A 57,671-nucleotide genomic window follows, 5' to 3' on the forward strand; every position below is an offset into this window, starting at 1 on the left:
GGATCGTAACTGGCTAACGGTGCCAGCCGGGCGGCAAAAGCTTCTTTCTGCTGCGACGTGCGCGCCACCAGCGGCGGGAACAGCGTGTGACTCAGTTGCATAAAATAGCCCGACCCCATCATGCAGGCGACGCTGTGAATCTGCGGATAACGCGCCATGGCCCCGAGTGCCGTCATCCCGCCCATTGAAGCACCCGCCACGGCAAAGCGATCATCGGCAATCCAGTCATTGGCGCGCAGCGCGGCTTCCAGTAGCGGTACTTCGTCGATATTTTTTCGCAGGATCTCCCAGAAATGCGTCATACGGGTTTCCGTATCACCGTTATAGCGAGCGCCATGCATATCCGCATCCGGCATCACCACGCGAAAACCCGCCTGAGCGAGCGCAACCGCAAAGTAGCTGTACACCTCTTTTGACGAGGTGAAGCCATGATAAAACAGCACGGTCGGCAAACGCGACAGGCGCTGTCCGGATGGTGCCGCATGGATACACTGAATCCCTGCCAGTGTTTCCGTTGCCAGTTCAATCATGTCGCCTCCGTTGAGAATGATTATCACCTGCTCACAGTGTAAACCCTGAGACCTGAAACGCGAGTCACTTCACATTTTCGCGCGAATAATTTCCACCCTAAACCTTTTCCCCAATTTGCCGTTGATCTTGTATCCCCTCATCCATATCAACATAGGTACTTTATGAAGCGTCTCTCTCTCAGCGCCATGGGTCTCGGAATTAAGCTGTCTGTACTGACGTCTTTAAGCGTAGCCGTAGTGCTGCTGACCCTCACTCTTACCCTGAGCCACAACGCCTCCCGCCAGCTGGAAAATCTGGCGACGGACGATATGCAAAATCAGGTGCAGGGCATCGGTGAGATGGCCAGCATGTTTAATACCACCTTATCTGCTGAAGTGGCGAACTACACCCGGTTGTTTCAGAGTTTTCTCCCCAAACGCTTCAGTCGTGATGAAAGCACCCGTATCCAGGTGGGGGATATCAGCACACCCACCCTGCGTGCCGGACTGAAAACCCTCAACCTTGACCAGATTGCGGTGGATGATTTTCTCGATCGTACCAGCGCAGTCTCCACCATTTTCGTGCGCGATGGCGACGATTATGTGCGCATCGCCACCTCGCTGAAAAAAGAAGATGGCCAGCGTGCGATCGGCACCAGGCTGGACCGCAGCAGCGCGGCCTGGCGCAGCGTGAATCAGGGCGAAGTTTACCGTGGCCTGGCAACCCTGTTTGGTCATCGCTATATCACGCAGTATCAGCCGGTAATGGATGAGAGCGGCGCAGTCATCGGCATTCTGTTTGTCGGAGTGCAAATCGATCAGCAATACGCGCTGATGCGCGACAAAGTGCTGGCGCGCCATCTCGGCGACAGTGGGCATTTCTTTGTGCTGAACGGCGCGCCCGGCACCACCCAGGGGCAATTTTTGTTTGCCAGCCAGCGCGAAGGTAAATTGCCGCTGTGGGATGCCAGGACGCAGCAACAGCTACTGAACCAGCCGAAAGGTTTACTCACCATGCAGCTGGATGGCGAAACCAAACTGCTGGCCTGGCAACAGCTGCCGGGATGGAACTGGATTATCGCCGGCGAAGTCAGCCGTGCCAGCCTGCTGGCCCCGATTACCCAAAGTCGCAATCTGTTCATCGTGGTAGGTCTGGCGCTGGTTATCCTTTTTGCCTGCGGGTTTATGTGGTACAGCCGCCGTGCCATTACCCGTCCGTTGCATCAGGTGATTCATCTGGCCGAAGAGTATGCGGCGGGTAATTTGCAGGCGCACCTCGACTCCACACGTCATGATGAAATCGGCCAACTGGTGGGGGCGATCAACGGTATTGGCGATGGCCTGGAGCAGATCGTCGGCCAGGTACGCCAGACGGCACAACAAATCAGCGCGGGCACTGACAGCATCGCCGCCAGCAGCCAGAACATCAGCGCGCAGATTGGTCGTCAGGCCAGCAGCGTGGAACAAACCTCGGCCAGTATGGAGCAGTTTGGTGCCACCGTGGCGCAAACCGCCGCTAACGTACGCCAGGCACTGGCGCGGGTAAGTGAAGCTGATCAAACCGTTGCCCGGGGTGGTGAGACCGTATCACGTTCGGTCAGCACCATGGCAGACATTCGCGTCGCTTCGCAGAGCATTGCCGACATCACCCATGTGATTGAATCCATTGCTTTCCAGACTAACATCCTGGCGCTGAATGCCGCGGTGGAAGCGGCACGCGCGGGCGAGCACGGTAAAGGTTTCGCGGTGGTGGCAGCGGAAGTTCGCGCACTGGCGCAGCGCAGTGCCCAGGCGGCAAAAGAGATCGATGGGCTGATCGCCAGCTCCATCAGCAAGGTCGCGGAGGGTCATAGCCTGTCTGAGCAGACACGCGATGCCATGAATCACATTGTTGAGCATATCGCGCAGGTGAAAACCCTGATGGGCGAAATCAATATCGCCGCGCAGGAGCAGGCGTCAGGCATTGGTCAGGTGAACCTGGCGATGAACCACATCAGCCAGGCAACCCATCAGAGCAGTGATTTAGTCACCGAATCTGAGGCTTCAGCCCAGAGTCTGAGCCAGCAGGGGCATCATCTGACCGAGCTGGTGAGTATTTTTCATCTGAAGTCCTGATAGCACAGGGGAAGATGACATACACTTGAGCCATCTTCCCCGAACCGGAGTTGCCATGCGTGTTTCGTTATTTCTGGCGCTGAGCCTGCTGTTGAGCGGCTGCTCGGCGCTTACGCCGACGCCCAAAGCACCACCACCGCCCACGGCGCATGCCCAGGAGATTAACCGGGCGCAGAGCTACGGCTTGCGCAAACTGGGTACCATCAGCGTCCAGGTACGGGGTTCACCGGATGATGCCCAACGCGCTATTGCCGCGCGGGCTAATCAGTTAGGTGCCACCTGGTATCAGATTTTATTAATAGATGAGACGGTGATGCCCGGTTTCTGGTACTCCACCGCCGTTCTCTATGCGCCCTCAACCGGCAGTAGCCCGCAGCAGTAGGCGTGAGCTAAGGTCGTGGCTCAACAGCGGTTTGCCGCGCGTATCCAGGAACTGCTGACACCAGCCATCGGCCAGCGGTGGCTCCGCCACTTTCAGCAGGATCGCCGCCGTTGCCAGCTGCAACAGATCCTCAGTTACGCCACGCGCCTGCGCCTCCTGTACGTTACCGAGACGCAGGCGTAGCTGCCGCCAGCGGCGGTCGAAATGACGATTGCACCCTTTCACCGCGTCCAGTTCATCACTCAGCATCGTCAGCGTATCCGATTGGCGGTTAAGTACCCGCAACACATCCAGACACATGACATTGCCAGAACCTTCCCAGATGCTGTTGACTGGCATCTCACGATACAGCCGTGGCAACTCGCTTTCTTCGCAATAACCGATGCCGCCCAGCACCTCCATCGCTTCGGCGACAAAGGGAATCCCCGCCTGGCAAGTCACATATTTGGCAGCTGGGGTGAAGAGACGGGCATAGAGGCGTTCATGCTCGCTGGCTGGGGTTGACCAGGCGCGCGCCAGACGCAGCAGCAACGCGGTTTGCCCCTCCAGCTGTAGCGCTTGCCGGGCCAGCACCGCCCGCATCAGCGGCTGGTCGCTGAGGTTTTTGCCCATCACCTGACGCTGCTGGGCATGGTGCAGGGCAATGGAGAATGCACGCCGCATCAGCCCGTGGCTACCAAGTGCGCAATCGAAACGCGTCATACCGCCCATTTTCAGGATCAGCCGCACGCCTTCGCCCTCTTCTCCCAACAGCCAGCCGATCGCATCCTGAAACTCCACTTCACAGCTGGCATTGGAGCGATTGCCAAGCTTGTCTTTGAGGCGTTCAAGCCGGATAGCATTGCGTGCACCATCCGGTAGCAGGCGCGGCAGGAAAAAACAGCTCAGGCCACCCGAGGTCTGTGCCAGTATCAGATGCGCGTCGCTTTGCGGCACCGAGAAAAACCATTTATGGCCGATAATGCGATAAGCCTCACCGGGGCCGCGTCCACCCAAGGGTTCCGCGCGCGTACTGTTGCTCAGCACATCAGTGCCACCCTGTTTTTCGGTCATCCCCATACCAATCAGCAAACCCCGTTTCTTATTACCGGGTTGATGATGGGCATCGTAGCGATCGCTCAGCAACGCATCGTGCCAGTCGAGCCAGGGTTCTGGCAGATGATTTTGTAGCAGCGGAATGGCGGCGTGGGTCATGGTGACCGGGCAAAGCGACCCGGCCTCTACCTGCGCGTGCAGGATAAAGCGCGCCGCACGGGCCACCATCGCGTTGGGCTGAACATCGGGTTGCCAGCTGAGATTGTGCAGGCGGCTGGCGCATAAGCCCTGCATCAGCAGATGCCACGCGGGATGAAAGCGTACCTCATCCAGCCGTTCACCGCGCGCGTCATAGCGCAGCAGCTCCGGCGGCTGGGCATTGGCCAGTCGTCCCAGTTCGAGAGATTCAGCACTGCCGAGTTGCAGCCCGACCGAAGCCAGCCATTCACGATCCCAGCTGGCACCTTCCCGCGCGACGGCTTCGCATAAGGGAAGATCGCGGGTAAACAGGTTGCTGTTGCTGAGCGGCTGAGGCTGATTGAAAACGCTGTGGGTTGTCCAGGTCATAACGTCCCCCTCATTAGGCTCACAGCCTAAGTATGGGGGTGATAGTCAGTTATGCCTGGTACAAAAACTAATTTGCGGAGGGGATCACGCCAGGCGCTGACGTACCGCTTCGAACAGACAAATACCGGTCGCCACGGAAACGTTCAGAGAAGATACGCTGCCCGCCATCGGGATGCTGATCAATTCATCGCAATGCTCACGCGTCAGACGGCGCATACCTTCGCCCTCTGCCCCCATCACCAGCGCCAGTGAACCCGGCAGCTTGCTCTGGTACAGCGTATGATCGGCTTCACCGGCCGTACCGACGATCCAGATGTTGTACTCCTGCAGCAAACGCATGGTGCGCGCCAGGTTAGTCACGCGGATCAGCGGAACGTTTTCTGCAGCGCCACTGGCCACTTTTTTTGCCGTAGCATTCAGCTGTGCAGAACGATCTTTCGGTACGATCACCGCATGCACGCCAGCCGCATCGGCGCTGCGCAGGCAGGCTCCGAGGTTATGCGGATCGGTAACGCCATCGAGGATCAACAGGAACGGGTTATCCAGCGATTCCAGCAGATCCGGCAGATCGCCTTCCTGATAATTTTTACCCGGTTTCACGCGTGCCACGATCCCCTGATGCACACCGCCTTCCACCTGGCTATCCAGCCACTGGCGATTGGCCAGCTGAATCACAATTCCCTGAGCTTCCAGCGCGGCGATCAGCGGTTGCAGGCGACGATCATCACGGCCTTTGAGAATAAAGACTTCCTGAAAACGCTGAGGATCGCGTTCCAGCAGGGCCTGCACGGCATGGATACCAAAAATTATTTCACTCATTACTTTGCTCAAGGTTGGATGTCGGACGTTGCGGCGCGATAAATCGCGCCGCTACAACTGATCAGCATCAGGCTTCGCTGGTTTTCTTCTTCGCCGCGCGCTTAGCCTTAGTGGCGGCGGCGATTTTACGGGTTTTTTCGGAGACTTTTTTGCTTTTTTTCTCAGCTTTCGCTTTCGCCGGTTTTTTCTTCTCACCGCGGAAAGCGGCATCCGGCTCGAAATTCACATTTTTACCGGCATCACGGCGGCGTTTAGCCGGAGCTTGCCCACCACGCTTCTCGCGCTCGCGAGCAGTTTTACCTTCACCACGCGGGACACGCTGGCTGGAAATCAGCGCGAAGTCGATTTTGCGTTCGTCCATGTGCACCGCTTCCACCCGCACTTCAACGGCATCGCCCAGACGATAGGTGCGTCCACCGGATTCACCGATCAGACGCTGCCCTACCGGATCGAAGCGGTAGTAATCATTGTCCAGCGATGAAACATGCACCAGACCATCGATAAACAGATCGTTCAGACGCACGAAGAAACCAAAACCGGTCACGCTGGAGATCACGCCGGTAAAGACGTTACCCACCTGATCCTGCATAAAGTCGCATTTCAGCCAGTCAGCAACGTCACGCGTGGCCTCATCGGCACGGCGTTCGGTCATGGAACAGTGCTGGCCGAGCTGCAGCATCTGCTGCATATCATAGTGGTAACCGCCGGTCGCCGTGGTGTTACCTTTCTCCTCACCCTGCTCTTTCGCCAGCAGATATTTGATGGCGCGATGCAGCAGCAGGTCCGGGTAGCGGCGAATCGGTGAAGTGAAGTGCGCATACGACGCCAGCGCCAGACCAAAGTGGCCACGGTTTTCCGGATCGTACACTGCCTGTTTCATCGAACGCAGCAGCATGGTTTGCAGCATTTCTGCATCCGGGCGATCGGCGATCTGCGTCAGCAGCTCGGCATAATCAATCGGCTGCGGCTTGCTACCACCCGGCAGGCTCAGGCCCAGTTCGTTCAGTACGGTACGGAAGCTGGTGATGCTGTCGTCACTCGGGCGATCGTGATCGCGGAACAAGGCCGGTTCTTCGTTCTTCTCAACAAAACGCGCTGACGCGATGTTGGCGAGGATCATACATTCTTCAATCAGCTTATGGGCATCGTTGCGCACTGTGCGCTCGACGCGCTCAATACGACGATCGGCATTGAAGATGAATTTAGCTTCTTCGGTTTCGAAGGAGATGCCGCCACGCTGCTCACGCGACTTTTCCAACACCTGATACATGCGGTGCAACTCTTCAAGATGCTTCACCAGCGGTGCGTATTGTTCACGCAGCTCCGGGTTGCCTTGCAGGATATTCCACACTTTGGTGTAGGTCAGGCGCGCGTGTGAATTCATCACCGCTTCATAATGTTTGTAGCCGGTCAGTTTGCCGGTGGCCGAGATGGTCATTTCGCACACCATACACAGGCGATCAACCTGCGGGTTCAGTGAGCACAGGCCATTTGACAGCACTTCCGGCAGCATCGGTACGACCTGCGACGGGAAATACACCGAGGTGCCGCGCTGGTGGGCTTCGTTATCCAGAGCCGTGCCCGGACGCACGTAATAACTGACGTCGGCAATCGCCACCCACAAGCGCCAGCCGCCACCGCGTTTTTTCTCACAGTAGACAGCATCGTCGAAGTCGCGCGCGTCCTCACCATCAATGGTGACTAACGGCAACTGACGCAGATCGACACGACCTTTCTTCGCCGCTTCCGGCACTTCTTCTTTCAGTTTGGCGATCTGTTTTTCGACTTCTTCCGGCCAGACGTGGGGGATTTCATGGGTGCGCAGCGCCATATCGACAGCCAGACCAGTGCCCATATTATCGCCCAGTACTTCCGTGACTTTGCCCAGCGCTTTGGTACGACGCGTCGGGCGCTGGGTAATCTCCACCACCACGACCGAGCCCATACGCGCGTTCAGCGTCTGGTCCTGTGGGATGAGGATATCAAAGCTCAGACGACTGTCGTCCGGCACGACAAAGCCCGTACCGGCATCGGTAAAGTAACGACCAACGATCTGGCTGTTACGTGGCTCGAGCACGCGTACTACGCGCGCCTCGCGGCGGCCTTTGCGATCCGCACCACCGGGTTGCGCCAGGATCACGTCACCGTGCAGACACAGTTTCAACTGTTCGGCAGAGAGATAAAAATCATCCTTCTGCCCTTCCACGCGCAGGAAACCATAGCCATCACGATGGCCAATCACTTTGCCACGCAGCAAATCAAGGCGCTCAGGCAGCGCATAGCATTGACGGCGGGTAAATATCAGCTGTCCATCGCGCTCCATGGCACGCAGGCGACGGCGCAGCGCTTCCAGTTGCTCTTCACTGCTGATATTGAGTTCCTGGGCGATGTCATCGCGGCTGGCAGGCTTTTCGCGCTTTTCTAATAGCGCCAGAATAAACTCCCGACTGGGGATCGGGTTTTCATATTTTTCAGCTTCTCTTTCCTGAAAAGGATCTTTTGACATTACGGTTCCTCCGATGTCATTTTTGATGGATTGCCACCGGCGGTTCGGACAATAAGATTTGGTAAAGTGGTTCGTTGTCTTTGACGAGATCGGCCAGCGTGTAATTATCCAGCTCATCAAGGAATAGCTGGACCGCATTGTTCAACGCTTTGCGCAAGCGACAGGCTGGCGTAATGCTGCATTCACTACAGTTAACCAGCTGTAGTGGCTCCATTTTCCTGACAACGTCGCCAATGACAATTTTTTCCGGGTCCATGCCTAAACGAATTCCGCCGTTTTTACCGCGTGTTGCGGCCACAAAGCCGGCCCGGCTCAGTTGGTTGATGATTTTCACCATGTGATTACGCGACACCCCATAGGTATCGGTCACTTCAGTAATGTTGGTCTGCTTACCCTCGGGCAAAGTGGCCATGTAGATCAAGGCACGCAGACCGTAATCAGTAAAACTTGTAAGCTGCACATGTACCTCAGTGAATCATCGGGTGTTATTTTTATATGCCGATTGGCGTTGCGTTTAATTATGATGATAAACCAGTGCGTGAAGGCCGGTGCGTTTTTTTCAGGCAACTCTTGATATTTGCAAGAAAAAATATTGTGAGCGGAGTCAAAGAGCAGAGAAACAGAGGCCGGACAGGGTCCGGCCAGAGGGGATTATGCGTCAAACGGATCGCGCAAAATCATGGTCTCACTACGGTCAGGACCAGTAGAAATAATATCCACCGGAACACCGGTTACCTCTTCCACACGTTTGATGTAGTCACGTGCGGCCTGCGGCAGACCTTCCAGCGTTTTCACGCCAAAGGTGTTTTCACTCCAGCCCGGCATTGATTCGTAAATTGGCTCAATACCTTCCCAACCTTCAGCAGCCAGCGGCGTCGTGGTGACTTCGCGGCCATCCGGCATGCGATATCCCACACAAATTTTCACTTCTTTCAGGCCATCCAGCACGTCCAGTTTGGTCATGCAGAAACCTGACAGTGAGTTGATCTGCACTGCACGGCGAACCGCCACGGCATCCAGCCAACCGGTACGACGACGACGACCGGTGGTGGCACCGAACTCGTTACCTTTGGAACACAGGAACTCGCCGGTTTCATCAAACAGTTCAGTCGGGAACGGACCTGCACCCACGCGGGTTGAGTAGGCTTTAACGATACCCAGCACATAGTCAACATAACGCGGACCGATACCAGAACCGGTTGCCACGCCACCAGCAGTGGTGTTTGACGAGGTCACGTACGGATAAGTACCGTGGTCGATATCCAGCAATGTACCCTGCGCACCTTCGAACATGATCAGATCGCCACGCTGACGCGCGTTATCCAGCAGTTCAGACACGTCAACGACCATGCTGGTCAGGATGTCGGCCACAGCCATCACATCGTTCAGCACTTTGTCGTAATCGACAGCATCTTCTTTGTAGTAATTCACCAGCTGGAAGTTGTAGTAATCCACCACTTCTTTCAGCTTGGCAGCGAAGGTTTCTTTGTTGAAGAGATCGCCAACGCGCAGGCCACGGCGGGCAACTTTATCTTCGTAGGCTGGGCCGATACCACGACCGGTGGTACCGATAGCTTTAGCACCACGCGCTTTTTCACGCGCCAGGTCCATCGCGACATGGTATTGCAGGATTAACGGGCAGGCTTCAGACAGCAGCAGACGTTCGCGTACCGGTACACCGCGCTCCTCAAGACCTTTCATCTCTTTCATCAGCGCTTCTGGTGACAGCACAACACCGTTACCAATGATGCTGGTGACGTTTTCACGCAGGATGCCTGATGGAATTAAGTGGAGGACGGTTTTTTCACCGTTGATAACCAGAGTGTGGCCTGCATTGTGACCACCTTGATAGCGCACGACGTATTTCGCGCGCTCTGTGAGAAGGTCTACGATCTTGCCTTTACCTTCGTCACCCCATTGGGTGCCCAGTACGACGACGTTCTTACCCATTTTTTCAAAATCACCGATTGCTTAAAAATGGATTCTACCACCTGACTTTTCCACTTTCAGCTCTTTTAGCATACGATTGCGCGGTTTTTTGCCTGAGTTTTGATCGATACAACATGTTGGGGATAAATCAGCAACAAGACACAACGAGGCTGCGAAATAACGCGCATTTTTAGCTCGCGTGCACACTTAACATGTAATAGATCACCACCCCGGCAACCACCAATCCACCGCCAAAACGATGTAACAGGCGATCCGGCAACTGCGCCATAGCCAGAATCATACGTCGCCAGATACGCGGCAGAAACATCGGCCCCAGCCCTTCCAGAACCAGCACCAAAGCCAGTGCCATCCAGATGGTTGTGTTCATTATCTTTTCCCCAAAAAAAAGGCCGACAAGATTGTCGGCCTTGAATTTATATCAGTTCTTAACGCGTTGCGTTAGAGGGGGCCTTCATATAACGGAAGAAATCGCTATCCGGACTTAAAACCATAATATCCTGATTATCCGCAAAGCTGTTTTCATAGGCACGCAGGCTACGGATAAAGGCATAGAAATCCGGATCCTGGCTGAACGCATCGGCAAACAGTTTCGCCGCCTGCGCATCACCCTCACCACGGGAAATCAGTGCCTCACGCTGGGCTTCTGCCAGTGTACGGGTCACCTGATAATCCGCCTGAGCGCGCAGTTTTTCTGCCTCTTCCTGACCCTGTGAACGCTGGCTACGCGCTACCGCTTCACGCTCGGCGCGCATACGGTTGTAGATCGCATCAGAAACTTCAGTTGGCAGGTTGATCTGCTTAATCCGTACGTCAACCACCTGAATACCCAGGGCAGCCATGCTGTTCGGGTTCGGCGCTGGCTCTTTGCTGTTGGTTTCACGCTCAACGCGTGCCGCGGCATCAGCAATCGCATCGTCGGCAGCTGGCGTCTGTACTTCGTCATCGTTACCCGCGCTGCCGGTATTCAGGGCATCACGCACATCAGTAGTCAGACGACCACGTGAGTCGGTCACGATATCTTTTACATCCAGACGACCCATTTCAGAACGCAGACGGTCACTGAATTTACGTTTCAGCAGCACTTCGGCCTGAGAAATGTCGCCACCACCCGTCGCCAGATAGTAACGGCTAAAATCACTGATACGCCATTTGATATAGGAATCAACGATCAGGTCTTTCTTCTCTTTGGTGACAAAGCGATCCGCCTGATTGTCCATGGTCTGGATACGCGCATCCAGTGATTTCACGGTTTCAATAAACGGAATCTTGAAGTGCAGACCTGGCGCATAGACCAGCGGCTTGTTCTCGCTATCACGCAGAACCTTACCAAAACGCAGCACGATGCCACGCTGTCCTTCCTGCACCACGAACAGTGACGCGTACAGCACCACCAGCACTACAATAATTACGGCGATGATTGGCTTACGCATCGATTACTCCCTCCCTTCGCGCTGGGTATCGTTACGCTGCGCATTGGCGCGACGCTGATCCATGATGCTGTTCGGACTGTACGATGAAGTGTCGCTATTGCTGGCGTTGCTGTCCGAAACCGGCGGTAACTTCATCAGATTGGTATTTTTCTGGCCGTTTTGACCCGCAGCACTCTGAGCGCCACGCATCAGTTGATCCAACGGCAGCATCATCAGGTTATTGCTACGGTCGCTAACCAGCACTTTGCGGGTATGGCTGAGCACGCGCTCCATGCTTTCGATGTACAGACGTTCTTTCGTGATCTGCGGTGCGGCTTTGTATTCCGGCAGCATGAGGGCAAAGCGCGCCACTTCACCCTGCGCTTCCAGCACGGTGCGTTCTTTGTAAGCACGTGCCTCTTCCAGGATACGTTGTGCCTGACCATTGGCTCGCGGCTGAACTTCGTTGGCGTAAGCTTCGGCTTCACGCACGTACTGCTCGCGGTTTTCACGCGCGGCAATCGCATCGTCAAACGACGCTTTGACCTCTTCCGGTGGACGCGCCGCCTGGAAGTTAACATCAAGCAGCGTGATACCCATGTTGTACGGACGAATGGTTTCATCGATTTCGCGCTGGGTTTCGCTACGCACCACGGTACGACCTTCGGTCAGAATGCGGTCCATCGTAGAACGACCAATCACGCCACGCAGCGCACTGTCAGTTGCCTGACGCAGGCTGTCATCCGCGCTGGTCACAGCATAGAGGTAACGCTCAGGATCGGTGACGCGGTACTGCACGTTCATTTCTACGCGCACCACGTTTTCGTCTGATGTCAGCATCACGCCAGACGCGGCAAGTTCACGCACCGCTTCCACGTTCACAGCACGGACCTGATCGATAAAAGTGGGTTTCCAGTTGAGACCTGGTTCCACCAGATGGCTGAATTTGCCGAAGCGGGTGACGACGCCACGTTCCGCTTCTTTAATGGTGTAGAAACCGCTGGCTGCCCAGATGATGACTGCCGCTGCGGCAACAATGCCGACCAGTTTGCCACCGCTACCGCCGCTGCGCTGGCCATTGTCGCTCTGTTTGCCACCGCCCAGTCCACCGAGTTTTTTACTCAGTTTACGGAAGATATCATCCAGATCAGGGGGTCCCTGATCGCGACCTCCTTTATTTCCCCCAGAGTTGCCGCCTTGATTATTGCTGCTTCCCCACGGGTCGCGGTCCTGTCCGTTATTACCGGGCTGATTCCACGCCATGTCTCTACTCCATTTATTGTATTTACGTTTTACCTTGCAGCCGATGTCCTGGCTTTCCGGTAAATGAGTTGGGCAACGGTCAAACAATATAACTGGCGAGCGACGGCTCCTGTTTACATAAACGACGCCAATCAACAATTGGCATACGCACATGTAAACCTACACTGCCATCATCTTCATTCCATTCTTTCTCAATCGCCTGTAACTGATAAAAACGACTGCGCAGACGTCCGGCTTCCGGCGGCAAACGCAGGTCGTACTGCGCAATTTCACCGGCAAGGCGTTCTGATAATGCCTGCCACAGTAAAGGCAGACCGACCCCCGTCTGGGCTGACAGCCAGACGCGAATCGGCTTATTCTCTTCATCACGATCGATACGTGGTGCAAAATCCTCCAGCATATCGATCTTGTTCATTACCAGCAGGGCTGGAATTTCATCGGCCTCGATTTCTTCCAGCACGACGTTGACCGCCTCAATATTGTCATTGAGACGGACATCAGCCGCATCAATTACATGCAACAGTAAAGTCGCCTGGCGCGTCTCCTGCAAGGTTGCCTTAAATGCGGCAACTAAATCGTGAGGCAGGTGGCGAATAAAACCTACCGTGTCTGCCAGTACCACTTCTCCCACATCCGCGACGTTAAGGCGACGCAGGGTAGGATCCAGGGTGGCAAACAGCTGATCCGCAGCATAGACATCCGCGGATGTAATAGCGTTGAACAGGGTGGATTTACCGGCGTTGGTGTAGCCCACCAGAGAAACGGTTGGCACATCCGCTTTGGCCCGCGCCTGTCGGCCCTGCTCGCGCTGTTTTTCCACGCGCTCAAGACGGGACAGGATCAGGCTGATGCGATTACGCAGCAAACGACGGTCCGTTTCCAGCTGGGTTTCACCCGGACCGCGCAAACCAATGCCGCCTTTCTGGCGTTCAAGGTGCGTCCATCCACGTACCAGGCGGGTAGCCAGATGGCGTAGCTGTGCCAGCTCGACCTGCAATTTACCCTCATGGGTGCGGGCGCGCTGGGCAAAAATATCAAGAATTAAGCCGGTGCGATCGACAACGCGACATTCGCACAGCCGCTCAAGATTTCGTTCCTGAGCAGGGGATAAGGCATGATCGAATAAAACGACCGATGCTCCACTCGCTTTTACCGCATCGGCAATTTCAACTGCCTTTCCTTCACCGACAAAATATTTGGGATGTGGCGCTTTACGGCTGCCAGTAATAACCTGCAGCGCTTCGACGCCCGCAGAAGAGACAAGAGTTTCAAACTCCTGCAAATCTTCCAGCTCTTTGTCTTGGGAGAACCAGATGTGTACCAGTACGGCCTGCTCACCGGCATCATAACGGTCAAACAAGCTATAACCTCGCTAAAATAAAATAACCAGGACGGGAAAACGCATTCGCTCTCCAGCCCTGGCTTCACGGCAACACAAAAAATTATTCTGCGTTATCGCCGTCTTGTTGTGGCTGCGACTGAGCGGTTTGGTTGCTTCCGCCGTGGTGGTAGTTACTGCTTCCGCCGCTCGCATTGTTGCTATGGTGCGATACCGGACGAGAAGGAACTACTGTAGAGATGGCGTGCTTGTACACCATCTGGCTAACCGTGTTTTTCAACAAAATCACGAACTGATCAAAGGATTCAATCTGCCCTTGCAGCTTAATACCATTCACCAAATAGATCGAAACCGGTACACGTTCACGACGCAGTGCGTTCAAAAACGGGTCTTGTAAAGATTGCCCCTTAGCCATTCTATCTTTTCCTTATATGCTTGTTGTTTGTTACTTTTTGAACCGTGGTTCAGAAAAACTGCGTAAAAATTTGCGCACGATAACGGACCAATTGTACACAATCATCCCTGCTTAGCACTAACAACCTGAAGCACCGCATTACGCGCTAATTCTGGCTCATCACTGTCTAACCAGTGCACGTCGGGCCAGCCACGTAACCAGGTCATCTGGCGCTTCGCGAGCTGCCGGGTTGCGCAAATTCCCCGATAAACCATTTCGTTGTAATCGATTTCGCCAGTGAGGTAAGACCACATTTGACGATAACCTACACAACGAATGGAAGGCATATCCGTATGCAAATCACCTCGTGCAAACAGAGCACGAGCCTCCGCTTCAAATCCTGACGCCAGCATCTGGTTGTAACGCAACGCAATGCGTTGATGTAACAGCTCGCGGTTCGCCGGAGCGATCGCAAATTGGTACACGTCGTAGGGTAACGCTTCACCGGATGTTTTTGTCAGTTCCGTTAAAGTTTTACCCGAAATAAAAAAAACTTCCAGTGCTCGCGAAAGTCTCTGCGGATCATTCGGATGAATACGACTGCCGGCGACCGGATCGATTTCACACAGCTGGCGGTGAAGGTCATCCCAACCCTTTTCTGCCGCCATTTGCTCTATCCGCTGACGCACGTCCGGATCGGCCGAGGGCAGCGGCGACAATCCTTCAAGCAACGCCTTGAAGTAGAGCATAGTTCCACCAACAAGCAACGGAATCTTACCCCTTTGGGTGATCTCCGCCATTTCTGCCAGCGCATCGCGACGAAACTCAGCAGCGGAATAAGCTTCCGCCGGGTCGCGAATGTCCAGCAAACGATGAGGTGCCTGCGCTAACTCCTCAGCAGACGGCTTCGCCGTGCCAATATCCATCCCGCGATAGATTAAGGCAGAGTCAACGCTAATAAGTTCCACCGGAAGATGCTGACGTAACGAAATTGCCAGTGCCGTCTTACCGGAGGCGGTAGGCCCCATCAAAAAAATTGCCTTAGGCCGGCCAGCCTGGTTCTGTTCACTCATGCTTCAATGCGTTAATCGCACTCTCAATCTCAATGGCCTGTAACAGGCCAGAAGGCGGCGACTTCAGCAAGTGCGGACAGAGCCGTTCCAGCTCCGCCAGCAGCGTAATCGCCTGCGAGTGATTCCAGTGCGCTGCCTCTGCATCATCACGACGTGCCAGCCATTGGGCCAGCGAGGATGCAGAGACCTCTTGCTGCCGGGCGAGATAGCCTAACAGGTCTGGAATCAAGATTTGTAAATTTTGTGTTCGTAACGGTAAAGGCACCGCGCGTAGCGTCACATGCTGGCCTTCCCTTTGTAAATCAATGCCCATCGCAGTTAACAGCGCGGATTGCTGGCCAATAACCGCCAACTCTTCCGGGGCAATTTTCAACCTGACAGGAATGAGTAGCGGCTGCGGTTTTAACCCCTCTTCTCCAGGTTGCAACTGGGCCTGTTTCAGCCAGCGTGCTGCCACGGGTAGCGAAAGTAAGAATAGCTTATCGCCGCGTTCCAGCAGGGCATAGCTCTCGCGTACCACACTCAGCACCCGGCCAAAACTCTGTGCATGGGCAGCAAGTGGCATTTCGCGTTCAGGTTTAGGCGCGGGCTGCGGCTGCGGTGCCGCGACAGTGGCTGGCGTTTGCAGGAGCTGCTGATAAGCCACCCCTTCGCGCGCGCGATAAGTGGGCTCCTTTTGCTGCCAGCCGCCACTGGGGGTTGCCCCTGGCTGACGCGGTGCGGCCGCTGGCTGCGAAAAGTGATTCCCCCCCGCCGCCTGACGATTTTCTGGCTGCCACTGCGGCGCAGGTTCTTCTGCATGAGCGATCGGCAGTTCTGCCGCACGGCTGGCCTGCAACGCACTCATCACGCCCTGCCAGATAAAATCGTGCACCAGACGCGACTGATGAAAACGCACCTCATGCTTGGCTGGATGGACATTCACATCCACCTGATGCGGATCGATTTCCAGGTACAGTACATAAGCCGGTTGCTGCTCATCCCCCAGTTGAGTTTGGTACGCCTGGCGGATGGCATGATTGATCAGTTTGTCACGCATCATACGGCCATTGACGTAGCAATATTGCAGGTCGGTTACCTGGCGAGAACCCGCCGGATCGGCCACCCAACCACGCAACGCCAAATCGTCATGCTGCCAGTCAATTCTCAGCGCATGCTGCATAAAGGTGGTGCCGCAAATCGCCCCCAGCCGCCGCTCACGCTGCGCATCCTGGCTCACGCCGCGGTACTGGCGCATCAGCTTGCCATTATGGCTGAGTGAAATTGCCACATCGAAGCGCGCCAGCGCAATGCGGCGAATTACCTCATCTATATGGGTAAACTCGGTTTTTTCCGTGCGCATAAACTTGCGTCGGGCGGGGGTGTTGTAAAATAGATCGAGTACTTCCAGCGTCGTCCCCACCGGATGCGCGGCCGGTTTAACCGTCACCGCCATATCCCGCCCCTCAGCGTAGGCTTGCCAGGCTTCACTTTGATTTTCAGTACGTGAGGTGAGCGTCAGGCGGGAAACTGAGCTGATACTGGCGAGCGCTTCCCCGCGAAATCCGAGGCTAACGATGGCTTCGAGATCATCAAGTGAGGCGATTTTACTGGTCGCGTGGCGTGCCAGCGCCATCGCCAGCTCGTCTTTAGCGATACCACAGCCGTTATCACGGATACGAATCAGCTTCGCGCCGCCTTTTTCAATATCGACATCAATACGTGTCGCCCCGGCATCGAGGCTGTTTTCCACCAGCTCTTTCACCACCGACGCCGGACGCTCCACCACTTCGCCCGCCGCGATCTGGTTTGCCAGCTGTGGCGGTAAGATTTGTATAGGCATGGCGGTGTCCTTTTAACCGGCTGGCCCACCAGGGGCCAGCAATCAGGATTGCGGAATTTTCAGGGTCTGACCCAGCATCACATTGGAGGACTTCATATTATTGGCCTGCATGATGGCATTGGGGCTGACTCCGTAGCGGGCAGCAATGGCCGTCAGAGAGTCGCCACGCACCACTTTATGGCGCACCGGGCCACGAGCGGCCGTCGAGGCGACACCCGATTTAGCCGGAACTTTCAGACGCTGGCCGACCCAGACCACATCACGTTTCAGGTTGTTCATTTCACGCAATGTCGCCATGCTGACACCGTATTTTGCCGCAATGCCTGACAGGGTTTCACCGCGTGTCACCGTATGGCGCTGCGTCACGCCAGTATACTGCACCGTTCCCGTCGCCGGATTGCTGGCGACGCTAACCGCTGGTGCGTTGTCCAGCGGCCTATTTTCTTCCTTTGGGACCGATTGCAGCGGATGCGCCAGGAAGTAATTGCGCAGGCCTTTATAAATCGACTGGGCAATCTTCTCCTGATATGCGCTACTGCCAAGCAGTCGCTCCTCCGCGGCATTACTGATAAAGCCGGTTTCAACCAGCAAAGAGGGAATATCCGGTGAACGCAATACACCGAGGCTGGCGTGCTCTGGCAGGCGTTTATGCAATGGCGTGACGCTACGCAGCTGTTGCAGCACTTTCACCGCCACATCATAGCCAACGCGCTGTGAATGGCCGAATTGCAGATCCAGCACGGCCTGGCTCAGGTAAGGATCGGCCTGGCTGTTCGCCAGCAGGTCACCTGCACCGCCCAGCAGCTCCGATTGCTTCTCTTTCTGCTCCAGCCAGTTCGCCATTTCGCTATTTGCGCGACGGTTGGATAACACCCACACTGACGCCCCCGTTGCCGAATGGCTGGGTGCAGCATCGGCGTGAATCGATACCAGCAGGTTGGCATTCTCTTTGCGCGCCACGTCGGAACGGCCCATCACCGAGATAAAATAATCGCCGGTTCGCGTCAGCACCGGTTTAAACATGGGATCGCGATCCATCAGCGCCTTCAGCTTGCGCGCAATGGCGATGGTGACATTTTTTTCATGCAAGCCGTGCTGGCCTGAAGCCCCCGGGTCCTGGCCGCCATGTCCGGCGTCAATCGCCACGATGACCTGTTCGTTACGGCTTACCGAACCGCCAGGGCGTATCGTGGTATCACTGCTGCTCACTGCCGTCACCGGGTTGGCATTGAACGGATTCCCCTGGCTGCTGCTTTGCGTTTCCCGCACGGAACTTACTGGCGCAGCGTTACGTTTAGCGGTTTGCGTACCACGCATGGTAAACACCACACGATATTGATTACCTTCACGCTGCGTGGTGGCACGGGTGTGTGCTGCCTGCGTCAGCTCGAACACCAGACGGATACTTTGCTTATCCTGCGGTTTACTGTTGCGGATACGCTTAACCAGATTTTCGCCGCTGAAATTGAGCGGCAGCCCCTGAATATTGCCGCTCTGGCGGATATCCAGCACCACGCGATCGGGATTATGCAGCGGGAAAAAACCATACACCGGCTGGCCGTTGAAACTCAGTGTCACCGTCGCCTGGCTATCACCATTGTCAACTTTAATATCTGACAACGCGGCCGACAGCGCTGAAGCCGAAAACAGGCAGAGCAGGGCCGCAAGGACCATTTTCATCCGTGACATCATGCCTGATCCCTTTGCTGCTTAAAGTGTTGCAGCAGGCTTTCACCCTGCACCGAAACCGCCTGTAATTCTGCTTCACGCGCGTTATCAACGTAACGCAGCGTCAATGCCAAATCGGGGTCAGGCAACACACCCGTGCCCTGCTGCGGCCATTCGACCAGACAAATCGCCTCGCCGCTGAAATAATCACGAATCCCCATGAACTCCAGTTCTTCCGGATCGGCCAGACGATACAGGTCAAAATGATACAGGGTACGACTTCCCAGCGTATAAGGCTCGACCAGCGTATAAGTGGGGCTTTTTACATTGCCTTGATGACCCAGCGCCTGCAAAAAACCACGACTGAAGGTGGTTTTACCGGCACCCAGATCGCCATAAAGATAAATTACCGCCGCACTGCTGCATACGCGGGCCAGCTGTGCGCCAAGTTCAAGGGTTGCCGCTTCATCGGGCAAAGGGATAACACAGGTCTTCATGCTTTATTGTTGGATCATCTCAGGATTAACAAACTGCCACAGCAGTTCGAACAAATCGGTGGCCAGCATACCGCGCGTGCCACGCAGACGGGCAACGGCATCCGCTGCTGCACCATGCGCCACACAGCCTGCACAGGCCGCATCAAACAAAGCCAGTTTCTGGCCTATCAGCGCGGCAATGATGCCGCTCAGTACGTCCCCCATGCCACCAGAGGCCATACCGGCATTACCCACATCGGCAATCACCAGCTGTCCCTTTGCACTGGCAATCACCGTACCCGCCCCTTTCAGCACTGCCACGCCTCCGTAGCGTTTGACCAGCGCCTGGGCGGCATGGATGCGGTCACTCTCAATATCACTGGTCTTCACATCCAGCAAGCGAGCTGCCTCACCGGGATGTGGCGTGATGATGCGATTCTGACGGGAATCTGCGTTGATTGCCAGCAGGTTAAGTGCATCTGCATCCCAAAGCATCGGCTTTTCGCAAGCAGCGACCCTTTTCAGTGCCTGTTTCCCCCATTCACGCTGGCCTAAGCCAGGGCCAATGGCGATCACATCCGCCCATTCCAGTGCCTGTTGCAGGCGCGCCTCGCTCAGTGTATCCACCATCAGTTCCGGCCTGGCAGTCAGGATCGGCGCAATATTATCCTCATGCGTTAATACGCGAACCAGACCCGCACCGGCGCGCAGTGCCGCTTCCGCTGTCATGCGAATGGCCCCTGCCGTACCGGTATCGCCCCCCACCACCAACAGGCGGCCATGATCACCTTTGTGGGACGTCGCTTTACGCGGCTTCAGCCAGCGGGACAGATCCTGCGCATCAACCCGCTGCATCGGTGCCTCATTGCCGGTGAGAAACGGTGATAATCCCAGTTCGTCAACATGCAGCTGCCCAACATAATCACGAGCCTTGCCGGTGAGCAGACCCGGCTTCAGCACGATCATGCTGAGGGTATGAGCGGCAACGATGGCCGCACCCGGCGCAGTACCGTTTGCCGCCATCAGCCCGGACGGAATATCAATCGCCAGCACTGGCGCAACATGGGCATTTGCCAGTGTAATCAGATGAGCATAAGGCGCGCCGGGAGCACGATTTAGCCCGGTGCCGAGCAGTGCATCGACAATCACCTCAACCTGTTGCGGCCAGGGGAAATCGGCGGCATGAATAACCCCCCCAGCGGCCAGCCAGGCCTCCCGCGCTTGCTGAGCCTCCTCCGGCAACGGTTTGCTGCCCTCACACGCCAGCAGTGTCACCTGCATCCCAGCCGCTTGCGCCAGTCGCGCTACCACATAGCCATCCCCGCCGTTGTTGCCGTGGCCGCACAGAATCAGCCAGTGGCTGGCGTCAGGCCATAACCGACGCGCCAGTTCATAGCTGGCTTGACCGGCACGCAGCATCAATTCATACAGGGTCAATCCCAGGCTGTCGGCAGCATCACGTTCCAGTTGCCCTATCGCCTGCGCAGGCCAGACAGAGTGTGATAAACTGCGCGGGTTAGCATTCAATTCCTGGTTTCTCATGTCATACCCTCTCGATCTTCATCAGCTTGCCCAACAGATTAAACAATGGGGACGCGAACTTGGCTTCCAGCAGGTAGGTATTTGCGACACCGACCTCAGCGCAGAAGAACCCAGGTTACAGGCGTGGCTGGAGAAACAATATCACGGCGAGATGGAGTGGATGGCGCGTCATGGCATGATGCGCGCGCGCCCTCATGAGTTATTACCCGGCACGTTGCGCGTCATCAGCGTGCGCATGAATTATCTGCCTGCCAAAGCCGCCTTCGCCAGCACGTTAAAAAACCCTCAGCTCGGTTATGTTAGCCGATATGCGCTGGGACGCGACTATCACAAAGTTCTGCGTAATCGGCTGAAAAAACTCGGGGATAAGATCCAGGAGCATTGTGGCGAACTGAATTTCCGCCCGTTTGTTGATTCAGCGCCACTGCTGGAACGCCCGCTGGCAGCCAAAGCGGGACTGGGCTGGACTGGAAAACATTCTCTAATCCTTAACCGCGAAGCGGGTTCCTGGTTTTTCCTCGGCGAGCTGCTGATCGATCTGCCGCTGCCGGTCGATACCCCGCAGGAGGAGCAGTGTGGTCGTTGTGTGGCCTGCATGACCATCTGCCCCACAGCGGCGATTGTCGAGCCCTACACAGTGGATGCGCGTCGTTGCATCTCTTACCTGACCATTGAGCTGGAAGGTGCCATTCCCGAGGAGTTCCGTCCACTCATTGGCAACCGTATTTATGGTTGTGACGATTGTCAGCTGATTTGTCCGTGGAATCGCTATGGGCAATTGACAGATGAGGACGATTTTTCGCCCCGAGCAGTGCTGCATGCCCCACCCCTCACCACGTTATTTATGTGGGATGAAGCAAAGTTTCTGCGCGTGACGGAAGGATCGGCAATTCGCCGGATTGGTCATCTGCGCTGGTTGCGCAATGTCGCGGTAGCGCTGGGTAATGCCCCGTGGTCGGAAGAAAACATTACCGTACTGCAACAGCGTTCAGGGGAGCATCCATTGCTGGATGAACATATCGACTGGGCTTTGGATCAGCAGCGACAGAAACGTGCTGCACTGGCGATTGACGTTCAACCCGCCCGCAAACTGCGTCTGGTACGAGCGATTGAAAAGGGGCTGTCACGTGATGCGTGATTGAGCAAATTTACAGGATAAAATCCTTTTCCACATGCTGTGAATAAAATTATAAGTCCGATTGCAGGTATGCCCCGTTATATCGTCCAGTCATCGTACTAACAGACTGAAACATGAAAATAACCATTAAAATCAGTTAATTATTGATTAATCGTTAACATTTTCACATGTTTTACGTTGCGGGTACCTGTCCAGAGCCTGTGGATAACTCTGTTTAAAACAGTTTTGCAGATGGGGTAAAGCGCCGTCCGGGTGCACCAGACAGATTGTGGATAACCTGAAGAATTATTTTGGCAGCGACCGTCGCCAATTCGTCACTTACCTGCCTCAGCAGAATTGAGCAAAATTTCAGAAAACGCCCTGGCTGACACAGTTTTAGTGCTGTTCGTAATCTACGACAAACAACTTTAATGAATATAAAAATCTGGAGCGGGAAACGAGACTCGAACTCGCGACCCCGACCTTGGCAAGGTCGTGCTCTACCAACTGAGCTATTCCCGCGTAGGAGGTACTGCTATACAAATTTTGGAGCGGGAAACGAGACTCGAACTCGCGACCCCGACCTTGGCAAGGTCGTGCTCTACCAACTGAGCTATTCCCGCGTAGAGGGTGCTGCTATACAGATTTTGGAGCGGGAAACGAGACTCGAACTCGCGACCCCGACCTTGGCAAGGTCGTGCTCTACCAACTGAGCTATTCCCGCATCATCGTCGTCTTTTTGTTTGCGACTGCGTTGGCTTCCTTCACTCACCCAGGTCACTTACTTGAGTAAGCTCCCAGGGACTCGTTCCGTTGCCGCCTTGTTGCAAACAAAAACACTCGATGCTGCATCGTTGTATTTGTTCGCGACTGCGCAAACTAAAAACTGACTCTGTACCATACCGAAATTCTTCATCGGTACGGGGTGCGCATTATACGAGAAATCCTTTCCATCGCAAGAGCCTGAAAGCAAAATTTTGCGCTTTCCGCGCGTTTGCTGCTTAATTCAGCAACCTGCTGTTTTCCTGCGCACCCTGACCCGCTTAAAGCTGCAAAAAGTGCTCGCGATAATAAGCCAGTTCCGCCACCGATTCGCGAATATCATCCAACGCCTGATGACTGCCGCTCTTTTTGAAACCTGGCAGGATATCGGGCTTCCAGCGGCGCGCCAGCTCTTTCAGGGTACTGACATCGAGATAACGGTAATGGAAATAGGCTTCCAGTTCCGGCATGTATTTAAACAGGAAGCGACGATCCTGACCGATGCTGTTGCCACAAATCGGCGAGGTATTCGCGGGTACCCACTGTTTCAGAAATTCGATGGTTGCCAGTTCAGCAGCATGATCGTCGTACTGGCTAGCTTTCACACGCTCCACCAAACCGCTATTGGTGTGAGTACGCACGTTCCAGTCATCCATCAGCGCCAGCTGCGCATCGGATTGATGCACCGCAAGCACCGGCCCCTCTGCCAGAATATTCAGGTTTGCATCGGTCACCAGCGTGGCGATCTCAATAATACGATCGCGTTCCGGATCCAGTCCGGTCATTTCGAGGTCGATCCAAATCAGATTGTTTTCATTTCCAGCTGTCATGCGTTTTCCGCCCGTTGCCAAAGTCGTCATTAGACTAAATTAAGGTGTATCATAGACGTTTTGCCCAGCGGGGCGAAGCCTGGCGAAAGCGTGAGAGGATGCGTGAGCAAAAATAAACTGTCGAAGGGTCAACAACGTCGTGTGAGTGCGAACCACGAGCGTCGTCTGAAGCAACGGAACGAAAAACCGGAACCGGATGACAGCCTGTTTGGGGAAGCAACCGATGGTGTAGTGATCAGCCGCTTCGGCATGCACGCAGACGTCGAGGACAGCGCGGGTGAGGTGCATCGCTGTAATATCCGTCGCACCATCCGTTCGCTGGTGACGGGCGATCGCGTCTTATGGCGTGCTGCGAATGAGAACGGCGGCAAAGGGATCGTCGAAGCTGTGCACGATCGTACCAGCGTACTGACGCGCCCCGATTATTACGACGGTATCAAACCGATCGCCGCCAACATCGATCAGATCATTATCGTTTCAGCGATCCTGCCGGAACTGTCACTCAACATCATCGATCGTTACCTGGTTGCCAGCGAAACCCTGGGGATCGAGCCCCTGCTGGTGCTGAACAAAACCGATCTGCTGGATGACGAGGCTCGCGCCTTTGTCGATGAGCAGATGGATATCTATCGCCATATTGGTTACCGCGTGCTGATGGTCTCCAGCCGTGCCAAAAATGGCCTGGCCGAGCTGGAAGCCGCACTGACTGGCCGCATCAGCATTTTTGCCGGACAGTCTGGCGTCGGCAAATCCAGCCTGCTGAATGCCTTGCTGGGTCTGGATGTTGCCGGTGACGAAATCCTGACCAACGACATCTCGGATGCCTCGGGTCTCGGCCAGCACACCACCACCGCCGCACGCCTGTACCATTTCCCCCACGGTGGCGATGTGATTGATTCCCCTGGGGTACGTGAATTTGGCTTGTGGCACCTGGAGCCGGAACAAATTACCCGTGGATTTGTCGAATTTCGTGAGTTTCTTGGCAGTTGCAAATTCCGCGACTGCAAACATGACAACGATCCGGGCTGTGCCATTCGCGAAGCGGTAGAAAACGGGATCATCAACATTTCCCGTTTCGATAACTACCACCGTATTCTGGAAAGCATGGCGCAGGTAAAAACACGTAAAAACTTTTCCGCCAGCGAAGATTAATGAGTACAACGGCACGCGGGGCGCTGCTACAATCCGCCCCCTTTTGTCTCAACGATACGTAATAAAGCCAGGAGGCTAAGGTGTTTGATCGTTTTAAACTCGGCCTGAATCATATTCTGCCTAAGAAAGGACTGACCGAACTCGCAGGCTGGGGTGCCAGTCGGCGTGGTGGCTGGCTGACCAAAGCGGTCATTGATATTTTTGTCTGGTACTACAAAGTCGATATGGCTGAGGCCAGCAAACCAGATACTGCCAGCTATCGCACCTTTAATGACTTCTTTGTGCGCCCATTAAAAGAAGGGGCACGTCCGATCGATCCCGATGCAACGCTGCTGGCCCTGCCAGCCGATGGTGCCATCAGCCAGTTAGGCCGCATCGAAGGCGATCAGATCTTCCAGGCCAAAGGTCACTACTACACGCTGCAGGCGCTGCTGGCGGGTAATGATGAACTGGCGCAGCAGTTCCAGGACGGCAACTTTGTCACCACTTACCTGGCGCCGCGTGATTATCATCGCGTGCATATGCCCTGTAACGGCGTCCTGCGTGAAATGATCTATGTCCCGGGCGACCTCTACTCGGTCAACCCGTTAACCGCACGCAACATCCCGAATCTGTTTGCCCGTAACGAGCGTGTCATTTGCGTGTTCGATACTGATCACGGTCCGATGGTGCAGATTCTGGTGGGTGCCACCATTGTTGGCAGCATCGAAACCGTGTGGGCCGGGACGATTACGCCACCGCGTGAAGGGGTGATTAAACGCTGGCACTACCCGGCAGCCGACCATGACGGAGCCGTTGTATTGTTGAAAGGACAGGAAATGGGTCGCTTCAAGTTGGGTTCAACGGTCATCAACCTGTTTGCGCCACAGCGCGTCAAACTGGCGGAAAGCCTGGAAGCCGAAAGCAAGACCCGCCTCGGTCAGCCGCTGGCCATCGCCCTGCCACAGCCGGGTGAAACCGCCCCGCTCACCGACTAAGCGGGAATTTCCCAGTGCGTGCCTCTCTTATTTTGCTGCTGAGCCTGTGGTTCAGCAGCACTGCTTTCGCTGCCACTGTCCCGGTGGCCAGCGACCTGAAACAAGAACTGGACGCGGCCAAATCCGCGAAAAGTTCCCCCTCTCAAACCGAACAAATTCAGACACTGGAAACGGCGCTCAATTTTCTTGCTGAACGTGATGACTCCCTGGAACGCACGAAGCAATATCAGCAGGTGATTGATGACTTCCCGCGACTGGCGCGTGAACTGCGCCAGCAACTCGCCAGTCTGACGGATAGCAGCAAAACCGTGCGCAGTAATATGAGCAGCGCCGAGCTGGATCAGGAAATTTTGCAGGTTAGCAGTCAGTTGCTGGAAGAGGGACGCCAGGCTCAGCAGGAACAGGACCGGGCGCGTGAAATCAGCGATTCGCTATCGCAGTTACCACAGCAGCAAACCGAAGCACGTCGCGCGATGACCGAGAGCGACCGCCGTGTACAGGGTGCCGCTGCAGCCACGACGCCGCAGGCCCAGGCGCAGGTTTACGCACGTCAGGCGGAAAACGCCGCCAATAAAGCCCGTGTGGATGAACTGGAGCTGGCGCAGCTCTCCGCCAATAATCGCCAGGAACTGGCGCGGATGCGTGCCGAAATACATCAGCGCCAGGCGACCCAGCTGGATAACTATCTCCAGGCACTGCGTAATCAACTGAATAACCAACGTCAGCGTGAAGCAGAACAGGCGCTGGAACGAACCGAACAACTGGCAGAAAACAGTGGCGATCTGCCCAGCATCATCAGCGATCAATTCCGGGTAAACCGTGAATTGTCAGCCGATCTCAATCAACAGGCACAGCGCATGGATCTGGTCGCTTCGCAGCAGCGACTATCGACCAATCAGACCTTGCAGGTACGCCAGGCGCTAAGTACCCTGCGCGAGCAATCACAATGGCTGGGTGCCTCGAACCTGCTGGGTGAAGCGCTGCGCGCCCAGGTCGCGCGTCTGCCAGATGTGCCGAAATCGCAGCAGATTGATAACGAGATGGGCCAGTTACGTGTCCAGCGGCTGCGTTATGAAGATTTGCTTGAGCGCCAGCAGACGCTGCGTAAAGAGAAGCAGGATGATGGCACGCCCTTTACCAGCGAGCAGAGCCGCATCCTCGAAGCTCAGTTGAAAACTCAGCGCGAGTTGCTCAACTCATTAATTTCCGGTTGCGATACGCTGATTCTGGAAATTACCAAACTTAAAGTCTCCAATACCCAGTTGCAGGATGCGCTGGCTGAAGTGCGCGACGCCACACATCGCTATCTGTTCTGGACGGCTGACGTCAGCACCGTTGACCTGAATTTCCCGGTGGATGTGGCACAGTCGCTGGGACGCCTGCTATCACTCGATACGCTGGGCCAGTTAGGTAAAGCGCTGGCCATGATGTTTACCAGCAAAGAAACCGTGCTGCCGATCATGGGTGCGCTGCTACTGGTTGGGTTTAGCATCAGCACGCGCCGTCATTACCATGCGTTTCTGGCGCGTGCCGCCAGCAAAGTTGGCAAGGTCACACAGGATCAATTCAGCCTGACGCTGCGCACGGTGTTCTGGTCAATTCTGGTGGCCGTACCGATACCGGTGCTCTGGGCTGCACTGGGTTATGGATTACAGGAAGCCTGGCCCTACCCGATCGCGGTAGCAATCGGCGACGGTATTACTGCCACATTGCCGCTCCTGTGGGCATTTATGATCAGTGCCTCGTTTGCCCGCCCAAATGGCCTGTTTGTGGTGCATTTCCGCTGGCCGCACACGCGGGTGGCGCGCGCGATGCGTTATTACTCACTCAGCGTCGGCCTGATTGTGCCGCTGATCATGCTGTTGATTGCCTTCGCTAATCTGGAGGACCGTGAGTTCTCATCAACGCTGGGGCGGTTGTGCTTCATCCTGATTTGCGGCGCATTGAGCATTGTCACCGTCAGCCTGAAACGTGCAGGTATTCCGCTATATCTGGATAAAGAAGGTAACGGCGATAACTTCGTCAATCGCATCCTGTGGAATCTGATGATCGCCATCCCGCTGGTCGCCGCCTTTGCCTCCTGCATCGGCTATCTGGCGACTGCGCAGGCGCTGCTGGCACGTCTGGAAACGTCCGTTGGCATCTGGTTCTTCCTGCTGGTGATTTACCACATTATCCGCCGCTGGATGCTGATTCAGCGTCGCCGTATCGCTTTTGATCGCGCCCGTCAGCGCCGTGCCGATATGCTGGCAAACCGCGCACGTAGCGAAGAGGAGAAGGATCAGCCAGCCGGGAGTAGCGAAGCGCCAGAAGCGGACGAACCGATTATCGATCTCGACGCCATCAGCGCCCAGTCGCTGCGTCTGGTACGCTCCCTTCTGACATTAATTGCGCTGGTGTCGGTGATTGTGTTGTGGTCAGAAATTCACTCGGCGTTCGGTTTTCTGGAAAATATCCGCCTGTGGGATGTCAGTACCACAATTCAGGGGGTGGAGAGTATCCAGCCGATTACCCTCGGCTCGGTCCTGATCGCCATACTGGTGCTGATTATCACTACCCAGCTGGTACGTAACATGCCAGCACTACTGGAACTGGCGCTGCTACAGCACCTGAATCTGACGCCCGGTACTGGCTATGCCATCACCACCCTGACCAAATATGTGCTGATGCTGATCGGTGGCCTGATTGGCTTCTCCATGATTGGTATCGAATGGGCGAAGTTGCAATGGCTGGTCGCCGCACTCGGTGTGGGTCTTGGTTTTGGTTTACAGGAAATCTTTGCTAACTTTATTTCCGGCCTGATCATCCTGTTCGAGAAGCCGATTCGTATTGGCGATACCGTCACCATCCGCGATCTCACCGGCAGTATCACGCGTATTAATACCCGTGCGACCACCATTACCGACTGGGACCGTAAAGAAATCATCGTGCCGAATAAGGCCTTTATTACTGAGCAGTTCGTTAACTGGTCGCTGTCCGACTCCGTCACACGCGTCGTGCTGACCATTCCCGCACCCGCCGGGGTGAACAGTGACGAAGTAACAAACCTGCTTAAACAGGCGGCAGAGCGCTGTACGTATGTGCTGGACATGCCCGCACCGGATGTTTTCCTTGTCGATTTACAGCAGGGGATTCAGCTGTTTGAGCTGCGTGTTTACGCTGCCGAAATGGGGCATCGCATGCCGCTGCGTCATGAGCTGCATCAGTTGATTCTGCATGGTTTCGCCGCGCACGGCATTGAAATGCCCTTCCCGCCTTTCCAGGTGCGTATGGAAACGCCGGGCAAGAAGACGCCAGCCAGCAATGGCGCACCTGCAGCACGGAATTTTAAATCAGGTGGGTTATAAAAGTAGCGGCGCGATAAATCGCGCCGCTACAGGTTACTTCACAAACTCCTCGCCCTGGGCGATATCTTTTTTCAGCGTATCCAGCATGCCGATCAATGCCTGCTGCTCAAAAGCGCTGAGCGGCCCGAGCGGTCGCCGTTCAACGATACCGTTTTTGCCCAGCAGCAGCGGCTGTGAGAAGAATCGGGCGTATTCACCATCCCCTTCCACATAAGCACATTCCACAACATTGGCTTCGCCCTGCATGGCTCGCACCAGCGACAGACCAAAGCGCGCGGCCGCTTGCCCCATCGACAACGTCGCAGAACCGCCACCTGCCTTGGCTTCCACCACTTCGGTACCGGCGTTTTGAATCCGTTTGGTCAAATCCGCGACTTCCTGCTCGCTGAAGCTGACGCCTTTTACCTGCGATAGCAGCGGCAGAATAGTGACGCCCGAATGACCACCCACCACCGGCACGTCAATCTCGCCCGGCTGTTTGCCCTTTAACGCCGCAACAAAAGTATTGCCACGAATAATATCCAGGGTGGTGACGCCAAACAGGCGGTTCTTATCATATACCCCGGCTTTCTTCAGCACTTCCGCCGCAATCGCGACCGTGGTGTTAACCGGGTTAGTGATAACGCCAATCAGGGCTTTTGGTGCAGTGCTCGCCACCTGTTCAATCAGGTTGCGGACAATGCCTGCGTTAACGTTAAAGAGGTCGGCGCGATCCATGCCGGGTTTACGTGCCACTCCGGCGGAGATCAGCACCACATCGGCTCCCTTCAGTGCGGGCGTGGCATCTTCACCACTGAAACCCTCAACTTTCACTGCGGTGGGAATATGGCTGAGATCCACAGCCACACCCGGTGTTACCGGGGCGATGTCATAGAGCGAGAGAGCTGAACCTGCGGGTAATTGGGTCTTGAGCAGCAGTGCAAGCGCCTGGCCAATACCACCAGCGGCACCGAGAACGGCAACTTTCATCCTGGACTCCTTATTAAGGTGGGGCAGAGATATGCCGGGTTTCCATCAGGTTACGAGTGTAATCAACTTCTCAGGCGATAGCGACAAGGCCCGTCGCGCTATAAACACTGACGCCGCAATTCGGCTCCCGAGACATCCACACTTCAGAAGTCGCCTGAATGATCATAGGTCGCAGCCAGAAGACAGGGGTCGGCAATGATCAGTCATTTTGTTGTTACCACTTCAATAATATAACAACATTGCAACCTTCGCTTTTGCGTGCCACCCCGCGATTTTGGCGCAGCGGGAAATCTCTGTTATGATCGCCGCCCCGCAGGTTTTCCCGGCGAAATTCCCACCTGGTTTATTGCATAAAAATTCATTTAAATGCATAATAATTTATCTGCCATGGGCCTGTTGCCCGATGCATCCCTCTTTTTATTGGTAACCTATGCGAAACCCATCTAAACAGGACGACCTGATCAAGGCGTTCAAGGCCCTATTGAAAGAAGAGAAATTCAGCTCTCAGGGCGAAATTGTGCAGGCGCTGCAGGAAGACGGCTTCGAGAATATCAACCAGTCAAAAGTTTCTCGTATGCTGACTAAGTTCGGTGCAGTGCGTACCCGCAACGCGAAAATGGAGATGGTGTATTGTCTGCCAGCCGAATTGGGTGTCCCTACCACCACCAGCCCGCTGAAAAATCTGGTGCTGGATATCGACTATAACGATGCGCTGGTAGTGATTCATACCAGTCCTGGCGCCGCACAGCTGATTGCCCGCCTGCTGGATTCTCTCGGCAAGGCGGAAGGCATCCTCGGCACCATCGCCGGTGATGACACCATCTTTATTACCCCCGCGCGTAGCTTTACCGTGAAGCAACTGCACGACGCTATCCTGGTTTTATTCGAACAAGAGCTATAAAACCCTGCCTGCTACCGGCAGATTACCTGCCGGTAACAATCCTGCTATCTTCCCCTCCAGCCGTCGCGCTTTTGCCAAAACACTCAGGAAACAATGCATTAAGCATATTCCCGTCAGTTCTCACCCCTCTGGATGATTGGTAGGACCTTTTAGCCTGCTTAACCTTTCGCGCTATTTTACACTGCTTTACATACCAGGATTAGCCGTATTGCCCACTTACTGCGTACCAGCCAGCTGGATCAACCGGTATATTTCGCACAGAAAGATAAAATGACATAGACCTTTGTTTTTACATGTAATTAACAGCCATTGGACAGAAACCAGGCGGTTTTTATAACACTCAGTTATTAAAAGTTGTCATAAGGATAAAGAATAACAACCAAACATTATTAGCTGAATATTAATTTCATGGGTGATTAGATCTATACTTGTTTCGTGATGCAAATCACAGTGAATAAAAAGAGAAAAAACAGAAGACGAGGAAATAATCATGAAAGTTAAAACTACTATCGCAACCCTGAGCGTTCTATCTGCCCTGTCATTTGGTGCTTTCGCCGCAGATTCTATCAATGCCGATCAGGCCATGAATCTGCAACCGGCCGGCACCATCAGTGTCAGCGGCACTGCCGGTTCGCCGATGGATATCCATCAGCAGCTGAGTGAAAAAGCAGACCAGCAAGGTGCTAAAGCTTATCGCGTGATTGAAGCGCGTAATGACAACACCTATCACGCTACCGCTGAACTTTATAAATAAGTTTGCTGAAACAAGACAAGTATGAACGGCAACCCATTTGAGACGCAGTTGCGCTCAGGTTGCCAGACAAAATTCAGGAGAGTGAATCATGAAAACTAAATTATCTATCGCAGTTCTGAGCCTGGCCTCCATTCTTTCTTTCGGTGCCAGCGCTGCCAACCTGATCACTAACGAACAGGCAGACAGCATGAATCTGCAACCGCTGAACCAAACCATCAGCGTAAGTGGTCGTGATGGCGACCAGATGAATATCCGTCAGGAGCTGTCAGCTAAAGCGGATGCTCAGGGTGCCAGCCACTACCGCATTATTGAAAACAATCAGAATGACACCTACCACGTCACTGCTGAACTGTACAAATAATTGCTAACTGACTATCCGGCGCCTGCGGGCGCCAGGATAGAGATCGACGACCCGCTCCCCACTTATCACCGCAGGTTGTTGATTGCTAAAGGAGAATACAATGAAAATCAAAACAACCATCGCAACTGCCAGCCTGCTCTCTGTCCTCGCTTTTGGTGCGTCTGCCGCACAGCTGGTCACAGCAGAACAGGCTCAGACTATGCAGCCTGCGGGGACAGTGACTATCAGTGGTACTGCCGGTGCGCCTATGGATTATCGTGCTCAGCTTTCGCAGAAAGCCGATGAACAGGGTGCCAGCGCTTATAAAGTGATTGAAGCCCGCACTGGCGACAATTATCACATTACTGCTGAACTGTATAAGTAATTCCTCGTCAACTGCTTGACGAACCCTTTGGCCCCGCTCGCCGGGGCCCTTTTTGTGGTTACTTCACATTAAAGCGGAGCTGCCCTTCCAGCTCCTCTTCTGCTTCATCAAACAACAGAATCAACGCGCCATAGCGGCGCTTCTGTCCCTTTCCTAAGTGAATAAATTCAATCTCCAGCGGCAACGGCAGTTGATCGCCGGTCACCACTTCCCAGAGATCGTCCAGATCAATAATCGCCAAATCCGCCAGCGCAAAACGGTCGCTGAACTGCCGGAAAAAGTGCGCCTGATCGACGATTTCATCGAAATCAAAACGTTCGATTCTCATCATGACGATCCTCTCTGTGCCACTACTGATTAAAGCGTTGAAATGAATGCGTCACGGCAAAAGAAGGGGGCATCCCTGCTTCTCCCGCCAGTTTGCATTCTGTCAGGAAAGTATAGATGGCATTATCCGGGGGTTTTGTGACAACGGGCCGCGCGATAAACGCGGCGGCTCGTTTTAGATTTGAATCAATGTGTTGCGGTACTTACTCAGCATAGCGGCTAACCGTTTCACTGGCTCGGTCACGCTGCCTGGTGCCGCATATTGCTGGAGTTTTTCCTGGTAGATATCCAGCTCCTGCAATAACCGCTCAAAATAGACGCGCCGTTTATCATCACTGCGCGTCGAAATAACCTGGTCTGCAGTGGCTCGCAGCTGACGGTGGTAAGCCGACAAATCAGCATTGATGGGGACTTCCGCATTGCGTAAGCGCTGATGACCGATAATCAGCGTCAGGGCGATACGGTATTTATTAATATCACCCGGGAACAGGTTGAGCAGCAGGAACAATTGCTGATACAGCGCGGGAAGATGGTTTTCCCGGCGACGTGCCTGGTTAGTGGTCATGGCCGACACGGCCGCATACATAAAGCGGTTGAGCAGCTTACGTCCGGTACGTTCTTTCGATTTGTCGCGAATCAGCAGAATCACCATCATCGCCACAAAACAGCCAATGACCTGACCAAGTGCGTTATCGAGAAACACGTTGAACTCAAACTTCATCGGGTTATCGAGCACCAGCACGTTAATCGTACCGATCAGCGCCCCGAGCGTGCCGATTTGACGGCGCTGCACGAAGATGCCGCCAATAAAGCCCAGCAAACCAATGGCAATACACAGCAGCAACATGCTTTGCTGAGTGGCAGGCATAATGTAGATAAAGTACAGCGCACCCAGTGGTACCGCGACAGTCATACCGTACAAAAAGTCTTTCGCCATCATCAGCGGGTTTGGCATACGCATCGCCAGTGCGGTGATCACCGCCAGCATCACCATACAACCGCTACCGGAAGTCCAGCCGGTATAGAGCCAGAACAGCGAGCCAAGCGCGGTAGCGACAAAAGTGCGCACGCCGTTAATCATCGCATGATGGGTTTCGGCAGAGCGGGCCTGAATCACCACTTCACGTTCAAGGATGCCCTCTTCCAGCGTGGTGATACGGCTGTTACTTTTCACACCATTAATCAGCAGCAGGTATTCAGTCGCAGCCCCAACCCAGCTGGCCAGCGTCAGCGGCGAGGTTTTACTGCTGACACCAATCACCCGACGCATAATCTTCATACGCTTGTGGACATCATCAACGCTGCTGACTTCTTTCTCGATCAACAGGCGATATTGCGGCGGAATATAATCCGCACGTGAATTCTGGATCAGGAAGGTTTCGGCCGCCTGGGTAATCAGCGTTAACGACAGCGTATTCAGCATCTGCAAACGACGGTTGCTGTTCTGCCAGCGCGATGATTCCATCATCAGTTGGCTGCGCATGCTGTTCAATGCGGTGGTACGGCGTACCAGCGCGCTCCAGGCTCTATCGACTTCGTCTTTATCACCGTGCGCAACGCACAGCTGCAGCAATTTGTACTGTGCCACCAGCAACGCATCCACTTCCTGGTCGATGACTTTTTTAATCGACCGCGGTGAGAAAATCATGTCCGCCAGAATGGCGCAGAGAATACCCAGTACGATTTCGCTGCAACGTTCCACCGCGAACTGCGGTGCCAGCGTCAACCCCCCGCTGGCATCGGCGGTGACGACAATAATCAGCGCAGTGTAACCAGCCAGACCGAGGGCATAGGAATTTTCGACTTTGATCAGTGAAGAGAGCCAGACGCAAAGCCCGGCCCACAGGCAGCACAACAGCAGCATCACTACGGGCGCACGCACTGTCGCGATCATAATGGTCAGAGCCGCAATACAACCGATGAAGGTGCCGATAATACGCAGAATGCCGCGGTAACGCAGCGCGCCGGAGTAGGGATCCCCCCCGGCGGCAAAGGCGGTGCCACCCGCCACAATCCCGGCAGTCATCACTGCCCAGCGCGGCGTTTCCAGATTGAAGTGAAAGCCAATCATCAGCGCGGCGACCAGCGCAAACGTCAGCTTCACCGGGAAACGCAGGAACTCAATCATATCGCCCTCTTAACCAAACTCACGCAGGCGATTGAAAAACTGGGTCATTGGTGAGACTTTCGTCTGGCGATCTTTATCACCGGTGATCACCACGGTCGCAGTGGTACCCGCCGGGAAGCGATTACCTGGCTGATCATCAAGATGAATACGTACCGGTACACGCTGTGCCAGACGCACCCATTCCAGATTGGAATCGACCGTAGCCATACCTTTGCTATCGACGCTGCTGCTGCTGTTGGTGACACCCGCCGCAATGCTATCGACGGTGCCGCGCAGCACGGTGTTGCTACCCAGCGGCGTGATTTCGGCACGAAAGCCCGGACGTACGCCATCCAGCTTGGTCTCTTCCATATAAGCCATCACATAGAATGAATGCTGTTGTACCAGCGCGACGGCAACGGAGCCACGCGTGATGAACTCGCCTTCATACACATTGAGGTTGGTGACCCAGCCGTCAGACGGTGCTTTGATGGTGGTGCGATCAAGATCGATCACCGCCAGATCGCGTGTCGCGATGGCTTTCGCCAGTTGATGCTCGGTGGTGGTCAGGTCGTTGTTCGCCTGATCGATAGCCTCACGCGACATCGCACTGGTGCCGAGCTGATTACGGCGTGCAGCTTCGCGACGTTTTTCGTTAGCCACCGCCTGGTAATATTCAACGTCGGCCTGGGCCTGATCCAGCGCCATCTGGTAACGCGGACGATCAACCACGAACAGCGTGTCGCCCTTCTTCACCAGTTGGTTATCATGGACCGGCACATCGGTGATCAAACCGGTGACATCCGGAGAGATCGCCACGACATCGGCGGAGAATTTTGCATCACGCGTCCACGGGGATTCGGTGTAGAACACCCAGGCGCGGAAGATGATCACGATAGCGATGACAACCAGCAGGAGAGTAATCGCGTAGCGCGCGATTTTTCTTATTAGCGCTTTCACTTAAAACCTCAGACGAATAGACGGGATACAAGGTAAAACACACAGCAGTACAACGCTGTGTTAAAAAGTGCCGGATGCCAGACCAGATCATACAATCCACTTGGCGTCAGCACGCGTTTCACCAGCCAGAACAGCGCCAGCGAAACAATCAGTTCAATGAAGATGGGCGGGAAAGACAACCCAAATACGACAAATACCGGAAGCACACTCATTACGGTTCCTTAGTTCGACCTTGCCGGATTGCACCGATACCTGCCCGTACGCCACAAAACACGACGGGTTGATGATAGTGGGATGACGGGTAGACTGATGGCAACATTCAGGCCGTTTGAGCTAATCATAGCGTATCATCTGACAAACACGGACAGATTTGCTGCCATGTTCAGGTGCGGTGAAAAGACCCAGCGTGCGTATAGTAACGCGCTTGACTATACGTTTTCTACATATTGTGAGCTAAATCACTTTTTAGCCAGAGTAAACAATGGAACGACTTAAAGGCATGTCCATCTTCGCCAAAGTGGTTGAATTAGGTTCCTTTACCGCCGCGGCACGTCAGCTTCATCTTAGCGTTTCGTCTATCAGCCAGATAGTCGCGAAACTGGAAGATGAGCTACAGGTCAAACTACTGAATCGCAGCACCCGCAGCATTGGGCTGACCGAAGCGGGCAGAATCTATTATCAGGGCTGCCGCCGCATGCTGGCAGAGGCGATGCAGGTGCACGAGCAGCTGTATGCCTTCAACAACACGCCGATTGGTATTTTACGCATCGGCAGCTCCTCTACAATGGCGCAAAATGTCCTCGCCGATATGACCGGCGACATGCTACGCGAATATCCGGGGTTGAGCGTCAATTTAGTCACCGGCATCCCGGCACCGGATCTCATCGCCAATGGACTGGACCTGGTGATACGCGTGGGTGAGTTGCAGGACTCCAGCCTGTTCTCGCGTCGGCTGGGGGCCATGCCGATGGTGGTGTGCGCGGCGAAAAGTTATCTGGCACAGCAGGGAGTGCCGGAAAAACCGAGCGAAATCGATAATCTTTCGTGGCTGGAATACAGCGTACGACCAGATAACACCTTTGAACTGATTGCACCGGAAGGATTGGTCACACGTCTGACGCCGCAGGGGCGCTTCGTCACCAATGATTCGCTGACGCTGATTCGCTGGCTGAAAGCCGGATGTGGCATCGCTTATGTGCCACTGATGTGGGTAATTAACGAGATTAACACCGGCGAGATCGATATTGTGTTTCCGCAGTATCAGTCGGCACCGCGACCGGTGTACGCGTTATATACCGAAAAGGATAAGCTGCCGCTGAAAGTGCAGGTGTGTATTGATTATCTGACCGAGTATTTCAAACGGGTGGCGCGCCAGTATCAGCAGCACCGTAAAAGTTAAGCATTATTCCGTAGCGGCGCGATTTATCGTGCTCTTTTCAGGCACTGGCATGTTCTGCCAAACCCGCGCGATAAATCGCGCCGCTACAAATCGGTACTAAATCAGGCGGTTCCGCCGACAGTAAGCTTGTCCAGCTTCAGCGTCGGCTGACCCACACCAACCGGTACGCTCTGTCCTTCTTTACCGCAGACGCCAACGCCCTTATCCAGCGCCAGATCGTTACCCACCATCGAAATTTGCTGCATGGCTTCGATACCGGAGCCAATCAGCGTGGCACCTTTCACCGGTTTGGTCACTTTACCGTTCTCAATCAGATAGGCTTCCGAGGTTGAGAACACAAACTTACCGGAGGTGATATCCACCTGGCCGCCGCCAAAGTTCGGGGCGTACAGACCATATTCCACGCTTTCAATGATATCCTGCGGCGTGGATTTGCCCGCCAGCATATAGGTGTTGGTCATACGCGGCATTGGCAGGTGAGCATAGGATTCACGACGGCCATTCCCGGTAGGATTGACGCCCATCAGACGCGCATTGAGTTTGTCCTGCATGTAGCCTTTCAGCACCCCGTTTTCGATCAATACGTTGTACTGACCCGGTACACCTTCATCGTCCACCGCCAGCGAACCACGCAGACCTTCGATGGTGCCATCATCCACTACGGTACACAGCTCAGACGCCACCAATTGCCCCATTTTGCCGCTGAACACCGAGGTCGCGCGACGGTTAAAGTCGCCTTCCAGACCGTGACCGACCGCTTCATGCAGCAACACGCCAGGCCAGCCAGCACCCAGCACCACGGGCAGTGTCCCCGCCGGTGCCGCAACGGCTGACAGATTAACCAGTGCCATACGGACCGCTTCACGCGCCCAGGCATCCGCGCGCACATCACCGCTTTCATCGGCCAGGAAGAATTCATAACCGGTACGGGCACCGCCGCCGCTGGAGCCGCGCTCACGCTTGCCCTGGTCTTCCACCTGTACGCTGATAGACAGACGCACCAGCGGACGTACATCGGCAGCCAGTGTGCCATCGGTGGCCGCCACCAGCACCTGCTCGTAAACCCCGGTCAGACTGGCGTTCACTTCCTGCACGCGTGGGTCAGCGGCGCGCGCCACCTTATCAACACGATGCAGCAAAGCGATTTTGTCTTCACGCGTCAGGCTATCCAGTGGGTTCACCGCGGCGTACAGTGAACGGTTGATCACCGCCGATAAGGTATGGGCTTTGCCATTACCCTGCTCACGCACGATGCTGCGCGCGGCTTCAGCCGACTGACGCAACGCGTTCAGGGTGATTTGGTCTGCATAGGCAAAACCGGTTTTCTCACCGCTTACCGCGCGAACGCCAACGCCCTGGTCGATATGGTAAGAGCCATCTTTGATGATTTTGTCTTCCAGCACCCAGGATTCATGGAAGCTGGACTGAAAATAGAGATCGGCATAATCCAGACGACGTTCTGAAAGCTGCCCTAACAGGGAAAAAAGGTCCTGCTGATTAATGCTGTTCGCAGTTAGCAACTGCTCACTTACCAGATTCAGAGTCATCGTTTCTCACTCAGTATTTGCTCGGATACTTCATAGCCTGCGGTAATTCCCCGACGGCGTCAAATTCACTTCTTGTCGTTTTCACGCGGTTTGCGCAGCACTTCATTGATTTCCGGCTTATCCAGTGGTCCGCTGATGTGATAACGCAGCAGCGAGATTTTGTTCCACACCGGCCCCAGCACCTTACTGGCGGCGAAAACCGCGGCACCGACCACCGGGTTGATCACAAAAGCGGTCGCCACGCCTACCGAAGCCGAAATTTCCGGTGCCACTACGGCTTCCATATCGATCTCACGTTTCACAAGGTCAACTTTACCCTGCATGGCGATATCCGCTTCAAGACCATCAACTAACAGGTTATCGGTATGCATCACGCCGTTTTCAATCCACGCCGTGCCATTAATTGAATCGAAAAAGAAGCCCTGGCCGAAGGTATCACTGAAATCGAAACGCAGCTTGCGCAGCAGGGCGTCAAAGCTCATCAGCCGCAGCAGCTGACCGGCACGACCGGTACTGACATCCGCAATCTGGCCTTTGCCGAAATGTGATTTCAGCGTACCGCTTAAGGTTGGCTCAGAGGGCTGCCAGGGTGCGGAGCGCCAGTGTAAATCATATTCGATTTTAAACGGTGAATCGCGCAGCGGCGTGTTCACGCCAAACCAGTTAGTGGCGTCGTTGATGTTGTTACCGCTCAGCGTTCCTTTCAGCGAGGTACGTTGCTCACCGGGTTTATTGACCCATTCCCCGTTGACGCTCAGCTTTGAGTTACCGGTATCCACCGAACCGTTAGTGAGTGCTAACGTATCGCCATGGGGTTGCAGCAACGCCTGCATATGGCCAAACTTCTGCCCGCGTAGCCAGCACTCCTGGCAGCTCAGTTGCAGAGCTGGCCAGTTGGTGAAATTGATGTTGGTATCGCTACCGAACGGTGATGCTGTGCCATCCTTGCTCTCCGCCCATTCCGGGTTGTAGTAAAGATAGCTGAGAGCGATCTGCCAGGGCGCATTCTGTGCGATTTTCAGACTGCCACGCGCTTCACGGCTGTCGAGCTGCACATCGGTATTCCCGGTCGGCCCCTGGGTCACGGTAGCACTGAGATCATGCCATTGCTGGCCTGCCAGCCGCAGCGCCGGGGTATGCAACGTAACATCCCCCGGCAGCAGCGCGCCGCCAATACTGGTTTCACCCTGCGCATTGCGCGAGCTGCCCGATCCAGCCAGCAGCCCCATCCAGGCCTCACCGTCCATCTCAGGTAAATTCAGCACCATGCCGCGATTTTCAGGCAATTTCGGCGTCGTTTTAGCATCGTTCAGCCAGATACCGCGATCGACCCGCAGCTGTGGCTCCAGCAGCCAGCGGCTGTTAAAACGATGATGCCCCAGCACACTACCGCTGAGATCAAATCCGCGCAGGTCACCGCTGGCAGCAATGGTAATCGGCAGCGCGGAACCTGCGCTCTTATCCAGCGGAGCCGGTAAGCGACTGCTTACTTCTTTGCCATCGCCTTGCAAATCTATTTTGTAGCTTGCGCCACCTTTATTCGGCAGGGTGATATCGACATTGCCCTGCCAGGGCAGATTGCCACTCAGCTGGCTGGTGAGGGTCGAAGGCAGCACCTTTAACTTCGCCAGCTGCCAGTCACCCAGCAATTTCACATTGACGCCAAAGTTATCCGGGTTCTCCTGGGTGCTGAAGCTGACGCCAACCGGCTGTCCGAACCAATTCGCCTGCATCTCCTCACTTTGCAGATTGCCGTTGTTATAACGGAAACGCCCGGTGAGGTTGTTCAGTGTGGTGTTCAGCGGCTTGATATGCAGGCTGTTATTGTTCATCACCACGTTGCCGCTGGCATGAACCAGTTCACCATTCAGCGGAATATCGAGATTGAGCTGACCACGAACATTGCCTTTGATCTGTAGCTGTTGCAGCGCCGCCCCCAGCGATGGCTTGAGTGGGGTGAGTTCGAAGTAATCCCCAATCTGCTTACCTTCACCACTCAGGTCGCCATCAATAATCAGCTTCTCTTTCAGGTAATCCGGGATCACCGCGCTGATATTGCGCGCATCCACCTCTCCCAGCTTCGCCTGATTGGCTTTCATCCACAGACCGTCGTTGACAAAATCGAGATCGATGTCGAGATTGTTAATCGCTGGCCAGCCGGGCTGGAATTGATAGGTGGCATGACGTAGCGGCACCCAGACTTCAAACATGCCGTCGTTGTGGCGGAAGGGAAACAGCGTCGGATCACCGGCAAACAGCAGCGTAGCATTATCAACCTGCCCGCCTTTAATCGCGTTGCTGAGATAGTCCGTCAGGCCATGGCCCATCAGCGGTTCCGGGAAATAACGCCAGGCATCGCCCGCATCGGTCACGCGAATCCCCGCCAGAATATCCAGCCGTGGCGCTTTGCCGAGGTTCTGCTGATAGAGGAAATCGCCGCGCGCCCAGAGCGAACGCGCCTTCACATCCAGCTGATGGCCATCCAGCGTCAGGCCATTATCATCATGCCGCCAGTTGAGCTTGCCGGTGATTTGCTGGATTTGTAACGGTGCCTGGAACATATCACCGTAGGGAACCTCGGCCTGCCCCATCGCCACATCCAGCTGACCATTGCTGAGGCTGCCACTGGCGTTACCACTCAGTTTGCTGATGCCCGGCAACAGTTCCCAGTGCTGCCAGCTTAAATCACGCCATTGGGCCTGCAAGCGGGTTTGTTCGGGTTGCTGTAAGGGGATATCCAGCGCCAGCGCATCGATGTAGCCCTGCGGTTGTAGTGCGCGCCAATTGTCGAACAGCGTTGGCGAGAGTGGCGAGAACAGCGGTATCAGTGGCGCAAGACGTTGCAGATCCAACTGGGTAGCGCGCACGCGGATTTCCGGCGCACTGCTGGCACCCAGCAATTGTTGATCTTCGGGTTTCCATAGCAGCGAGAAATGTCCCGGTTGCCAGGCAACCCCATCGGTGCTGAGACGAGTTTGCGGCACGGACACCATCCAGCCATTCTGGAAACGGGACAGGTGGGCGGTTAAACCATCCACCTGCAACTGATGATCACCCTGTTCGCCACGCCAGCGTGCACCGCCCTGCCGCAGCAGCAAATCACCGGCATAAACATCGCCATCACGCAGATTTACCCATGCGGCGAGGCTGAAACGCGCGCTTTCGAGGCTGGTGTTATCGCGCAGCCAGCGACCGATCCACGGACGCACATCGACATCATCCGCCTGCATCCAGATACGCCCGGTATCGAGCAGGCCGTTGTTGTCATTAAGATCGAGACGAACCTGCACCACGCCATGCTGGCCGGTAAAGCTCGACAGGCTCACCTCACCTTCAGCGCGATGACGTGTTTTTTCATTCAGCCAGGTGAGACGGGGGATCGCCAGCTCGGCGTGTTGCCCGGAAGGGGTCAGAAAACGGATGCTGCTATCACGCAGGTCGAAATGATCGAACTGACGCAGAAAGAGTTCGTTGATCTGCGTCGGCTTGAAACTGTTTTTCTGTTCATCGCTGGTGAGCAACTGACGATTGAGTTCGACGTGCATCTGCCAAAAGGTGAGATCGCGAAACTGCCAGCGCCACTGAAAAAGTGACTGCCAGATATTGAGTGCCAGATTGACGCGACCAATGCTCAACTGCCCGGCGTCTTGCATGGCAATATGCAGATCGCGCACCTGCAACGTGGGGCCGAAATTTTCCCAGCTACCCTGCAGCTCGCTGGCCTGCACCGGCACGCCTGTGGTGCGGGAGATGACCTGCAAAATGTCGCTGCGGTAGCTGTTGAGATGCGGCATGACGAGGCGCAACCCGCTGACCAGCAGCGCCACAATAACGATGATTGTGGCGAGTAGCAGTAACAAAATCCTCGGCAACCGCCTCACACACCTCTCCTTGTTTTCCGCCGGATTACGGATCAATACCTCTCAAGCCCTGACCGTTATCAATGCGGAACAATCGGGTCGAAAACGCATATTACCCCAAAAAAGGGGCTATTTTTAGCCCGGTTCCATGACAAAACGTCGTGCAAGGCCAGCATAAACAAGAAAAATTACATCATCACCACGTCAAACTGCTCCTGAGTGTAAAGCGGTTCAACATGGACTTTCACCTGTTTGCCCACAAATATCTCCACTTCGGCTAACGCGTGGGACTCATCACTTTTCAGCGCTTCCCCCACCGCCGGAGAGACGTACACCAGGAAGCGGTCAGAATCGTAGGCATGGTGCACACGCACAATCTCACGCATGATTTCATAGCAGACGGTTTCCACCGTCTTCAGCGTGCCGCGTCCTTTACATACCGGGCAATCGGCACACAGCACATGCTCGATGCTTTCGCGCGTGCGTTTACGCGTCATTTCCACCAGCCCAAGCGCCGAGAAACCATTGATCCCGGTTTTCACCCGATCTTTGCTGAGCGCGCTTTCCAGCGAATGCAACACACGGCGGCGGTGGTCATCATTACTCATGTCGATAAAATCGATAATGATGATGCCACCCAGATTACGCAGCCGAAGCTGGCGGGCAATCGCCTGAGTGGCTTCGATATTGGTGTTGAAAATGGTTTCGTCCAGATTGCGATGGCCAACAAACGCACCGGTATTGATATCGATGGTGGTCATCGCTTCAGTCTGATCGATGATCAGATAACCGCCAGACTTCAGTTCAACTTTGCGATCGAGCGAACGCTGAATCTCGTTTTCCACGTCGTAGAGATCGAAAATCGGCTGTTTACCGCTGTATAACTCCAGCTTACTGGCCATCTCCGGGATGTATTCGCCGGTAAATTCCACCAGCAGATCGCAGGTCAGGCGGGAATCCACCCGGATGCGATCCAGCGCCGCACCGGCAAAATCACGCAACACACGCTGTGCCAGCGCCAGTTCGCCATACAGCAGGCAACGCGTCAGGTTGCGCTTCTTACGTTCACTGACTTTGGTCCACAGACGCTTGAGAAACGCGGCATCCTGCGCCAGCTCTTCTTCGCCAATCCCTTCGGCGGCAGTGCGAATAATAAAGCCACCAAGATCGTCGCAGTAGGCGGCAACCACCGCTTTCAGACGTTCGCGCTCGGCTTCACTTTCGATACGCTGGGAGACGCCAACGTGCGAGGCACCCGGCATAAACACCAGGTAACGCGACGGCAGCGTGATATCGGTGGTGAGGCGTGCGCCTTTGGTGCCGAGGGGATCTTTCACCACCTGCACCATTAAATCCTGCCCCTGGCGTACCAGCTCGGCAATATCGCGCACGTTGAAATTCTTTTGTTCATCGCCCGCGACACATTCGGTGTGCGGCATGATGTCAGAAGCGTGCAGAAAAGCCGCTTTGTCGAGGCCAATGTCAACAAATGCCGCCTGCATACCCGGCAGCACACGGCTGACGCGTCCTTTGTAGATGTTGCCTACAATGCCGCGGCGCGCTTCGCGCTCGATGTGGATTTCCTGCAAAATGCCGCCATCAATATAAGCGACGCGTGTCTCCGAGGGTGTCACATTTACCAGCAGTTCAGCCGTCATCTTGTCCCCTTAGCGCACGCAGTGACTGAAAATTGCTGAGCAACTCACCGGTCTCAACCAGCGGTAATCCCACCACTGCGTGATAGCTTCCATTAATTTTGCGCACGAAGTTCCCGCCCATGCCCTGTATCCCGTAAGCGCCGGCTTTATCCATCGGTTCGCCACTGGCGATATAGTGCGCAATTTCTTCCGCCGTGATCTTGCGGAAGGTCACGTCTGTGACCACCAGACAATCCAGTTGCTGCCGTTGGTCGGCCAGCGCCACTGCGGTCATCACCTGATGTGTCTGCCCGGATAGCTTACTCAGCATGCGGGTCGCGTGAGCCGCATCGGCCGGTTTTTCCAGCACTTCACCATGAAGTACCACGATGGTATCAGCACCCAGCACTGGCAAATCCTGCGGGGCCACAGCCACCCCGGCAAGCGCTTTATCGATTGCCAGACGACGCACATAAACCTCAGCGGCTTCCGCTGGCAGACGTTGTTCTTCCACATGGGTGACCAGACGTTCAAATTGCAGGCCAAGCTGCGTCAACAGCTCACGTCGACGCGGTGAACCGGAAGCCAGGTACAGGGTTATCATAGTTTTCCTTACTGAACAGCGAACTGACGGCGAATCTTTCTCATTAATAAGAATAGCCAGGGCCAGAGAATGCCGTCGACAACGCTACTCCAGAAGATTTCCGGACGAAAGGAGACATTAATCACCAAAAATTCCGCCCAGAAAACAATAACATCCACCGCCAGTGACAGCACCATAACCATTAATGCCTGCTGCCACAACGCTAAGTTACGGAAAAGCTGGAATTTAAAGGCGACCAGGTAGGCGATGATACTCAATGCCAGCGCACGCACGCCCAGCGTTGAACCGGCCACCAGATCCATGATGGCGCCCAGCACAAAGCCGGTGCCAACATTAACCCGGTGTGGCAACGCCAGCACCCAGTAGATGAGGATCAACAAAAGCCATGATGGCCGGAACATGTAGAACTGTTCTGGCCAGGGCATGATTTGCAGGATGAGGGCAATCAGGAAGGACAGCCAGATAACCCATCGGCCCTGGCTGCGATATCGACTCAAGGCTGGCCTCCACGCGAGTTCGCCGGTGTTACCTGCGAACTGCTGCCATTGCTGGCAGGCGCGGGTGGTCCCATTTGCTGACTGCCGGGCGCGGGCGGCCCCATCTCACCGGCTGGCGGTAAGACCTGTGGCATCATCTGCATTAAACGTTCATTGGCAACACGGTGCACTTCATCTGGTGCCATTGGCATATCGCCGTTACGATCCGCTCCCCACAGCAGCAACAGATAACGCAGACGCTGCAGACCCGCGGTTGGGCGTGCCTGGATAACGGTATACGCACGCTGCGTATCCACTTTCACCGATGACACCACGGCAACCGGATAGCCTTCCGGGAAACGCCCCCCCAGACCCGAGGTGACCAGCACATCACCCACACGAATGTCGGTATTGCCTGGCAGATGCTCAAGTTGCAGATCTTCATTACAGCCGTTACCGGCCGCAATCACGCGGATATCATTACGCAGCACCTGGATCGGCAACGCATGGGAGGCATCACAGATCAGCAGCACACGGCTGGTCACCTGGCCTACCGCCACCACCTGCCCCACGACACCTTTATCGCTGATCACCGGCTGGCCTTCGTAAACGCCGTTTACGCTGCCTTTGTCGATAACCACCTGATCGGTGTAGGGATCGGTGCCGGTGGAGATCACCTGCGTCACCATCTTGTGCTCATCCTGGCGTAATGGTGAGCCGAGCAGCTCGCGCAGACGCGCGTTTTCCTGCTTGTATTGCCCCAGCATCAGCAGGTCGCTGTTCTTCAGAAAGAGTTCACGACGCAGTGCTTTGTTTTCCAGTTCCAGCTGCTGGCGCGAAGCCAGCGTGGCGGAAACGCCGTCAAGAAGCTCTCTTGGCCCGTTAGCCAGGAAGTAAAATGGACTGACCGATGTGTCCAGGTAGTTGCGAATCTGGGAAAAGGAGGCCACGCGGCTATCGGCGATAATAATCGCGATGGCCACAATGACTGCCAGAAAGAGGCGCAACTGCAGGGATGGTCCCCTGCTAAAAATCGGCTTCATAAAATCTGCGTGTTCCTCGACATCAGGGAAGAAGCGCGGGTCCTAAAACCTGCGCCTCCAGGGCTGGACGCATCGTGCCGTCATGCGCAGCGTCGTCATCGGCGCTCATTCCCTGCGCAATTTGACCACGGCCTCAGCCGATGAGGATTTACTCCTCGCTGAACAAATCGCCGCCATGCATGTCGATCATTTCCAACGCCTTACCACCGCCACGCGCTACGCAGGTCAGCGGGTCTTCGGCCACGACCACCGGAATGCCGGTTTCTTCCATCAGCAGGCGATCGAGGTTACGCAACAATGCGCCACCACCGGTCAGCACCATGCCACGCTCGGAGATATCGGAAGCCAGTTCCGGCGGGCACTGCTCCAGCGCCACCATCACCGCACTCACGATACCGGTCAGCGGTTCCTGCAGCGCTTCCAGAATTTCATTGGAGTTCAGCGTAAAGCCGCGCGGCACACCTTCAGCCAGGTTACGACCACGAACTTCGATTTCACGGACTTCATCGCCCGGATACGCAGAACCGATCTCATGCTTAATACGCTCAGCGGTTGCTTCACCGATCAGCGAGCCGTAATTACGGCGTACATAATTAATGATAGCTTCATCAAAGCGGTCACCACCAATACGCACTGAAGAGGAGTAAACCACACCGTTCAGAGAGATAACGGCAACTTCAGTGGTACCACCACCGATATCCACCACCATCGAACCCGTCGCTTCTGATACCGGCAGACCGGCACCGATCGCAGCGGCCATCGGTTCTTCAATCAGAAACACTTCGCGCGCACCTGCGCCCTGCGCAGATTCACGGATAGCACGACGCTCAACCTGGGTTGCACCCACCGGCACACACACCAGCACACGCGGGCTGGGGCGCATAAAACTGTTGCTGTGCACTTGTTTAATAAAGTGCTGCAACATTTTTTCGGTGACAAAGAAGTCTGCAATTACACCGTCTTTCATCGGGCGAATTGCAGCGATATTGCCCGGTGTACGGCCAAGCATCTGTTTGGCGTCATGACCAACGGCGGCAACGCTCTTTGGGGATCCGGCACGATCCTGACGAATGGCAACCACGGAAGGCTCGTTCAGCACGATGCCCTGTCCTTTTACATAAATCAGGGTATTCGCGGTACCCAGGTCAATGGACAAGTCATTGGAAAACATGCCACGAAATTTTTTAAACATACTAAGGGATAATCCTGCAAGCTGGGGGCGGAAAATAAAATCCGCCTACTTTACCAACCACGCGAAGCCGCTACAAGGCGCAAAAACGTTCCGCTTCGGTGAAAAAATATGCTAGCTAATTTTTACAGCAGTGTATGCTGCGGTTCGCTAAGGAAAAATGGCGCAAAGCCGCCGCTTTCAGTGCTTTTCGCCCCGCAAGCGCAGGCGGTTTTCGACATAAAATCTAACATTTCCAGCATAGCTGCTGGCCGGCATCATTCAGGTTTACAGCGTAAAACAACCATGAGCGTCGCCATCGGCTAATTAACGGCTAAATTCGATAACGTTGTGAATGTTTTTTCACATTACTGTTTACCGGCAGCGAGGGAGCAAAGAAATCACCCTGACCACCAGCAACCCCCAACCCAGCCAGCATTTGCCACTCCGCACGCGTACGTACACCGGCAGCGAAAACCTGAGTGGGTGTGGACTTACACACCTCCAGCAGGCTTTGTACAAACAACTGATTTTCCGTGCGTCGTTCAATATTACGTACCAGACCGGGGTCCAGTTTGATTAATTCCACCGGAAATTGCTTGATATAAGCGCTGCTCACCACCGTTAAGCCCGCCTGATTGACAGCGATGCGACAACCAAATGCACTGAGCATCCTGAAAATCGGCACTAAGCGGTTGATGTGTTGACAAACATCCGCTTCGGCAAGTTCAAATAAAAAACGTTTTCTTTGCGATTTGCTGCATTGCAGCAGTAATTTTTGCAGCCAGCGCTGAAAAGGTCGCTGTAATAACGAATCAATATTCACCGGCAGCGCCAGGGTTTCATCAGGCCACATCTCGGTTAATGCAGCGATACGGGTCACCATCTGGCGATCCCAGCTATCGGCCATCCCCAACTGCTGCACCAGGGGCATGAACTCGGCAGACACCACCTCTTTGTCACCATCAAAGATACGCGCCAGCATCTCCCGATGATGGACTTTGCCATCCAGCATGACAGCGGGTTTCTGATACAAACGGGGTCCACCGCGGCTCTGGGTATTTTCCAGCAGCGTTCGCCAGCGTACGCTGCCACGCCCCATATCCAGCGGGTTACCCTCGCCGATTGACCAGTTGTTCCCCCCCTGCAGGGCAGCGCGACGCGTGGCCATTTCCACGTTTTCCATCACCTGTGGCACGCTGAGTCCGCTGCGCCAGGCGCTGATACCGATATGGATCAGATCATCACGATCCACCATGCGCATCGGCGGCAGAGAATCCACGGCATTGATCAGCTGATCGGCAATATTGTTGGCTTCTTTAAGGGTTCGGTGCGGCAGCAGCACGGCGAAGTCACTGCGGAAATAACGCGCCAGCAGCGCGCCGGGATAACGCAACACGAAGGTGGACAACATATTAATGAGATCAAACAGGTATTCTTCGGCCAGCGCCGGGCCGAGGGTTTCATACTGCGTCTCCAGGTCGGGCAGGCGCACCATCATGACCACACCGTGGGTGCCAACATCTTCCTGATCTTCCAGCAGGGTGGCCAACTGGTTATCGAAGAACAGACGATTATTTAACCCAGTGCGCGAATCCTGCGCGGCAAAAGTACGAATCAGGGTGTCGATGCGCAGTCGCTGCTCACCCGCCTCCAGCAAATCATGTAACAGAAGATCGATAGCGTGACTGGCCTTAGGTGGCCACTCCACTTCTTCATTGTCCCTGGCCTGACGGTCACCCGCCAGGATACGCTCCGAACGCGCTTCCAGCCGCTCCATGTTACGCCAGTGACTATTCAGCCAGCGATGCGTCATCACCAGCAGTGAGGCCATGATCATCACCACGGTCAAAATGACCACCAGCGTATATGCCCCGGTGAAGGAGCGAAACCAGGTCTTAGCCGGATCGAGCACCACCACGCGCAGCATCATGCCAGATGAATGCGCCAGCGGCAGATCGAACTGGATAAAGCGGTTTGGCTCATCTTCCAGCATCGGGTTTTCATGGCGGGCCAGACGAAACAACGTACGGTCGCCGTCGTGTAGCTCCAGCTGTTCGGCATTAATCACCGGCATAATGCGCGACAGCCATTGCGTCAGATCCTGTGGCGATTGGGTGATTAAGGCTTTGTCCACTTCGGTTGCCAGGGTTTGTACGCGGGTTTCAACCCGCTGCTGCGACAACCAGACAAAACTAAAAGCACAGCCCACCAGCATCAGCAACATCGCCAGTAAGCTTAATAATGTAATAAACGCAGAAAACTTCGTGGTTAATCGCATCCCTGTGCCTGTATCACTGCGGTTATGAATGAAAAAGAACCGGCGGCACCAGCCTCACTGGCGCAAACCTGAGCAAAATAGCATAAATCACCGCCTGAAACAGTGTTCATCCATCATCGCGACCTATACAGAGACGAGTATAACGATAAACATGGAAGTCCTGACTTTCACATGATTTTTTTCGTCCTATTCTCAAGATAAGCGCAACCAGGAAATTTCACATTTTACGGCTCTTTCTGGCGCAGATTACCGGGTTTGCTCATGCTTGCCTTAAACATTCAGCCGGAGAATTCCATGAAGCCGAAGCATTTCCTTTCTGAAGCCGATGTGACGCCAGAAAGTATCTTCAATATGCAGCGTCGTCAGGTGCTGAAAGCCCTTGGCCTGGGTGCTGCCGCAGCCAGCTTCCCGCGTATAGCGCAGGCCGATGTTCTCAGTTGGTTTAAAGGCAACGATCGCCCTGCCGCGCCAGCCGGGAAAGCGCTGCAATTCAGTAAGCCGCCCGCCTGGCAGGCGGATTTACCCCTTACCCCGTTTGATAAGGTCGCTGGCTACAATAACTTCTATGAATTTGGCCTTGATAAGGCCGATCCGGCAGCGAATGCCGGGACGCTGAAGACCGATCCCTGGCAGCTGCGTATTGAGGGCGAAGTGGCAAAACCCATTACGCTGGATATGGATGACATCTTTAAACGTTTTGCGATGGAGCAACGTATCTACCGTATGCGCTGTGTTGAGGCCTGGTCAATGGTGATCCCCTGGGTGGGATTTGAACTGAACAAGCTGCTGAAACTGGCGGAGCCCACCAACAATGCGCGTTTTGTGGCGTTTCAAACGCTCTATGCCCCGGATCAAATGCCGGGCCAGAAAGATCGCTTTATTGGCGGCGGGTTGGATTATCCCTATGTCGAAGGATTACGCATGGATGAAGCGATGCATCCCCTGACCCTGCTCAGCACCGGCGTATATGGTAAAGCGCTGCCACCACAAAATGGCGCGCCGATCCGTCTGACCGTACCGTGGAAATACGGTTTCAAAGGCATTAAATCGATCGTCAAAATTACCCTGACTCACGATCAGCCACCTACCACCTGGAATCAAATCGCCGCCAATGAATATGGCTTTTATGCCAACGTAAACCCGCATGTCGATCATCCACGCTGGTCGCAGGCGACAGAGCGTTTTATTGGTCCGGGGGGCATTCTGAAGGTGGAGCGCCAGCCAACGCTGCTGTTTAACGGCTATGCCAAAGAAGTGGCATCGCTCTATCACGGGCTGGATTTACGGGAGAATTACTGAGTGCGTCTGACATTACGCCACATTACCTGGCTGAAAGTGGTGCTGCACCTGGCGGCGTTTCTGCCGCTGGTGTGGCTATTTTTTGCCGCCAATCAGGGTTGGTTAAGCGCCGATCCGGCCAAAGATATCCAGCATTTTACCGGCAGAATGGCGCTTAAACTGTTGCTGGCGACGTTGCTGGTGAGTCCCTTAACGCGCTACGCCAAACAACCCCTGCTGATTCGCACCCGTCGCATGCTCGGTCTGTGGTGCTTCGCCTGGGCCTGTCTGCATCTGCTAAGTTATTATCTGCTGGAATTAGGGGTCAATAATCTGCGATTGCTCGGCAGTGAGTTGATATCCCGCCCCTATCTGACGCTGGGTATTATCTGCTGGCTGGTGCTGTTCGCGCTGGCAATCACCTCCTTTCAGCGCGCGCAGCGTAAACTGGGACGTCGCTGGCAAACTCTGCACAATGGTATCTATCTGGTGGCGATCCTCGCGCCCATTCACTATCTTTGGTCAGTTAAAGTCCTGTCACCACAGCCGTTGATTTATGCGTTGCTGGCTCTGCTACTATTGGGCTGGCGTTACAATAAGTTGCGAAAACTCTTCTCCCGATAATTTCTGCACGGTTGTCTTCCTGCTGCGATTTCTGTTAAAAGGTGTGGCCTGCTGGCCACATCCGATCATCTTCGCAGATAAGACCAGTATTTTGCTGCGAATTGCGACGAAACGGATATAATGCCCGGCTTTATTGCAAGTGAAGTCTTCTTTTTCACTCGGAAGAGTGACAAAGGAAGATTGTCGCGGTATTTTACGCGATGCCTGAATAATTGCAGGAGATAGCAGCAAGATGGCGCATAACTTTCACATACTGCTTTTGAACGGACCCAACCTGAATATGCTGGGAACGCGTGAGCCTGAGAAGTATGGTCATACCACGCTGGCGCAAATTGTCAGCGATCTGACGCAACAGGCTGACCAGCACCATGTGAAATTGAGTCATTTGCAATCGAACGCGGAGTTTCAGTTGATCGATCGTATTCACGAGGCCCAGGGCAATGTGGATTACATCATCATCAATCCAGCGGCATTCACGCACACCAGCGTCGCGCTGCGTGATGCTCTGCTGGCGGTAAACATTCCCTTTATCGAGGTGCATCTGACCAATGTGCATGCACGCGAACCGTTCCGCCATCACTCCTATCTTTCCGATGTATCTGCCGGTGTCATCTGTGGACTTGGCACTGACGGATACTCGTGGGCTTTACAAACGGCCGTAAAACGCCTGACACATTCCAATTAAACAGAGTACGGAACCACACTCATGGATATTCGTAAAATTAAGAAACTGATCGAACTGGTTGAAGAGTCTGGCATCGCTGAGCTGGAAATCTCTGAGGGCGAAGAGTCCGTTCGTATCAGCCGTTCACCTGCCAATGTCGGTTATCCTATGATGCAGCAGGCTTATGCTGCACCTGCACCGCAGGTAGCCCCTCTGGCTGCTGCGGTTGCCCCTGCTGTTGCTGCACCGGTTGCGGAAGCCGCTAAACCGGAAATCAGCGGCCACATCGTGCGTTCACCGATGGTAGGCACCTTCTATCGCACCCCAAGCCCGGACGCGAAAGCCTTTATCGAAGTCGGCCAGAAAGTTAACGCCGGCGACACCCTGTGCATCGTTGAAGCGATGAAAATGATGAACCAGATCGAAGCCGACAAATCCGGCGTTGTGAAAGCGATTCTGGTGGAAAGTGGCCAGCCGGTTGAATTTGACGAGCCGCTGGTTGTCATCGAATAACGAGGCGAACCATGCTGGATAAAATTGTCATTGCTAACCGCGGTGAGATCGCGTTGCGCATTCTGCGTGCCTGTAAAGAACTGGGCATCAAGACTGTGGCAGTGCACTCCACGGCGGACCGCGACCTGAAGCACGTGCTGCTGGCTGACGAAACTGTCTGCATTGGCCCGGCGCAGTCGGTCAAAAGTTACCTCAATATCCCGGCCCTGATCTCCGCCGCCGAAATCACTGGCGCGGTCGCGATCCACCCGGGCTATGGCTTCCTGTCAGAGAACGCCGATTTCGCCGAGCAGGTTGAGCGTTCCGGCTTTATCTTTATCGGCCCGAAAGCGGATACCATCCGCCTGATGGGTGACAAAGTGTCGGCAATCACCGCGATGAAAAAAGCCGGTGTACCGACCGTACCTGGCTCCGATGGCCCACTGACTGAAGACATGGATAAAAACCGTGCCTTCGCCAAACGCATCGGCTATCCGGTCATTATCAAAGCCTCTGGCGGCGGTGGTGGTCGTGGTATGCGTGTGGTGCGCAGCGACAAGGATCTCGAGCAGTCCATTAACATGACGAAAGCGGAAGCCAAAGCGGCTTTCAACAACGACATGGTTTACATGGAGAAATACCTCGAAAATCCACGCCACATCGAAATCCAGGTCATGGCTGATGGCCAGGGCAACGCGATTTATCTGGCAGAACGCGACTGCTCCATGCAGCGCCGTCACCAGAAAGTGGTTGAAGAAGCACCCGCACCGGGCATCACGCCAGAGCTGCGCAGCTTCATCGGCGATCGCTGTGCCAAAGCCTGTGTGGATATCGGCTACCGCGGCGCAGGTACCTTTGAGTTCCTGTTCGAAAACGGTGAGTTCTACTTTATCGAGATGAACACCCGTATTCAGGTAGAACATCCGGTCACCGAGATGATCACCGGCGTAGACCTGATCAAAGAGCAGCTGCGTATTGCAGCCGGTCAGCCACTGTCTATCCGCCAGGAGGATGTGATGATTCGCGGCCATGCGGTGGAATGCCGTATCAACGCCGAAGATCCCAACACCTTCCTGCCAAGCCCAGGTAAGATCACGCGTTTCCACGCACCGGGTGGCTTTGGTGTCCGCTGGGAATCGCATATTTATGCCGGATACACCGTACCGCCATACTACGATTCCATGATCGGCAAGCTGATCACTTACGGTGAAAACCGTGATGTGGCCATTGCCCGCATGAAAAATGCACTGGCGGAACTGATCATTGACGGTATCAAGACCAACGTCGAACTGCAGATGAAAATCATGTCCGACGAAAACTTCCAGCAGGGTGGCACCAATATCCACTACCTGGAGAAAAAACTCGGCATGCAAGAGTAATCCCTGCAACGCAGAGTTCCTTTGAGGCCGGTTAAACCGGCCTTTTTCATTTTTGTTGCCTTTGAGGTTGCATGATGGATTGGCGTTTTGTGCAAGCGAATAAAGAGGCGCGCTGGGCGTTTTATCTGGCGCTGGCGTATCTCGCTGTGTGGGGGCTTTCCGCCTGGCTGGGGGGGAATGCGACAGGCATAACCGGCCTGCCACGCTGGTTTGAACTCTCCTGCCTGTTTGCTCCCGTGTTGTTTATTGGGTTGTGCTGGATGATGGTGCGGATGGTTTTCCGCGATATGTCACTGGAGGACAAAGATGGAAAGTGAAATCATTCTTCCCCTGCTGGCCTATCTGGTGCTGATTGCTGCGCTGTCGGTATTTGCCATGCGCAAGCAGCGCCAGGGCAACTTCCTGTCGGAATATTTTCTCGGCAACCGCTCGATGGGTGGCTTTGTGCTGGCGATGACCATCACCGCGACCTATATCAGTGCCAGCTCGTTTATTGGCGGCCCGGGTGCGGCGTATAAATATGGGTTGGGCTGGGTGCTGCTCGCCATGATTCAGGTCCCTGCCGTGTGGCTGTCACTCGGTGTACTGGGGAAAAAATTCGCCATTCTGGCGCGTCGTTACAATGCGGTGACGCTGAATGACATGCTGTATGGCCGCTACCGCAGCCCACTGTTGATCTGGTTAGCCAGCCTGAGTCTGCTGGTGGCTTTTATTGGCGCGATGACAGTGCAGTTTATTGGCGGTGCGCGTTTACTGGAAACGGCTGCGGGCATTCCCTACGATACCGGTCTGCTGATTTTTGGCGGCACCATTGCGCTCTATACCGCGTTTGGCGGCTTCCGTGCCAGCGTGTTAAATGATGCGATGCAAGGTCTGGTAATGCTGGCAGGTACCTTCCTGCTGCTGTTTGCCGTCATTCATCAGGCGGGTGGGCTGGAAACGGCCGTGACTAAATTGCGCGCCATCGATCCACAGCTGGTATCGCCAGAAGGTGTTGGCAATGTGATTACACCAACCTTCCTCAGCTCTTTTGCCGTACTGGTGTGTTTTGGCGTGATTGGCCTGCCGCATACCGCCGTTCGCTGTATTTCGTATAAAGACAGTAAGGCGATGCATCGTGGCATCATTATTGGCACCATTGTGGTGGTGATCCTGATGCTGGGAATGCATCTGGCGGGGGCGCTGGGTCGCGCGATCCTCCCGAATTTGACCATTCCCGATCAAGTGATTCCCACGCTGATGATCACCGTACTGCCCCCGATGGCCGCAGGCATTTTTCTGGCTGCGCCCATGGCTGCGATCATGTCGACAATTAACGCGCAGCTGCTGCAATCCTCCGCTACCCTGATCAAAGACCTCTATTTGCGTATCGCGCCGCAGCATAGCGAGAATGAAGCGCGCCTGCGCATGCTCTCTGGCACCATCACCTTTGTGCTGGGTTTATTGCTGCTGCTGGCCGCATGGAATCCACCGGATATGATCATCTGGCTTAACCTGCTGGCTTTTGGTGGCCTCGAAGCGGTGTTCCTGTGGCCACTGGTACTCGGGTTGTACTGGGAGCGCGCAAACGCCGCTGGTGCCATCAGCGGGATGGTCGTCGGTGCCGGTTGCTATACGCTGCTCGCCAGCCTGAAACTCGAACTGTGGGGTTTCCACCCTATCGTTCCATCATTGATCCTTAGCCTGCTGGCCTTTCTGGCAGGTAACCTATTTGGCAGCTCACCTGACGCACAAGACGCTGCCCTGGAATAAAGAGAAACGCTATGCCATGGATTCAAATCAAAATTAACAGCACCGGTGAGCACGCGGAAACACTGAGCGATGCGCTGATGGAAAGCGGTGCCGTGTCTGTGACCTTCCAGGACACCCACGATAATCCGGTTTATGAGCCACTGCCGGGTGAGACACTGCTGTGGGGCGATACGGATGTTATCGGCCTGTTTGATGCCGAAACCGAGATGGACGATGTTGTCGCGGAGCTGAGTCAGCATCCTCTGCTTGGCAGCGGTTTCCGTCATAAGATCGAGCAGATTGAAGATAAAGACTGGGAGCGCGAATGGATGGATAATTTCCACCCGATGCGTTTCGGTGAGCGTTTATGGATCTGCCCGAGCTGGCGCGAAGTCCCGGATCCCAACGCTGTCAACGTGATGCTTGATCCGGGCCTCGCCTTTGGCACTGGCACCCACCCGACCACCTCGCTGTGTCTGAGCTGGCTGGATGGCCTTGATTTACAGGGTAAGACAGTCATCGATTTCGGCTGTGGCTCCGGCATTCTGGCGATTGCCGCCCTGAAACTGGGGGCCACACAGGCGATTGGTATCGATATCGACCCGCAGGCGATTCAGGCCAGCCGTGATAACGCCGAACGTAATGGTGTGGCTGATCGTCTGGCGCTCTATCTCCCCCACCAGCAGCCGGAAAACCTGCAGGCGGATGTGGTGGTCGCCAACATTCTTGCCGGCCCACTGCGCGAGCTGGCACCGTTAATCAGCGTTCTGCCAAAGTCCGGTGGACATCTGGGGTTATCAGGCGTGCTGGCCAGTCAGGCGGAAAGCGTTTGTGAAGCCTATACCGAACGCTTTGTGCTGGACCCGGTAGCCGAAAAAGAAGAGTGGTGCCGGATTACCGGCGTGCGCCGCTAATCCCGCATAATTAGTGCAGTTCATTGTTACCACCCCGCCACATCTCTTGCCAATCAGGCGATGTGGCGTTTTTTATGTTGTGATTTAGCTCAAATTTTCAGAAAAACTTTTGTACACAATTTCAGCGTATTTTTTTAATATACTGAATAATATAGGTATTTCTTATAGCTAACGTCGATCGGCCTCAATTCCTTGATCTTTCCCTGCGAATTGTTCAAAGTTTGGCCTTTCATCTTCGCGAAAAAATGCGTAATATACGCCGCCTTGCGAACAGTTAGGGTCACTTCTTTTTCATGCGCATTGGACATCATCAGCTTCGAAATCGACTCATCGCTGCGCCTATGGCCGGGGTTACCGACAAGCCATTTCGCACCTTGTGTTACGAGAACGGCGCTGGCATGACGGTCTCCGAGATGCTGTCATCAAACCCGGAAGTTTGGGCCAGTGACAAATCCCGTTTGCGCATGGTGCATAGTGACGAGCCTGGCATTCGTGCCGTGCAAATTGCCGGATGTGATCCCGATGAAATGGCGGCTGCCGCGCGCATTAATGTGGCGTCAGGCGCACAGGTCATTGACATCAACATGGGCTGCCCGGCGAAGAAGGTGAATCGTAAGATGGCGGGTTCTGCACTGCTGCAACATCCGCAACTGGTTGAGTCTATTCTCTCCGCAGTGGTTAATGCAGTTGATGTGCCCGTTACGCTGAAGATTCGTACTGGCTGGGATAAAGAAAATCGTAATTGTGTAGAGATTGCCCAATTGGCTGAACGCTGTG

50 protein-coding genes and 3 tRNA genes (2 of these 53 cut by a window edge) are annotated in these 57,671 nt (G+C 54.8%); 20 read left to right on the plus strand and 33 right to left on the minus strand.

Translation table 11 applies throughout. The features are described 5' to 3' along the window. Positions 1–530 carry the 5' portion of an esterase gene (gene yjfP / locus AC6I8X_RS17875; protein ID WP_497840239.1) on the minus strand. 220 nt of this gene lie to the left of the window's left edge, so only the first 530 of its 750 coding nucleotides appear in the window; the start codon lies at positions 528–530; its stop codon lies beyond the left edge, outside the window. 162 nt (positions 531–692) lie between these two features. On the opposite strand from yjfP, the gene AC6I8X_RS17880 reads away from it, so the two are divergent. Together AC6I8X_RS17880 and bsmA are read left to right on the plus strand one after the other, a co-directional pair. Then, positions 693–2,624: a methyl-accepting chemotaxis protein gene (locus AC6I8X_RS17880; protein WP_497840240.1), complete on the plus strand. Its 1,932-nt coding sequence runs from the start codon at positions 693–695 to the stop codon at positions 2,622–2,624. 55 nt (positions 2,625–2,679) lie between these two features. Further along, positions 2,680–3,006, plus strand: a complete 327-nt coding sequence (bsmA, locus tag AC6I8X_RS17885; RefSeq protein WP_313688843.1) for a biofilm peroxide resistance protein BsmA — start codon at positions 2,680–2,682, stop codon at positions 3,004–3,006. On the opposite strand, the gene AC6I8X_RS17890 is transcribed toward bsmA, so the two are convergent. The 15 genes from AC6I8X_RS17890 to nnr all read right to left on the minus strand — a co-directional run bounded on the left by AC6I8X_RS17890 (position 2,980) and on the right by nnr (position 20,869). After that, entirely contained in the window at positions 2,980–4,608 is a 1,629-nt protein-coding gene (locus tag AC6I8X_RS17890; protein WP_313688845.1) for an isovaleryl-CoA dehydrogenase, read from the minus strand. The genes bsmA and AC6I8X_RS17890 overlap by 27 nt on opposite strands. A gap of 84 nt (positions 4,609–4,692) precedes the next feature. After that, complete coding sequence (rlmB, locus tag AC6I8X_RS17895) at positions 4,693–5,427, minus strand: 23S rRNA (guanosine(2251)-2'-O)-methyltransferase RlmB (protein ID WP_084877141.1); 735 nt, start codon at positions 5,425–5,427, stop codon at positions 4,693–4,695. A gap of 67 nt (positions 5,428–5,494) precedes the next feature. Beyond that, a complete protein-coding gene (rnr, locus tag AC6I8X_RS17900) occupies positions 5,495–7,933 on the minus strand; it encodes a ribonuclease R (RefSeq protein ID WP_084877143.1) in 2,439 nt (812 codons plus the stop codon). A gap of 16 nt (positions 7,934–7,949) precedes the next feature. Continuing rightward, positions 7,950–8,393, minus strand: a complete 444-nt coding sequence (gene nsrR / locus AC6I8X_RS17905; RefSeq protein ID WP_299458417.1) for a nitric oxide-sensing transcriptional repressor NsrR — start codon at positions 8,391–8,393, stop codon at positions 7,950–7,952. Between the two features lie 191 nt (positions 8,394–8,584). Beyond that, entirely contained in the window at positions 8,585–9,883 is a 1,299-nt protein-coding gene (locus AC6I8X_RS17910; protein WP_299458415.1) for an adenylosuccinate synthase, read from the minus strand. 169 nt (positions 9,884–10,052) lie between these two features. After that, complete coding sequence (locus AC6I8X_RS17915; RefSeq protein WP_208716641.1) at positions 10,053–10,250, minus strand: DUF2065 domain-containing protein; 198 nt, start codon at positions 10,248–10,250, stop codon at positions 10,053–10,055. A gap of 58 nt (positions 10,251–10,308) precedes the next feature. Beyond that, positions 10,309–11,313, minus strand: a complete 1,005-nt coding sequence (gene hflC / locus AC6I8X_RS17920) for a protease modulator HflC (RefSeq protein WP_208716643.1) — start codon at positions 11,311–11,313, stop codon at positions 10,309–10,311. 3 nt (positions 11,314–11,316) lie between these two features. Then, positions 11,317–12,555, minus strand: coding sequence for an FtsH protease activity modulator HflK (hflK, locus tag AC6I8X_RS17925; RefSeq protein ID WP_299458407.1), 1,239 nt, complete (start codon positions 12,553–12,555; stop codon positions 11,317–11,319). Between the two features lie 79 nt (positions 12,556–12,634). After that, positions 12,635–13,915 carry a ribosome rescue GTPase HflX gene (hflX, locus tag AC6I8X_RS17930; protein WP_299458405.1) on the minus strand — a complete coding sequence of 427 codons (1,281 nt, stop codon included), beginning with the start codon at positions 13,913–13,915 and terminating at the stop codon, positions 12,635–12,637. Positions 13,916–13,997: 82 nt separating this feature from the next. Then, a complete protein-coding gene (gene hfq / locus AC6I8X_RS17935) occupies positions 13,998–14,309 on the minus strand; it encodes an RNA chaperone Hfq (RefSeq protein WP_084877160.1) in 312 nt (103 codons plus the stop codon). A 101-nt stretch (positions 14,310–14,410) separates the two neighbouring features. Next, positions 14,411–15,361: a tRNA (adenosine(37)-N6)-dimethylallyltransferase MiaA gene (gene miaA / locus AC6I8X_RS17940; RefSeq protein WP_299458402.1), complete on the minus strand. Its 951-nt coding sequence runs from the start codon at positions 15,359–15,361 to the stop codon at positions 14,411–14,413. Then, a complete protein-coding gene (gene mutL, locus AC6I8X_RS17945; RefSeq protein WP_497840241.1) occupies positions 15,354–17,183 on the minus strand; it encodes a DNA mismatch repair endonuclease MutL in 1,830 nt (609 codons plus the stop codon). The genes miaA and mutL overlap by 8 nt, the downstream gene beginning before the upstream one ends. 42 nt (positions 17,184–17,225) lie before the next feature. Continuing rightward, positions 17,226–18,875: an N-acetylmuramoyl-L-alanine amidase AmiB gene (gene amiB, locus AC6I8X_RS17950; protein WP_497840242.1), complete on the minus strand. Its 1,650-nt coding sequence runs from the start codon at positions 18,873–18,875 to the stop codon at positions 17,226–17,228. Beyond that, positions 18,872–19,348, minus strand: a complete 477-nt coding sequence (gene tsaE / locus AC6I8X_RS17955; protein WP_084877172.1) for a tRNA (adenosine(37)-N6)-threonylcarbamoyltransferase complex ATPase subunit type 1 TsaE — start codon at positions 19,346–19,348, stop codon at positions 18,872–18,874. Before tsaE ends, amiB begins: the two co-directional genes overlap by 4 nt. A gap of 3 nt (positions 19,349–19,351) precedes the next feature. Next, complete coding sequence (nnr, locus tag AC6I8X_RS17960) at positions 19,352–20,869, minus strand: bifunctional ADP-dependent NAD(P)H-hydrate dehydratase/NAD(P)H-hydrate epimerase (RefSeq protein WP_497840243.1); 1,518 nt, start codon at positions 20,867–20,869, stop codon at positions 19,352–19,354. On the opposite strand from nnr, the gene queG reads away from it, so the two are divergent. Beyond that, entirely contained in the window at positions 20,868–22,007 is a 1,140-nt protein-coding gene (gene queG / locus AC6I8X_RS17965; RefSeq protein WP_084877179.1) for a tRNA epoxyqueuosine(34) reductase QueG, read from the plus strand. The two genes, nnr and queG, sit on opposite strands and share 2 nt — an antisense overlap. Positions 22,008–22,432: 425 nt before the next feature. On the opposite strand, the gene AC6I8X_RS17970 is transcribed toward queG, so the two are convergent. The 4 genes from AC6I8X_RS17970 to orn all read right to left on the minus strand — a co-directional run bounded on the left by AC6I8X_RS17970 (position 22,433) and on the right by orn (position 23,578). Beyond that, a tRNA-Gly gene (locus tag AC6I8X_RS17970) sits at positions 22,433–22,508 on the minus strand. Between the two features lie 25 nt (positions 22,509–22,533). Next, a tRNA-Gly gene (locus AC6I8X_RS17975) sits at positions 22,534–22,609 on the minus strand. A 25-nt stretch (positions 22,610–22,634) separates the two neighbouring features. After that, positions 22,635–22,710: transfer RNA gene (locus AC6I8X_RS17980), tRNA-Gly, on the minus strand. Between the two features lie 319 nt (positions 22,711–23,029). After that, entirely contained in the window at positions 23,030–23,578 is a 549-nt protein-coding gene (orn, locus tag AC6I8X_RS17985) for an oligoribonuclease (RefSeq protein ID WP_208716662.1), read from the minus strand. Positions 23,579–23,680: 102 nt separating this feature from the next. Between orn and rsgA the strand changes: the two genes are divergently transcribed. From rsgA to mscM, 3 genes are all read left to right on the plus strand, one after another. Continuing rightward, the gene (rsgA, locus tag AC6I8X_RS17990; protein WP_497840244.1) at positions 23,681–24,730 is read left to right on the plus strand and encodes a small ribosomal subunit biogenesis GTPase RsgA; all 1,050 of its coding nucleotides are present in this window, start codon (positions 23,681–23,683) and stop codon (positions 24,728–24,730) included. A gap of 80 nt (positions 24,731–24,810) precedes the next feature. Then, positions 24,811–25,707 carry an archaetidylserine decarboxylase gene (gene asd, locus AC6I8X_RS17995; RefSeq protein ID WP_313683348.1) on the plus strand — a complete coding sequence of 299 codons (897 nt, stop codon included), beginning with the start codon at positions 24,811–24,813 and terminating at the stop codon, positions 25,705–25,707. Between the two features lie 14 nt (positions 25,708–25,721). After that, the gene (mscM, locus tag AC6I8X_RS18000; RefSeq protein WP_497840245.1) at positions 25,722–29,054 is read left to right on the plus strand and encodes a miniconductance mechanosensitive channel MscM; all 3,333 of its coding nucleotides are present in this window, start codon (positions 25,722–25,724) and stop codon (positions 29,052–29,054) included. Between the two features lie 33 nt (positions 29,055–29,087). Here the strand turns inward: mscM and mdh are convergent, their stop codons facing one another. After that, entirely contained in the window at positions 29,088–30,023 is a 936-nt protein-coding gene (gene mdh / locus AC6I8X_RS18005; RefSeq protein ID WP_299458384.1) for a malate dehydrogenase, read from the minus strand. Between the two features lie 430 nt (positions 30,024–30,453). Between mdh and argR the strand changes: the two genes are divergently transcribed. From argR to yhcN (AC6I8X_RS18025), 4 genes are all read left to right on the plus strand, one after another. Further along, positions 30,454–30,924: a transcriptional regulator ArgR gene (gene argR, locus AC6I8X_RS18010; RefSeq protein ID WP_084877198.1), complete on the plus strand. Its 471-nt coding sequence runs from the start codon at positions 30,454–30,456 to the stop codon at positions 30,922–30,924. Between the two features lie 490 nt (positions 30,925–31,414). Next, on the plus strand, positions 31,415–31,678 hold the full coding sequence (gene yhcN, locus AC6I8X_RS18015; protein ID WP_084877200.1) for a peroxide/acid stress response protein YhcN: 264 nt from the start codon (positions 31,415–31,417) through the stop codon (positions 31,676–31,678). A gap of 88 nt (positions 31,679–31,766) precedes the next feature. Then, positions 31,767–32,039 (plus strand): YdgH/BhsA/McbA-like domain containing protein, encoded by a 273-nt coding sequence (locus tag AC6I8X_RS18020; protein ID WP_299458379.1) that lies wholly within the window; start codon positions 31,767–31,769, stop codon positions 32,037–32,039. Positions 32,040–32,139: 100 nt separating this feature from the next. Then, positions 32,140–32,403 carry a peroxide/acid stress response protein YhcN gene (gene yhcN / locus AC6I8X_RS18025; RefSeq protein ID WP_299458378.1) on the plus strand — a complete coding sequence of 88 codons (264 nt, stop codon included), beginning with the start codon at positions 32,140–32,142 and terminating at the stop codon, positions 32,401–32,403. Between the two features lie 58 nt (positions 32,404–32,461). On the opposite strand, the gene AC6I8X_RS18030 is transcribed toward yhcN (AC6I8X_RS18025), so the two are convergent. The 4 genes from AC6I8X_RS18030 to aaeX form a co-directional block, all read right to left on the minus strand. Next, positions 32,462–32,731, minus strand: coding sequence for a barstar family protein (locus AC6I8X_RS18030; RefSeq protein WP_313683350.1), 270 nt, complete (start codon positions 32,729–32,731; stop codon positions 32,462–32,464). A gap of 174 nt (positions 32,732–32,905) precedes the next feature. Continuing rightward, positions 32,906–34,858: a p-hydroxybenzoic acid efflux pump subunit AaeB gene (aaeB, locus tag AC6I8X_RS18035; protein ID WP_497840246.1), complete on the minus strand. Its 1,953-nt coding sequence runs from the start codon at positions 34,856–34,858 to the stop codon at positions 32,906–32,908. 9 nt (positions 34,859–34,867) lie between these two features. Continuing rightward, entirely contained in the window at positions 34,868–35,797 is a 930-nt protein-coding gene (gene aaeA / locus AC6I8X_RS18040) for a p-hydroxybenzoic acid efflux pump subunit AaeA (protein ID WP_299447247.1), read from the minus strand. An 8-nt stretch (positions 35,798–35,805) separates the two neighbouring features. Further along, on the minus strand, positions 35,806–36,009 hold the full coding sequence (gene aaeX / locus AC6I8X_RS18045) for a p-hydroxybenzoic acid efflux pump operon protein AaeX (protein WP_013510717.1): 204 nt from the start codon (positions 36,007–36,009) through the stop codon (positions 35,806–35,808). A 269-nt stretch (positions 36,010–36,278) separates the two neighbouring features. On the opposite strand from aaeX, the gene aaeR reads away from it, so the two are divergent. Next, complete coding sequence (gene aaeR, locus AC6I8X_RS18050; protein ID WP_299447253.1) at positions 36,279–37,196, plus strand: HTH-type transcriptional activator AaeR; 918 nt, start codon at positions 36,279–36,281, stop codon at positions 37,194–37,196. A 101-nt stretch (positions 37,197–37,297) separates the two neighbouring features. Here the strand turns inward: aaeR and tldD are convergent, their stop codons facing one another. From tldD to csrD, 8 genes are all read right to left on the minus strand, one after another. Continuing rightward, complete coding sequence (gene tldD / locus AC6I8X_RS18055; RefSeq protein WP_084877214.1) at positions 37,298–38,743, minus strand: metalloprotease TldD; 1,446 nt, start codon at positions 38,741–38,743, stop codon at positions 37,298–37,300. A 65-nt stretch (positions 38,744–38,808) separates the two neighbouring features. Continuing rightward, positions 38,809–42,624, minus strand: a complete 3,816-nt coding sequence (yhdP, locus tag AC6I8X_RS18060) for an AsmA2 domain-containing protein YhdP (RefSeq protein WP_497840247.1) — start codon at positions 42,622–42,624, stop codon at positions 38,809–38,811. A 167-nt stretch (positions 42,625–42,791) separates the two neighbouring features. Further along, on the minus strand, positions 42,792–44,261 hold the full coding sequence (rng, locus tag AC6I8X_RS18065; RefSeq protein ID WP_299447262.1) for a ribonuclease G: 1,470 nt from the start codon (positions 44,259–44,261) through the stop codon (positions 42,792–42,794). Then, on the minus strand, positions 44,251–44,844 hold the full coding sequence (locus AC6I8X_RS18070; protein ID WP_313683344.1) for a Maf family protein: 594 nt from the start codon (positions 44,842–44,844) through the stop codon (positions 44,251–44,253). The genes rng and AC6I8X_RS18070 overlap by 11 nt, the downstream gene beginning before the upstream one ends. A gap of 8 nt (positions 44,845–44,852) precedes the next feature. Then, entirely contained in the window at positions 44,853–45,341 is a 489-nt protein-coding gene (mreD, locus tag AC6I8X_RS18075) for a rod shape-determining protein MreD (protein WP_084877224.1), read from the minus strand. After that, complete coding sequence (mreC, locus tag AC6I8X_RS18080) at positions 45,338–46,363, minus strand: rod shape-determining protein MreC (RefSeq protein ID WP_310617729.1); 1,026 nt, start codon at positions 46,361–46,363, stop codon at positions 45,338–45,340. The genes mreD and mreC overlap by 4 nt, the downstream gene beginning before the upstream one ends. A gap of 148 nt (positions 46,364–46,511) precedes the next feature. Next, positions 46,512–47,555, minus strand: coding sequence for a rod shape-determining protein MreB (mreB, locus tag AC6I8X_RS18085; RefSeq protein ID WP_003855260.1), 1,044 nt, complete (start codon positions 47,553–47,555; stop codon positions 46,512–46,514). Positions 47,556–47,865: 310 nt separating this feature from the next. Further along, a complete protein-coding gene (csrD, locus tag AC6I8X_RS18090) occupies positions 47,866–49,812 on the minus strand; it encodes an RNase E specificity factor CsrD (protein WP_497840248.1) in 1,947 nt (648 codons plus the stop codon). Positions 49,813–50,106: 294 nt separating this feature from the next. Between csrD and msrP the strand changes: the two genes are divergently transcribed. From msrP to dusB, 9 genes are all read left to right on the plus strand, one after another. Next, a complete protein-coding gene (gene msrP, locus AC6I8X_RS18095) occupies positions 50,107–51,111 on the plus strand; it encodes a protein-methionine-sulfoxide reductase catalytic subunit MsrP (protein ID WP_416411435.1) in 1,005 nt (334 codons plus the stop codon). Continuing rightward, entirely contained in the window at positions 51,112–51,714 is a 603-nt protein-coding gene (gene msrQ / locus AC6I8X_RS18100) for a protein-methionine-sulfoxide reductase heme-binding subunit MsrQ (protein WP_310617727.1), read from the plus strand. A gap of 232 nt (positions 51,715–51,946) precedes the next feature. Beyond that, positions 51,947–52,399, plus strand: a complete 453-nt coding sequence (gene aroQ, locus AC6I8X_RS18105; protein ID WP_313683342.1) for a type II 3-dehydroquinate dehydratase — start codon at positions 51,947–51,949, stop codon at positions 52,397–52,399. 21 nt (positions 52,400–52,420) lie between these two features. Then, positions 52,421–52,891 carry an acetyl-CoA carboxylase biotin carboxyl carrier protein gene (gene accB, locus AC6I8X_RS18110; RefSeq protein WP_208716687.1) on the plus strand — a complete coding sequence of 157 codons (471 nt, stop codon included), beginning with the start codon at positions 52,421–52,423 and terminating at the stop codon, positions 52,889–52,891. A gap of 11 nt (positions 52,892–52,902) precedes the next feature. Beyond that, positions 52,903–54,249 carry an acetyl-CoA carboxylase biotin carboxylase subunit gene (gene accC / locus AC6I8X_RS18115; protein ID WP_084877243.1) on the plus strand — a complete coding sequence of 449 codons (1,347 nt, stop codon included), beginning with the start codon at positions 52,903–52,905 and terminating at the stop codon, positions 54,247–54,249. 74 nt (positions 54,250–54,323) lie between these two features. After that, on the plus strand, positions 54,324–54,566 hold the full coding sequence (locus AC6I8X_RS18120) for a YhdT family protein (protein WP_416413265.1): 243 nt from the start codon (positions 54,324–54,326) through the stop codon (positions 54,564–54,566). After that, on the plus strand, positions 54,556–56,001 hold the full coding sequence (panF, locus tag AC6I8X_RS18125; protein ID WP_313683340.1) for a sodium/pantothenate symporter: 1,446 nt from the start codon (positions 54,556–54,558) through the stop codon (positions 55,999–56,001). Before AC6I8X_RS18120 ends, panF begins: the two co-directional genes overlap by 11 nt. An 11-nt stretch (positions 56,002–56,012) precedes the next feature. Continuing rightward, positions 56,013–56,894, plus strand: a complete 882-nt coding sequence (prmA, locus tag AC6I8X_RS18130) for a 50S ribosomal protein L11 methyltransferase (RefSeq protein WP_313683339.1) — start codon at positions 56,013–56,015, stop codon at positions 56,892–56,894. Between the two features lie 293 nt (positions 56,895–57,187). After that, positions 57,188–57,671: the 5' portion of a tRNA dihydrouridine synthase DusB gene (dusB, locus tag AC6I8X_RS18135; protein WP_084877254.1), read on the plus strand. 482 nt of this gene lie beyond the right edge of the window; only the first 484 of its 966 coding nucleotides appear in the window; its start codon is at positions 57,188–57,190; its stop codon lies beyond the right edge, outside the window.

This window comes from Pantoea sp. X-Soil-TKNS-1280, from assembly GCF_059730475.1.

Coding starts and splice junctions, on each gene's coding strand:
- tsaE (WP_084877172.1), bottom strand. CDS start 19,348: ATGAAGACCTGTGTTATCCCTTTGCCCGATGAAGCGGCAACCCTTGAA.
- mutL (WP_497840241.1), bottom strand. CDS start 17,183: ATGCCTATACAAATCTTACCGCCACAGCTGGCAAACCAGATCGCGGCG.
- yhcN (WP_084877200.1), top strand. CDS start 31,415: ATGAAAGTTAAAACTACTATCGCAACCCTGAGCGTTCTATCTGCCCTG.
- hflK (WP_299458407.1), bottom strand. CDS start 12,555: ATGGCGTGGAATCAGCCCGGTAATAACGGACAGGACCGCGACCCGTGG.
- hfq (WP_084877160.1), bottom strand. CDS start 14,309: ATGGCTAAGGGGCAATCTTTACAAGACCCGTTTTTGAACGCACTGCGT.
- AC6I8X_RS18030 (WP_313683350.1), bottom strand. CDS start 32,731: ATGAGAATCGAACGTTTTGATTTCGATGAAATCGTCGATCAGGCGCAC.
- AC6I8X_RS17910 (WP_299458415.1), bottom strand. CDS start 9,883: ATGGGTAAGAACGTCGTCGTACTGGGCACCCAATGGGGTGACGAAGGT.
- yhcN (WP_299458378.1), top strand. CDS start 32,140: ATGAAAATCAAAACAACCATCGCAACTGCCAGCCTGCTCTCTGTCCTC.
- nnr (WP_497840243.1), bottom strand. CDS start 20,869: ATGAGAAACCAGGAATTGAATGCTAACCCGCGCAGTTTATCACACTCT.
- aaeR (WP_299447253.1), top strand. CDS start 36,279: ATGGAACGACTTAAAGGCATGTCCATCTTCGCCAAAGTGGTTGAATTA.
- aaeX (WP_013510717.1), bottom strand. CDS start 36,009: ATGAGTGTGCTTCCGGTATTTGTCGTATTTGGGTTGTCTTTCCCGCCC.
- aaeB (WP_497840246.1), bottom strand. CDS start 34,858: ATGATTGAGTTCCTGCGTTTCCCGGTGAAGCTGACGTTTGCGCTGGTC.
- AC6I8X_RS17890 (WP_313688845.1), bottom strand. CDS start 4,608: ATGACCTGGACAACCCACAGCGTTTTCAATCAGCCTCAGCCGCTCAGC.
- rnr (WP_084877143.1), bottom strand. CDS start 7,933: ATGTCAAAAGATCCTTTTCAGGAAAGAGAAGCTGAAAAATATGAAAAC.
- amiB (WP_497840242.1), bottom strand. CDS start 18,875: ATGATGTCACGGATGAAAATGGTCCTTGCGGCCCTGCTCTGCCTGTTT.
- aroQ (WP_313683342.1), top strand. CDS start 51,947: ATGGCGCATAACTTTCACATACTGCTTTTGAACGGACCCAACCTGAAT.
- msrP (WP_416411435.1), top strand. CDS start 50,107: ATGAAGCCGAAGCATTTCCTTTCTGAAGCCGATGTGACGCCAGAAAGT.
- accB (WP_208716687.1), top strand. CDS start 52,421: ATGGATATTCGTAAAATTAAGAAACTGATCGAACTGGTTGAAGAGTCT.
- mreB (WP_003855260.1), bottom strand. CDS start 47,555: ATGTTTAAAAAATTTCGTGGCATGTTTTCCAATGACTTGTCCATTGAC.
- AC6I8X_RS18070 (WP_313683344.1), bottom strand. CDS start 44,844: ATGATAACCCTGTACCTGGCTTCCGGTTCACCGCGTCGACGTGAGCTG.
- panF (WP_313683340.1), top strand. CDS start 54,556: ATGGAAAGTGAAATCATTCTTCCCCTGCTGGCCTATCTGGTGCTGATT.
- miaA (WP_299458402.1), bottom strand. CDS start 15,361: ATGAGTGAACAGAACCAGGCTGGCCGGCCTAAGGCAATTTTTTTGATG.
- accC (WP_084877243.1), top strand. CDS start 52,903: ATGCTGGATAAAATTGTCATTGCTAACCGCGGTGAGATCGCGTTGCGC.
- mdh (WP_299458384.1), bottom strand. CDS start 30,023: ATGAAAGTTGCCGTTCTCGGTGCCGCTGGTGGTATTGGCCAGGCGCTT.
- bsmA (WP_313688843.1), top strand. CDS start 2,680: ATGCGTGTTTCGTTATTTCTGGCGCTGAGCCTGCTGTTGAGCGGCTGC.
- prmA (WP_313683339.1), top strand. CDS start 56,013: ATGCCATGGATTCAAATCAAAATTAACAGCACCGGTGAGCACGCGGAA.
- queG (WP_084877179.1), top strand. CDS start 20,868: ATGTCATACCCTCTCGATCTTCATCAGCTTGCCCAACAGATTAAACAA.
- hflC (WP_208716643.1), bottom strand. CDS start 11,313: ATGCGTAAGCCAATCATCGCCGTAATTATTGTAGTGCTGGTGGTGCTG.
- rng (WP_299447262.1), bottom strand. CDS start 44,261: ATGACGGCTGAACTGCTGGTAAATGTGACACCCTCGGAGACACGCGTC.
- csrD (WP_497840248.1), bottom strand. CDS start 49,812: ATGCGATTAACCACGAAGTTTTCTGCGTTTATTACATTATTAAGCTTA.
- rlmB (WP_084877141.1), bottom strand. CDS start 5,427: ATGAGTGAAATAATTTTTGGTATCCATGCCGTGCAGGCCCTGCTGGAA.
- mreC (WP_310617729.1), bottom strand. CDS start 46,363: ATGAAGCCGATTTTTAGCAGGGGACCATCCCTGCAGTTGCGCCTCTTT.
- tldD (WP_084877214.1), bottom strand. CDS start 38,743: ATGACTCTGAATCTGGTAAGTGAGCAGTTGCTAACTGCGAACAGCATT.
- AC6I8X_RS17915 (WP_208716641.1), bottom strand. CDS start 10,250: ATGAACACAACCATCTGGATGGCACTGGCTTTGGTGCTGGTTCTGGAA.
- orn (WP_208716662.1), bottom strand. CDS start 23,578: ATGACAGCTGGAAATGAAAACAATCTGATTTGGATCGACCTCGAAATG.
- AC6I8X_RS18020 (WP_299458379.1), top strand. CDS start 31,767: ATGAAAACTAAATTATCTATCGCAGTTCTGAGCCTGGCCTCCATTCTT.
- AC6I8X_RS18120 (WP_416413265.1), top strand. CDS start 54,324: ATGGATTGGCGTTTTGTGCAAGCGAATAAAGAGGCGCGCTGGGCGTTT.
- argR (WP_084877198.1), top strand. CDS start 30,454: ATGCGAAACCCATCTAAACAGGACGACCTGATCAAGGCGTTCAAGGCC.
- AC6I8X_RS17880 (WP_497840240.1), top strand. CDS start 693: ATGAAGCGTCTCTCTCTCAGCGCCATGGGTCTCGGAATTAAGCTGTCT.